Origin of the sequence: Caloranaerobacter sp. TR13 (assembly GCF_001316435.1) — a bacterium.
Taxonomy (GTDB): domain Bacteria; phylum Bacillota; class Clostridia; order Tissierellales; family Thermohalobacteraceae; genus Caloranaerobacter.
The window spans coordinates 403,700-461,370 of sequence record NZ_JXLL01000001.1 but is presented as its reverse complement, the minus strand read 5'-3'; the positions used below and the strand labels follow the sequence as shown (position 1 = coordinate 461,370).

Genomic DNA, 57,671 nt, shown 5'->3' with positions numbered 1-57,671 from the left:
GAATTAATTACAAAAGGGCCTGAAGTAATTAAAAGAAAGATAGAAGAATTAGAAGAGTTGGGCAATTCTAAAACAGCTAAGGAAAAGAACTTGTTAACTGTATTAGAAGTAGCTCTTGAAATGTATTTAAGAGGATTTAAGTTTTGTAAAGTAGATTTATATGAATCTGATAGTGATAAATTTATTATAACTAAACAAGGCATATTACCTCCATTAAAATCCTTGCAAGGTGTTGGTGAAAATGCAGCGAAAAGTATTGTGAAAGAAAGAACCAATGGAGAATTTTTATCAATTGAAGATTTAATAAATCGTGCTAAAGTAACTAAAACCGTAATTGAAGCTTTAAGAAATCATGGATGCTTAGATGGCATGCCAGAAAGTAACCAACTAAGTTTATTTAGCATTTGATTTTTTAAATAGAATATGTTATATTTAAAGTAAATAAGAGGTAACTAAAGAAAGAGTGGGTTATTCCCACTCTTTAATTTATTCAGATAATCGTTTTGTATAATATATATATATTTTAACAAAAAATAACTTTAAATATGGAGGTGAGTGTATGAATAGAAAAGAAATTGAAGAGTTAACAAGGGAAATAGCGTTGCAAATAGTTGAAGATTATAATTTTGAACTTGTTGATGTCGAATTTGTAAAAGAAGGTTCACAACGCTTTTTAAGAATATTTATAGATAAACCAGGTGGTATAACAATAGAAGATTGCCAAAAAGTAAGTGAACGGATAAGTGATAGATTAGATGAAATTGATCCTATTGAAGAAAATTATTATTTGGAAGTTTCTTCTCCTGGATTAGATAGACCTTTGAAAACTGAAAATGATTATAAAAAAAGCTTAGGAAAAGAAGTAGAAATTAGCTTATACAAACCTATTGAAGGAAGGAAAAAGTTTATTGGAAAACTTAAGAACTATGATAAATCTACTGTGACTATTGAATTAGATCAAGGTAGTTTAATAACAATAGATAGAAAAGATCTAGCTAAAATTAATTTGGCAGTTATTTTTTAACAGGGAGGTATTATATGTATGAAAGCCGAGTTTTTGGAGGCTCTAGAACAAATTGTTAAAGATAAAGGGATAACAAAAGATGTATTGTATGATGCTTTAGAAGCAGCCTTAAAAACTGCGTATAGAAAGAATTTTGGAACATCCCAAAATGTTGAAGTAGAAATAGATAAAGAAAATGGTGAAGTAAAAGCGTATGCAAAAAAGGTAATCGTAGAGAATGTTGAAAATCCATTATTAGAAATAAACTTAGAGGATGCCAAAGAGATAGATCCAAATTATCAGGTTGGAGATACAATACGAATAGAAGTAACGCCTAAGAACTTTGGAAGAATTGCTGCACAAACAGCTAAGCAAGTAGTTTTACAAAGAATTAGAGAAGCAGAAAGAGAGATAATATATGAAGAATTTGTCAACAGAGAGAGTGAAATTGTAACAGGTTTAGTTCAAAGAGTAAGCAAAAGTAATGTACTTATTAATCTAGGTAAAACAGAAGGTGTATTACCTCCAACAGAGCAAATCCCAGGTGAGATTTATAAACAAGGGGATAGAATTAAAACGTATATTTTAGAAGTTAAAAAAACTACAAAGGGACCACAGATAATATTATCAAGAACTCATCCTGGACTTGTAAAAAGATTATTTGAATTAGAAGTACCTGAAATTCATGATGGAATTGTTGACATTTATAATATTGCAAGAGAAGCTGGATCAAGAACAAAAATAGCTGTTTATTCTAATGATGAGAATGTTGATCCAGTAGGAGCTTGTGTTGGACATAAAGGAACTAGAGTTAAAGCTGTAGTAGATGAATTAAATGGTGAGAAAATTGACATTATAATTTGGAGTAAGAATATTAGTGAATTTATAGCAAATAGTTTAAGTCCAGCAAAAGTTATCAGTGTGGAAGTAAATGAAGAAGAGAAATCTGCTAAAGTAATTGTTCCAGATTATCAATTATCGTTAGCTATTGGTAAAGAGGGTCAAAATGCAAGGTTAGCTGCAAAATTAACAGGCTGGAAAATAGATATAAAAAGCGAAAGTCAAGAAAACCTAGAAGAATAAGGGGTGGTATGATGAAAAAAAGGAAAGTACCACTTAGAAAATGTGTTGGATGTAGTGAACAAAAACCTAAAAAAGAGCTGGTTAGGATTGTAAAAAATAAAGAAGGTATTGTTAGTGTAGATTTAAAAGGAAAGGCTAATGGAAGAGGAGCCTATATATGTAGAAATATAGATTGCTTAGAGAAGGCTATAAAAGGTAAAAAGTTAAATAAAGCTTTAGAGATTGATATTCCTCAAGAAGTTTACATAAAATTAAAAGAGGAGTTAACTAAAGATGAATAAGTTTTATTCATTGTTAGGTTTAGGTATGAAAGCAGGGTATTTAAAATCAGGAGAAATGGGCTGTGAAATCGCAATTAAAAAGAGAAAATGTAGACTACTAATAATAGCGAGCGATGCATCAGAAAATACAAAAAGTAAATTCATTAAACTTACTAGGAGATATGGGACTAAATATATTATTTATGGAGATAAAACTACTCTAGGTAGTAGCATAGGGAAAACATTAATATCCACAATAGCAGTATGTGATGAAAACTTCTCCAAAGCAATAGTTAAACTATTGTGATTTCCTGCCACCTTAAATATTACAGGGGGTGATTTATATGACTAAAATTAGAGTTTATCAACTTGCTAAAGAATTAGGAATGTCTAGTAAAGATCTGATGATGAAACTACATGAATTAGATATTAATATAGAAAGCCATATGAACACAGTGGAAGATGAAGTAGCTGATTTATTGATTGAGCTTATGAATGAAGAAAAAGGTTCAAAAGATGAAAATGAGAATAGTAATAAAAATAGTGATGTAAAGGATAAAAAGAAAGATATGCAAAAACAAAAAAATGAAGTAAATAAGAATATTAAAGATAACTTAGAAAAAAATGTTATTCATATTGAAGAAAAAATTACAGTAAAGGATTTAGCTGATAAAATGAAAGTTAATCCTACACAATTGATTGGGCAGTTAATTACTCTTGGAGTTATGGCGTCAATTAATCAAGAGATAGATTTTGATACAGCTAGTATTATTGCTGCAGAATACGGATATGAAGTTAAATTAATTCAAACTGAAGAAGATGACAAGAATAAGATAGAAGAAGATTTATTAGATTTTGAAGATGCTCCAGAAACTCTTCAACCTAGGCCGCCAATAGTTACTGTTATGGGACACGTTGATCATGGAAAAACATCATTATTAGATGCAATTAGAAAAACAAATATTACTGCAAGAGAAGCAGGTGGAATCACACAACATATAGGAGCTTCAACTGTAATGATTAATGATAAGAAAATAGTTTTTCTGGATACACCTGGTCACGAGGCTTTCACTTCAATGAGAGCTCGTGGAGCACAAGTTACAGATATTGCAGTTTTAGTAGTGGCTGCTGATGATGGAGTTATGCCACAAACTGTGGAAGCGATAAATCACGCTAAAGCAGCCAATGTACCAATAATAGTTGCTATTAATAAAATAGATAAATATGAAGCAAATCCTGAGCGTGTAAAACAAGAGTTGGCCGAATATGGTTTACTTCCAGAAGAGTGGGGCGGAGATACAATTTTTGTTCCTGTTTCAGCACTTAAAAAGCAAGGTATTGATGAATTACTAGAGATGATATTATTAGTATCAGAAATGCAAGAGTTAAAGGCTAATCCTAATAGAAAAGCTAAAGGAACAATAATAGAAGCCAAATTGGATAAAGGTAGAGGGCCTGTAGCTACCGTAATTGTTCAAAAAGGCACATTAAATGTTGGAGATGCAGTGGTTGCAGGAATTGCACATGGCAGAATAAGGGCTATGATTGATGATAAAGGTAGGAGAATAAAAAAAGCTACTCCATCAATGCCAGTTGAAATATTAGGTTTATCTGAAGTACCTGATGCAGGAGAACACTTATATGTAGTTGAAAACGACAAAAGAGCAAGAGAAATTGCAGAAAAGAGAAAAGAAAAATTAAGAACTGAACAACTAAAAGCAACTCAAAAAATTTCGTTGGATGCTTTATTCGAGCAAATAAAGAAAGGTGAAGTAAAAGATTTAAATATTATTATTAAAGCAGATGTCAAAGGATCTATTGAAGCTGTAAAACAGGCTTTGGAAAAATTAAGCACTGAAGAAGTTAAAGTAAAAACAATCCATAGTGGTGTAGGTGCAATAACTGAAAGTGATATTATGTTGGCTTCTGCTTCAAATGCAATCATTGTAGGATTTAATGTGAGACCAACGACTCCAGCTATGGACTTGGCAAAGAGAGAGAAAGTAGATGTAAGAACATATAGAATAATATATAATGCAATTGAAGATATAGAAGCAGCAATAAAAGGTATGCTTGAACCAGAATATAAAGAAGTTATACTTGGTAGAGCAGAAGTAAGGGCTACATTCAAAATACCTAATGTAGGGGTTGTTGCTGGAATTTATGTACAACAAGGTAAAATTACAAGAAATTCAAAAATAAGACTATTAAGAGATAATATTGTTATTCATGAAGGAACTATTTCATCATTAAAGAGATTTAAAGATGATGTTAGAGAAATATTGACAGGATATGAAGGCGGTTTGGGCATTGAAAAATATAATGATGTTAAAGAAGGAGATGTTATTGAAGCATACACCTTAGAAGAAGTTAAAAGATAAATAAAGGAAGGTGACTTCATGAGCACAAAAAGGCTTAAGAGAATATCAGAAGAGATTAAAAAGATAGTTAGCGATTTAATAAGAGAAGGATTAAAAGATCCTAGGATTTCTATGTTGACAAGTATAACTGAAGTAGAAGTTACTAAGGATTTAAGATACGCTAAAATATATGTAAGTATTTTAGGAAATGAGGATGAAAGAGAAGCAACTTTAACTGGATTAAAAAATGCAACTAGTTTTATAAGAAAAGAGATAGGAAATAAGCTGAAGATTAGGTACACACCTGAACCAGTTTTTTATTTAGATAAGTCAATTGAAAGAGGCATTTATATATCTCAATTATTAAATAAGATAAACCAAAAGGAGGAGAGTAAAACTAAAATAGATGAGAATGAAGATAGGTGATGAAATAATAAAATTAAAACAGAAAATAGATGAAGCAAAATATATTTGTTTAGTCTCGCATATACATCCAGATGGCGATAGTATAGGTTCTTTATTGGGACTAGGATTAGCTCTAGAAAGTATAAACAAAAAAGTAGCTATGCTTAAAATTGATGATATACCTTATAAATATAGATTTTTGCCAGGAATCAGTAAAATTAAAAGTTATGGAGAAAACGAAAAATTTGATTTATTAATTATATTAGATTGCAGTGATTTAGATAGATTAGGCTCATTTAAATATATTATAGATAAAGCTAAATATATAGTGAACATTGATCATCATATAAGTAACACAAATTATGGGGATATAAATATTATTAATCATGAGGCAAGTGCAACAGGAGAGTTAGTTTATAATATACTGAAATGTTTAAATTTATATATCGATAAAGAAATAGCTACTTGTTTGTATGTAGCTATTGCAACTGATACGGGAAGTTTTAGATATGACAATACACATTCAGAAACACATTATATTGCTTCTAAGCTTTTAGAAAAACAGATAGATTTAAAAAGAATAACATTTGAGGTTTTTCAGAATAAAAAATTAGCTAGTACAAAATTGTTTATTGAAGCTTTAAATACTTTAAATTTATATTATGATGATAAGCTAGCTGTTGTACAAGTAACTCAGCAAATGCTAAAGAGAAATAATGCAGAATTTAATGACATTGATGGTATAGTAGAATATATAAGAGATATAGAAACTGTTGAAGTAGCATGTATATTAAAAGAAATTGAAAAAAATGAGGTAAAGGTAGGGTTAAGATCAAAAAGATATGTTAATGTTGCTGATATAGCAAAGGTATTTCAAGGAGGAGGACATATTAGAGCTTCTGGGTGTACAATTTACAGTAACATAACCGAAGCAAAAGAGCTTTTAGTTAAAGAAATAGGATTTTATATAAGGTGATAATATGAATGGTTTGATTAATGTATTAAAACCTACAGGCATGACTTCTCATGACATAGTAAGCTTTATTAGAAAAACATTAAAGATAAAAAAGGTAGGGCATACTGGCACACTTGATCCAAACGCTGCAGGTGTCCTACCTATATGTTTAGGAAAAGCTACTAGAATATCAGAGTATTTAGTTGATAAAACTAAAGAATATAGAGCTGAAATAACTTTGGGTTATAAAACAGATACTCAAGATAAATATGGTAATATTGTTTGTAGATCAAGCAATGAAGTAACTGAAGCAGAGATTGTAAAAGCATTCAGTAGCTTTATTGGAGAAATTGAACAGGTACCTCCTATGTTTTCAGCTGTAAAACATAAAGGTAAAAAATTATATGAGTTAGCACGTAGTGGCATCGAAATAAAGAGGAAACCAAGAAAGGTTTTCATACATGATATAAATATAGTTAATATAAAAAACTGCAAAAAAATTTTATTTGATGTCAGGTGTTCAAAGGGTACATATATAAGAACGTTATGTAACGATATTGGAGAGTGTCTGAATACGTATGGCTGTATGACTTTTTTGTTGAGGACAAGAGTAGGTAATTTTCACATTTATGATTCTTTTACAATTGAGGAAATAGAAGAATTATCGCGTTATGGTGATATTAGTTCTATTGTTAAACCAATTGATTATGCACTGGAAAAGTTTGAATCAGTTAATTTTGAAGGTAAATATTATAAGAGTTTAGTAAATGGTGGTAGCATTACTATAAATAAGACAAAAGTTGATAACTGCAGATATAATCATTTTGATTTAATAAGAGTTTATTGTAACAGTGAGTTTATTGGGGTAGGAAAAGTTATAATCGATAAAGGCAAAAAATATGTTAAGATGGAGAAGGTTCTTATATAAAGGTGATTTTTATGAAAATTGTAAAAAAGCTTATAAATAAATCGGTAAATCCAACGGTTGTAGCTTTAGGAAATTTTGATGGGTTACATATAGGACATCAGGCTTTGATTAAGCAAATAGTTAATATTGCTAAAGAAGAAAGATTAGTTAGTACTGTGTTTACTTTCGATAATCACACTACTAGTACAATAAAAGGTGGGAATACACCTAAATTATTAATTAGCAAAAATAGAAAAATAGCTCTTTTTAGAGAATTAGGTGTTGAACTTTTGTATATGGTTCAATTTACAGAGACTTTAATGAAGTTTACTCCATTAGAATTTATTGAAAAGATATTAGTAGATATATTAAATGTAAGAAAAGTAGTTGTTGGCTTTAATTTTAGATTTGGTTATTTAGCAAAAGGTGATCTACAATATTTGAAAGAAATAGGAACAAAATATAATTTTGATGTTATTGCTGTTCCTCCAATAACAAGAGATAATATACTTGTTAGTAGTACTCAAATTAGAGAGCTTATTAGAAATGGAAAAGTGAATTTAGCCAGTAAGTTATTAGGAAGGCGTTATTCGATAGAAGGTAAAGTAATTAAAGGCCGCGGTATTGGTAGAAAATTAGGGATTCCAACAGCTAATATTTTTTTTGATTCAAACATTGTCATTCCTAAATTAGGTGTTTATAAGACTAATACAATAATCGATGGCAATAAGTTTCTGAGTATAACTAACATTGGATTTAATCCGACTTTAAATGGAGAGAAGTTAAGTATAGAAACACATATTTTAGATTATAGTCAAAATTTATATGGTAAAACGATTTTAATTGAATTTATAGATTTTATAAGAGAAGAGAAGAAGTTTGATGACATAAGTAAACTTGTACAACAAATAAAAATAGATATAAATGCTTTAGAAAACATTAATTAGATATTTACAAAATCAAAGTTTTGTGTTAAAATACCTATGTTAGAGTCCTTTTGCTAAGAATAGCGTATCTCCGGCGTTAATCTTGGCTAAAGGTGTAAAAAAAATAATTGGAGGTGTTTTTATGGCTTTAAGTAGAGAAGAAAAAACAAGAATAATTGAAGAGTACAAATTACACGATACTGATACTGGATCCCCAGAAGTTCAAGTTGCCATTTTAACTTATCAAATTAATAAGTTAAATGAGCATTTAAAAATTCATAAGAAGGATTACCATTCAAGAAGAGGGTTACTTAAAATGGTTGGTAAGAGAAGGGGATTATTAAATTATTTACAAAAGAATGATATTGAAAGATATCGAAACTTGATAGAAAGATTAGGTTTAAGAAAATAATTTATGAGCGGGGGGAGCCCGCTCTATTATTTTATCATTTGTTCTGGATTATTTTTGTAATTAAGGATATAATATAAAAATGTTAAGAAATTGAACAGAAAAGGAGGTAGAATATGGAAGAAAAAGTATTTGAATATACATTAGCAGGAAGGAAACTTTCCATTTCTATTGGGAAAGTTGCAGAGCAAGCTAATGGAGCATGTTTAGTTCGTTATGGTGATACAGTAGTTTTAGTTACTGCAGTTTCATCTAAAGAACCTAGAGAAGGTATAGACTTTTTCCCATTAAGTGTAGATTTTGAAGAAAGATTATATGCTGTGGGTAAGATACCTGGAGGTTTTATAAAAAGAGAAGGTAAACCAAGTGAAAAAGCCATACTGACTTCTAGGCTAATAGATAGGCCAATACGACCATTGTTCCCAAAAGGTTATAGAAATGATGTGCAAATTATAGCAACAGTATTATCTGTTGATCAAGATTGTACTCCTGATATAGTAGCTATGATAGGATCATCAGTTGCTTTATCAATTTCAGATATACCTTTTAATGGACCAACAGGCTCAGTTTCAGTGGGGTTAATAGATGGTGAGTTTATTATTAATCCTACAAGTGAGCAAAGAGAAAAGTCAATTATGAATTTAATAGTATCTGGAACTAAAGAAGCTGTAATGATGGTAGAAGCAGGTGCGAATGAAGTTACTGAAGATGTTATGCTTGATGCAATAATGTTAGCTCATGAAGAAATAAAAAAAATATGTGAATTTATTGATGGTATTGTAGCTGAAGTAGGAAAAGAAAAACAAGAAGTAATCCTATATAAAGTAGATGAGGTTATAGAAAAAGAGGTTAGAGAATATGCAACAGAGAAAATGATAGAAGCAATTCAAACTATTGATAAACAAGAGCGACTTGAAAATATGGATAAAGTTAGTCAAGAAACAATGAATTACTTTTTAGAAAAGTATCCTGAAAATCAGAAAGATATTGAAGATACAATTTATAATATAACAAAAGAACAGGTGAGAAAATTAATCCTAGAAAAAGGAATAAGACCAGATAATAGAAAAGTAGATGAAATTAGACCGATAAGTTGTGAAGTTGGATTATTGCCAAGAACTCATGGATCAGGATTATTTACAAGAGGTCAGACACAAGTAATGACAATAGCAACATTAGGCGCACCAGGAGATGTACAAATTTTAGATGGGTTAACAGAGGAAGAATCTAAAAGATATATGCATCATTATAATTTCCCACCATATAGTGTTGGTGAAACTAGATTTTTAAGAGGGCCTGGAAGAAGAGAAATTGGACATGGGGCTTTAGCTGAAAGAGCGTTAGAGCCAGTAATACCTAGTGAAGAAGAATTTCCATATACAATTAGGCTAGTTTCAGAAGTTCTAAGTTCTAATGGTTCAACTTCACAGGCTAGTGTTTGTGGTAGTACTTTAGCATTACTTGATGCAGGTGTTCCTATTAGAAAGCCAGTTGCAGGTATAGCTATGGGATTGATTAAATCTGAAGAAAATGTTGCTATATTGACTGATATACAAGGATTAGAAGATTTTCTTGGAGATATGGATTTTAAAGTAGCTGGTACAGAAGATGGCATTACAGCAATACAAATGGATATTAAAATACCTGGTATTGGAAGAGAGATATTAAAAGAAGCATTAGAAAGAGCTAGACAAGGTAGATTATATATACTTGAAAAAATGAATCAAGTTATTTCTAAACCTAGAGAAGAACTTTCACCTTATGCTCCAAGAATATTAACTATAAACGTTAATCCAGACAAAATTAGAGATATTATTGGGCCAGGCGGCAAGATGATAAATAAAATTATTGAAGAAACAGGTGTTAAAATAGACATTGAAGATGATGGAAGAGTAATGGTAGCTTCAACTGATATAGAAAAAGGCAGAAAAGCAATAAAAATGATAGAAGATATTGTAAGAGAAGTTAATGTTGGTGAAATATACTTAGGAAAAGTAGTTAAGCTAGCACCTTTTGGAGCTTTTGTTGAAATTTGGCCTGGTAAAGAAGGACTAGTTCATATTTCGAATATAGATAAACAAAGAGTAAACAAAGTTGAAGATGTTCTAACTGTAGGTGATGAAATTTTGGTTAAGGTAATTGATATTGATAAGCAAGGAAGAATAAATCTATCAAGAAAAGATGCATTACCAAAAGAAAGTGATGAAAAATAAGACATGAGCCACAATATGGTTTATGTCTTATTTTATTTTTTGATAAAATTACTTTTTTTTGAATAATATATTAATAAAATATAGGAAGAGGAGGAATTGTATGAAAATCTATTATATTAAATATGAAACAATTATAAGGTTTTTTATATTATTATTAATATTATTGATAATAGGTGTTTCTATTTTATTGTTTAAAACACTTTATGGTAATAGCAGAGAAACTTTTAATAATAATAATGATATTTTTTATAAAGGTAACATCAATGAAAAAGTTATTGCATTTGCTTGCAATGTAGATTGGGGTAATGAATATATTAAGCCAATGCTAAATATTTTTAATACATATAATGTAAAAATATCATTTTTTGTAACAGGGAGATGGGCAAAAAATAATAATGAATTACTTAGAGCAATATATTTAAATGGTCATGAAATAGGTAACCATGGATATTTACATAAAGATTATAGTAAATTGAATTACGAGTCTAATAGAAAACAAATACTTGAGGCTGAAAAAATTATCTACAAAGCTACTGGAGTAAAGCCTAAATATTTTGCTCCTCCATCAGGAGCATATAATAAGCATACAATAAGAGCAGCTAAAGATTTGAATTATAAAATAATAATGTGGAGCATAGACACGATTGATTGGCGAGATGACAGTACAAAAGAAAAGATAGTTAAAAGAGTTGTTAGTAAATCACATAATTCAGCCATAGTATTAATGCACCCTAAAAAAGAAACTATCAAGGCGCTACCAATAATTATAGAGTCATTAAAAAGAAAGGGGTATAAAATAGGTAGAGTAAGTGATGTTATAAAAAATTAGTGATATTATTGAAATAATTGATAAACTATTCTATAATAAACAAAGATAAGTAATAGTAAATTGTAGGAGGAAGAAATGCTTAATAAGATAGTATTAGAGAATGGTCTAAGGATAGTAATAGAAAATATACCTTATGTAAAGTCTGTTTCAATAGGGATTTGGATTGAGACTGGATCTAGATTTGAAGATCAGAATAATAATGGGATATCACATTTTATTGAACATATGTTGTTTAAGGGAACAGAAAATAGAACAGCTAAACAGATTGCAGAAAGCATAGATAGTGTAGGAGGACAATTAAATGCATTTACTAGCAAAGAATGTACTTGTTTTTATGCAAAAGTTTTAGATGAACATTTACCTTTAGCAGTTGATGTATTAGCTGATATGATTTTTAATTCAAAATTTAATGAAGAAGATATTATTAAAGAGAAGAATGTAGTACTTGAAGAAATTAATATGTATGAAGATTCACCTGAAGATTTAGTACATGATTTAATATGTCAGACTATGTTTGATGGACATCCTCTAGCATATCCAATTTTGGGCAATAGTAGTATTTTGAAGAGAATTGATAGAAAAGACATATTAAATTATTATAAACAATATTATACACCTAATAATACTGTTATATCTATAGCAGGCAATTTTAATACAAATGAAGTAATAAAATTAGTATCTAAATATTTTTCAAATTGGAATCCAGTAGATAAAAAAAAGAAAAGGCAGCATCCACCGATGTTTTATAGAAAAGTTATGGGAAAAAACAAAACCACTGAACAATTGCATCTTTGTCTTGGTATGAAGGGAGTGCCTCAAGGAACAAATGAAATGTATTATCTTATGGTATTGAACAATATTTTTGGTGGAAGTATGAGTTCAAGGCTATTTCAAAAAATTAGAGAAGAAAGGGGATTAACCTATTCTATATATTCATATCCATCATCTTATAAAGATACAGGTATGTTTACAATTTATGCAGGTTTAAATCCTAATTACGTGACTACTGTTTTACAATTGATAAAAGAAGAAATAAATAAAATAAAGAATGGTGGATTGAGTTCCGATGAAGTATATAAATCTAAAGAACAGTTAAAAGGGAATTATATTTTAGGTCTTGAAAGTACATCTAGTAGAATGTCTTCTATGGGTAAATCGGAACTTTTACATGGAAAAATGTATACGCCAAAAGAAATTTTAAAGATGATTGATAATGTGCATAAAGAAGATGTTGAAAGAATAGCAAAAGAAGTTTTAGATTTTAATAAACTTAATATTTCATTTGTAGGTGATGTAAATTGTCATCAAATTGAAAGTGATTTTAAAAAGATCTTTGACTAGATTACTAGTTGCTAGTAATCTTTATTTTTTAATAATTTTGAAGTGAATAATGGGTTAATTAAAGTTAAAATTATAAAAAAAGAGGTGTAAATATGATAGTAAAGATTGTTAATAAAAGCAGATTTCCAATTCCAAATTATAAAACTAAAGGAGCATCAGGAATTGATTTGTTTGCAAATATTGATAAGGATTTAGTACTTAAACCTATGGAAAGAGTATTAATACCAACAGGAATCTATTTATCAATACCTGAAGGATATGAGGGACAAATAAGAGCTAGAAGCGGTTTAGCTATAAAATATGGAATTGGGTTAGCTAATGGAATAGGGACTGTAGATAGCGATTATAGAGGAGAAATAAAAGTAATACTAATAAATTTTGGAGACAAAGAATTTGTGATAAAATCAGGGGATAGAATTGCGCAACTTGTTTTTGTAAAATATGAAAAAGCTGAATTTAATGAAGTAGAAGTATTAGATGATACTGAAAGAGGTAGTGGAGGTTTTGGACATACTGGTATTTAGTTAATATTTATGAATATTTACTTAAATAGTGCATAAGATTATAAAAATAAAAAGGATTAGGGGGATTTTTATGAGGTTAAGTAAATTAGGGGGAAAAGAGATTGTTAACTTAAATGATGGCGGTAGACTAGGCATGGTAGCTGATTCAGATTTAGTAATAGATGAAAAAACAGGCAAGATAGAATACTTAATTGTTCCAGATAATTCGTTACAATTAAATATTTTGAGAAATCGTACAGAAATTGAGATTCCATGGGAAGCAATTAGAAAAATTGGTAATGATATGATAATAATTGAATTTGATGAGGATTGATATCAACAATTTATTAGTAGATTCATATTATAAACTAAGTAAATTTTAAAGATTAATATAATATATTTAGTTTTTATTTGGGGTGAAATTATGAAGATCATAATTCAAAAATTTGGAGGCACTTCGGTTTCGACATTTGAAAATAGAGAGAAAGTAGTAAAAAAAATAATTGACAAATTTAATGAAGCGTACAACTTGGTTGTAGTAGTATCGGCAATGGGACGAAAAGGAGATCCGTATGCTACAGATTCACTTATAAGTCTTGTAGACAAACAAAATGTAAGCAAAAGAGATTTAGATTTATTAATGTCATGTGGTGAAGTGATATCGGCTATTGTTTTATCTGATCATATTAAAAGAAGAGGTTATGAGACTATTGTACTTACTGGACAACAAGCTGGGATAGTAACAGATTCAAACTTTGGTGAAGCAAATGTTATTTCAGTTAACCCTGAAAAAATTTTAAGACACCTTTCACAAAATAAAATTGTAATTGTAGCCGGATTTCAAGGAGCAGATGAAAATGGTGACATCACAACTCTAGGCAGAGGTGGTAGTGATACTACAGCCGTTATTTTAGGTGAAGCTTTAAAAAGTGAAGTTGTTGAAATATATACGGATGTCGATGGCATAATGACTGCTGATCCAAGAATTGTACCAGAAGCAAAATTAATTGAAAAAATATGTTATTCTGAAGTTTATCAACTTGCAGAGAATGGAGCAAAAGTAATTCATCCAAAAGCAGTTGAAATTGCTGAAAGAGCCAATTTAAAGGTTGTTGTAAAAAATACTTTAAACGAGTGCACAGGTACTTTAATTACTTATTCTGAAACTTATAATTATTCAATAGATAAAAATAAAAATAAAGATAATATTATAACTGCTATTACACATAAGGGTGAAAGAGTTCAAATTATTATTTATTCAGATGGTAATGAAGAAAAAATACAAAAGTTAATGAATGAAATTGCTAAAAATAATATAAGTCTTGATTTAATTAATTTATTACTAGATAGAAAAATATTTACTATAGATAAAAAGGATTTAGGTAAGTTAAAAAGAATACTAGATAGAAGTAACATTAGATATAATTTAATTGATAATTGTTGTAAATTAAGTATTATTGGTAATAAAATGAGTGGAGTACCTGGTGTAATGGCTAAAATTGTAAATGCATTATCTAATGAGGGAATAAACATATTGCAGACTTCTGATTCACATACGACTATTTGGTGTTTGATCAAAGAGAAAGACGCACATAAAGCAATTAAAGTTCTGCATAAGGAATTCAATTTAGGTAAGTAGACGTGATGTCTACTTTTTCTTTTTGTATATAAATAATTTTACAGTAAAAAATATTACTAGTAAGATTCTATAAATAAAATTGAAAGGAGATAAACCATGAATGGTAAAAATTTTTTAGAAAATTATTATAATGAATACAAGCTTAACAATAAAATAATTATGTCTACAACCGATACTGAAGAAAAAGAGAAAGAAGATAAAGACACAGGAATAACTAAAAACATTAAAGAGTTAGGTGTTCAAAGAAGTCCAGATTTACCAACTGATATACACATATTAAACATAATTGGTGAGATTGAAGGTCACGTAGTAGCACCTCCTCAAAAAAAAGCAACTAAATATGAACATATTATGCCTCAGTTAGTTAGTGTACAGCAGAATCCTGAAATAAAAGGACTTCTGATTATATTAAATACAGTAGGTGGTGATGTAGAGGCAGGACTGGCTATTGCAGAGATGATAAACAGTATAAGTAAACCTAAAGTATCTTTAGTTTTAGGGGGTAGTCATAGTATTGGAGTTCCTTTAGCTACATCAAGTGATTATTCATTTATAGTACCAACAGCAACAATGACTATACATCCAGTTAGGATGACAGGTCTTGTTATAGGAGTGCCACAAACGTTTAGGTATTTTCAAAAAATGCAACAAAGAATTATTGATTTTGTTTTAAGAACATCTAAAATTAATAGAGAAACTTTTTTAAGATTTATGTATGATACAGATGAGATTGCTAATGATGTAGGTACTATTTTAATTGGTGAAGAAGCAGTTAAATACGGTTTAATTGATGAAGTAGGAGGTTTAAATAAAGCGTTAAGCAAATTAAAATCTATGATTAGTGAATCTAGTAATAAGTAATAAGAATAGTATATATATATAAAATATGTTATAATTACTTGAGTAAAAGTGTTAAAGTGTTTATTCTAAACATTAACACTTTTTATATTTTTTTATACTTAAGAAGGGGGTCATAATATGTCTTTATTAAAAGCTATTTTTTTAGGAATATTCCAGGGTGTTACAGAATTTTTACCAATCAGTAGTTCAGGTCATTTAGTTTTATTACAAAAGCTTTTTGGTATTGATGAAGGAAATCTTTTTTTTACAGTGATGTTACATTTTGGGACATTAATATCGATTTTAATTGTATATTTTAAAGATATAGTTAGTATAATAGGTGAGTTTAACAAATTTATTGTTGAGTTATTAAAAGATAAGAAGATTGAAATAGATAATGAATATAGGAAATTAGGCATAATGATTATCATTGGCTCGATACCAACAGCATTGATGGGTATTTTATTAGAAAATATTTTTGAAAGTTTCTATAATACAACTATAATTATAGGTTTGGCTTTAATATTTACTGGAATATTACTTTGGATTGCTGAGAAAATAAAGTTAGGTAAAAAATCAATTCGTAAAATGACTGTTAAGGATGCTCTTGTAATAGGAACATTTCAAGGAATGGCTATAACTCCAGGTTTATCTAGGTCGGGTTCTACAATAGTAGGTGGTTTATTCATGGGATTAAATAAAAAAAATGCTACAAGATTTTCTTTTCTATTAGCATTACCAGCAACCTTTGGTGCATCTTTATTAGAGTTATCTAAAGCACTAAATACTAATTTTTCTGAAGTGAGTTTTTTAATAGTTATAGTTGGTATCTTTTCATCTTGTATAACAGGTATATTTTCGATAAAATTTTTAATCAGAGTATTAGAAAAGGGAAAATTATATTATTTTTCATATTATGTATGGTTTCTGGGCTTAATTGTTGTTTTACTTGAATTGATAAAATAGATATAGAAATAGAGGTTTATTATAAACTTTGTAGAATTATTCTATGAGGTGATTATGTTGATAAAAAAATCTAATAAAAAAAATAAGAAAACTAAAAATAAAAAAAATAGAAGCAACAAAAGTATTGATAGTATAAGTAAGGAAATTTTAGGAATTATAATAATAACAGTTTCTATATTAATATTTACAAGTTTATATAATTATTCAAATGGTTACTTCAATCAAATAATTAAAGACAAAATACTAGAATTAACAGGTATTGGTAGTGTTTTATCTCCTGTAATAATTTTAATTATAGGTATATTATTTCTCTTTAATAAATTTAATGATAGTCGCGTTAAAAAAATAATATATTTATTGATGTTATATTTATGTTTATTAACTTTATTTGAATTGAGAGCTTTTCCGTCAATAGAAAATATAAACTTAGTTGATAAGATAAAAATATCTATTGTTTCTGCTGGGAATATGTATGGTGGAGGACTATTAGGTGCTTTTTTTGCATTTATACTATTAAAATTATTTGGTTTATTGGGCTCATATATTGTATTGATATCTACAATATTAATCTTATTATCTCTTTTGATAAAAATTAGCTATATTAAAATACTAAAAAAGTGCTATTTATTACTTAAAAAATACTTTATAAAAATATTTAAAAATAATAAATATAGAGCTAATCTAAATGAAGAACAAAGAATAAATGTTATAGGGAATATTAAACAAGTGAATGCGAATGAAAAGAGGGATATATTAAATGATTATAGTGAAATAGATGAAATCGAAGAAAAAATAAAGATTTTAGATTTTACAAAAGAAATCGAAGAACAGCAGAACAATGAATCTGGATCTATGAAAAATGATGTTAATGATGATATTGATAGAGTAAAAGATAGGAGTACTAATGTTTTGGAAAATTTTAAATTACCAAGCATTGATTTGTTAGATAATGTTACGAAACACCAATTAAAAAATGATAAAGCACAAATAATTAATAATGTAAAAAAATTAGAGAAGACTTTATTAGATTTTGGTATTGAAGCGAAAGTTATACAAGTTAATAAGGGCCCAACGATTACTAGATTTGAATTGCAGCCTGCGCCTGGTGTTAAAGTGAGTAAAATTGTAAGTTTGGCTGATGATTTAGCGTTAAGTTTAGCATCTTCTGATATAAGGGTAGAAGCACCAATACCAGGTAAATCTGCAATAGGTATTGAAGTACCAAATAAAATAAAATCAGATGTTAAAATTAGAGAAGTATTGTTGTCAAAAGAATATATGAATATAGAGACAAAAATTCCTTTTGCATTAGGTCAAGATATTACTGGTAACCCTATAGTAGCAAACTTGGAAAAGATGCCGCATTTGCTTATAGCTGGTGCTACAGGATCTGGTAAAAGTGTTTGTATAAACACTTTGATAGTTAGTATACTTTATAAATCTAGACCTGATGAAGTGAAATTATTATTGATTGACCCTAAAGTGGTTGAATTGAGTGTATATAATGGAATACCGCACTTATTAATACCTGTTGTTACTGATCCTAAGAAAGCTTCATCTGCGTTAAATTGGGCTGTAAATGAAATGACAAGAAGATATAAACTGTTTTCTAAAATAGGGGTTAGAGATTTACATAGCTATAATAAAAAACTTGATAATGAACAAGTAGAAAAGAAATTACCGCAAATTGTAGTAATAATTGATGAGTTAGCTGATTTAATGATGGTTGCACCAAACGAAGTAGAAGAAAGTATATGCAGATTAGCGCAAATGGCAAGAGCTGCTGGTATCCATTTAATAATAGCGACTCAGAGACCATCTGTTGATGTTATAACAGGTACTATAAAAGCGAATATACCTTCAAGGATATCATTTGCTGTATCATCACAAGCTGATTCAAGAACGATATTAGATATGAATGGTGCTGAAAAACTTCTAGGTAAAGGAGATATGCTATATTATCCAGTAGGCGCTTCAAAACCAATAAGAGTTCAGGGAGCTTATATAAGTGATAAAGAAGTAGAAAAGATTGTTGCCTATTTAAAAAAATATAATATCGAAGAAAATTATGAGAATGAGTTGCTAGAAAGTGTTAATAATAAAATTGAGAAAAATAATGATACTGTAGATGAATTATTACAGAAAGCTATTGAATTAGTTATAGAACATGGACAGGCTTCTATATCATTATTACAAAGAAAATTCAGAATTGGATATTCCAGAGCGGCTAGGCTCATTGATGAAATGGAGGAAAGAGGTATAATTGGTGGATATGAAGGGAGTAAACCGAGGAAAGTATTAGTAACAAAAGAGGATTTAAATGAGTAGTTTATAATATTTAAATAAGAGGTGTTACTAATGATAAATGTAGTAAAGATAGAGGATGTTATTGATAAAGATGGTATAGTTTATATAGATGTAAGAAGTCCAAGAGAATATGAAATTGATACAATTCCTGAAGCTATTAATTTACCTATACTAACTGATGAAGAGCGTGAAGAAATAGGGTACATTTATAAACAAGTTGATGTTGAAAAGGCAAAAGCTTTAGGTCTTGAATATGCATCAAAGAAATTAGTTAAATTTTATTCTATAGCTAATAAGATAAAAGGAGAAGGGAAAAAAATTGCATTATTTTGTTACAGAGGAGGAATGCGAAGTAATTCTGTAGCAAAAGTTTTAGATGCAATGGGATTGGATGTCATTCTAATTGAAGGTGGTTATAAGAGCTATAGGCAATATGTTTTGAGAACATTACAGTCGTACAAAAATAAAATCAAGTTTATTGTTTTACATGGTTATACAGGAACTGGAAAAACAAAACTATTATCATTATTAGAAAAACAAGGAGAACCTGTTTTGAATTTGGAGTATTTAGCTAGAAATAGTGGTTCTGTTTTTGGTAATATATATTTTAGAGAGGAATCAAGTACTCAAAAAAAATTTGATTCAATGTTATTAAAAAAATTAAAAGAGGTAAATAAAAGTTATATGTTTGTTGAAAGTGAAAGTAAAAGAATTGGGAAAATTATTATTCAGGATTTTCTTTATAATGATATTACTAATGGTTATCATATTCTATTAAAAACTAGTATAGATAATAGAGTCAAAAATATAATTGATGAATATGTTAATATAAAAAATTATAACGAAGAATTAATAATAGATTCGATTAATAAACTAAAAAAAAGATTAGGAAGTAACAAGGTTGAAGAGTTGATAAAACAGGTTAAAATACAGAATTTTGATTATGTAGTAAAAGAATTGATGATTGAATATTATGATCCATTATATGAGTATTCAATTGATAAAATAAAACATTTTGATAAAATAATAGAATATAGAAATATATCAGAAGCAGTAAATGAACTTATAGATTTTGCTAAAAATACAGTATTGAAAGGAGAGCCTATATGAATACAAAAGTATCATTAGTAACTTTAGGATGTTCAAAAAATTTAGTTGATTCTGAGATAATGCTAGGTATTATAAAAGAAAATGGCTATTTATTAACACAAGATTTAGATAAAGCAGACATTATAGTAATTAATACATGTGGTTTTATTAAAGATGCTAAGGAAGAATCAATAGATACAATAATAGAACTAGGAGAGTACAAAAAGATAGGAAACTGTAAAAAGTTAATTGTAACAGGTTGTTTAGCTGAAAGATACAAAGAAGAGATTCTTGAAGAATTACCAGAAGTAGATGCAGTTATTGGTACAGGAAATTTGAAAGATATAGTAAATATAATAAAAGAAATTGAAAAAGGTGAGAGAACTTTAAAGGCTGGTGAGATAAATAATTTTGATTATGATATTTTACCTAGATTCATAGGTTCATCTAATCCTACTGCTTATGTAAAGATTGCTGAAGGGTGTAATAATTTTTGTACTTATTGTATTATACCTAAAATTAGAGGTAGATATAGGAGTAGACCTATAGAAAAAATTGTTGCAGAAGTTGAAAAATTAGTTGAAGTTGGGAAAAAAGAAATAATTTTAATAGCGCAAGATACTACAAAATATGGGATAGACTTATATAATGAAGTTAAATTACCGAAACTGTTAGATGAATTAAATAAAATAAAAGGATTAGAATGGATTAGATTACAGTACTTATATCCAGATGATTTTACCGATGAACTTATTGATAGTATAAAAGAGAATGAAAAAGTAGTTAAATATGTAGATATACCGATTCAACACGTAAATAATAGAATTTTGAAAAGAATGAATAGAAAGACAACAAAGAAGAGTATAGTAAATTTAATAAATAAACTTAGGAATAGAATACCTAATATTGTTATTAGAACTACATTAATTGTAGGATTTCCAGGTGAGACTGAGGAGGAGTTTAATGAATTATGTGAATTTGTAAAGGACATGAAGTTTGATAGATTGGGCGTTTTTGCATATTCAAAAGAAGAGGGTACACCAGCTGCTAGTTTTAAAGGGCAAGTTGATGAGTCAATAAAGGAAGAAAGAAAATCTATTATTATGGAAATACAAAAACAGATATCATTTGAAAAGAATAGAGAAAGAATAGGGGATATTTATAAAATTTTAATAGAAGAAGAGATTGAAAAAACAGAAAATAGTTTGGTATATCTAGGAAGAAGTTATATGGATAGTCCAGAAATTGATGGACTTGTTTATGTACACAGTAAACATTATTTAACTTTAGGTAGTTTTGTGAATGTAAGAATATTTGATTGTTTAGAATATGATTTAATAGGAGAGATTGATTATGAATTTAGCAAATAAGTTAACTATAATAAGAATATTTTTAGTACCGGTTTTTATGTTTTTTCTATTAGTCAAAATACCTTATGGTGAATATATAGCAGCGTTTATATTTATACTAGCTGCTCTTACAGATAGTTTAGATGGATACATAGCGAGAAAGAGAAATCAAATAACTAAGTTTGGTAAATTCATGGATCCTTTAGCTGATAAATTATTAGTATCGGCTGCATTAATATCGTTAATTGAAAAAGGAAAATTATCAGCTTGGGTCGTAATACTTATTATAGCAAGAGAGTTTGCAATTACAGGTTTAAGAGTATTAGCTGCTTCAGAAGGTATTACTATTGCAGCGAGTTGGTGGGGCAAAATTAAAACAATATCACAAATAGTAGCTATAATAACTTTGTTATTGGACAATTATCCTTTTAGATTAATACATATACCGTTTGACAAGATATCTGTTACTTTGGCTGTTATTTTTACATTAATTTCAGGATTTGATTATCTTTATAAAAATAAAAACGTTTATTTGGCTGGTAATAAATAGTTTAAAAAGATATCAGATTTTTATTAATCTGATATCTTTTTAAAATTTGAGTAAAAACAAAAAATAAGATTGACTGTGTATCAAAATTGTTATATAATTACAATAGAACATAAGTTCGAATAATGAAAGGTAGGTGAACCAGAGTTATCTGGGAGAATATGTTAGAAAAGAAAAAAGCTTTAGAAATGGCTATAAGTCAGATTGAAAAACAATTTGGTAAAGGTTCGATTATGAAATTAGGTGAAGATTCTAAACTTAATGTTGAAGCGATTTCTACTGGGGCATTAAGTTTAGATATTGCTCTAGGTATAGGTGGCTTACCAAGAGGTAGAATTGTAGAGATCTATGGGCCAGAATCTTCTGGTAAAACAACAGTAGCTCTTCATGTAATAGCAGAGGCTCAAAAACAAGGTGGTTCTGCTGCATTTATTGATGCTGAACATGCATTAGATCCAAGTTATGCTAAAAGACTTGGAGTTGATATCGATAATCTCATTGTGTCACAACCTGACACTGGTGAACAAGCTTTAGAGATTGCAGAAGCGTTAGTAAGAAGTGGAGCAATAGATGTAATTGTAATAGACTCAGTTGCAGCTTTAGTCCCTAAAGCAGAAATAGAAGGAGAAATGGGAGATAGTCACGTAGGTTTACAAGCTAGACTTATGTCGCAAGCTTTAAGGAAACTAGCTGGTGCAATAAAAAAATCTAACACAATAGCTATATTTATTAATCAATTGAGAGAAAAAGTTGGTATAATGTTTGGTAATCCTGAAACTACACCGGGTGGACGAGCTTTGAAGTTTTATGCTTCAGTTAGATTAGATGTAAGAAAAGTTGAAACTTTAAAACAAAGTGATGAGATGATAGGAAATAGAACGAAAGTAAAGGTAGTGAAGAATAAAGTTGCACCACCTTTTAAGATTGCAGAATTTGATATAATGTATGGTACAGGTATTTCTAAAGAAGGTAATTTATTAGATGTTGGTGTATCTGATGGAATTATTAATAAATCAGGGTCTTGGTATAGTTATGGAGAATATAGGCTTGGACAAGGAAGAGAAAATGCAAAAGCATTCTTAAGAGAAAATATAAAAATAGCTCAAGAAATCGAAGAAAAAATAAGAATTAAGTATGGATTAAGTATAAAAGAAAAACAAATAAATAATAAAGATGAAGAAAAAAATGTAAAAAACAAGAAATAAACAGTCTCTTTAGTGAGGCTGTTTATTTCTTGTTGCAATCTTGATTGGTATATTTAAAATAGATTTTTAAAGTAATAATTAAGAATAATTTTGTTCTATAATGTTACTGAAGTAATGAATTGGAAATAACTTGACATAAGCTATAAAAAGTAATAAAATAAAAACGGAAAATGGTAATGGTTTGTTGTTACTTTTAATTAAAAGAAAAGACAGGTAACAACTCATAAGCCGAGTTTACTCGGTTTATATTTTATATTTATATTTTGATATATATGGAATTAAATTGATTTTAGATTTTAACTATTGACTAAAAAGTCGGAGTTAAAACTATTAATCAAGAAGTTTTATTATTTTTGCTTATGTTTTGTAAGGTTATGTTTTATGAGATAACGTAACTTGAAAAGAAAATAGTAGAGGAGGTGCTTTATTATTGTAGAAATATTGATAGCAATAACAGGTGTTGGAGTTGGAACCGTAACTGGTTATTTAATTAGAAAAGGGATTGCAGAAGGTAAAATTAAAAGTGCTGAGGAAGCTGCAAAGAGAATAATTGAAGAAGCTAAAAAGCAAGCTGAAACCAATAAAAAAGAACTTTTGTTAGAAGCGAAAGAAGAAATCCACAGAATGCGAAATGAAATTGAAAGAGAGAACAGAGAAAGAAGAAGCGAATTGCAAAAACTTGAAAGGCGATTGGTCTATAAAGAAGAGATGTTAGACAAAAAAAGCGAAATATTGCAGCATAAAGAGGAATCTTTAGCAAAGAAAATAAAAGAGCTAGAAGAAAAGGAAACATCTATTGATGAGTTATACCAGAAGCAAATTGAGGAATTGGAGAGACTATCAGGTTTAACTTCTGAAGAAGCAAGGGAGATTTTGTTAGGGGATATTAAAAAAGAAATAACACATGAAGCTGCAGTCATGATCAAAGAAATAGAAAGTAAAGCAAAGGAAGAAGCTGATAAAAAAGCTAGAGAAATTATTTCTTATGCAATACAAAAATGTGCAGCAGATCATGTAGCTGAAACAACAGTTACTGTTGTTTCGCTGCCAAATGATGAGATGAAAGGTAGAATTATAGGTAGAGAAGGTAGAAATATTAGAACTTTAGAGACTTTAACCGGTATTGACCTTATAATAGATGATACACCAGAAGCTGTAATACTTTCAGGTTTTGATCCAATTAGAAGAGAAATTGCTAGAATAGCGTTAGAAAAGTTGATAGTTGATGGTAGAATACACCCAGCTAGAATAGAGGAAATGGTTGAAAAAGCAAGAAGAGAAGTAGAAGCTCATATACGTGAAGAAGGTGAACAAGCAGCTTTTGATTGTGGAGTACACGGCTTACATTCAGAGTTAATAAGGCTACTAGGTAGGCTAAAATTTAGAACAAGCTATGGTCAGAATGTATTGAAACATTCTATAGAAGTATCACATCTGGCAGGACTAATGGCAGCTGAATTAGGTGCAGATGTAAAGATAGCAAAACGAGCAGGTTTATTACATGATATAGGAAAAGCAGTTGATCATGAAATGGAAGGACCTCATGTTACTATAGGTGCGGACTTAGCAAGAAAATATAGAGAGTCTAAAGAAATAGTACATGCAATAGCAGCTCATCATGGGGATATTGAACCACAAACTATAGAAGCTGTATTGGTGCAAGCTGCAGATGCTATTTCGGCAGCTAGACCAGGAGCAAGAAGAGAAACTTTAGAAGCCTATATTAAGAGATTAGAAAAGTTAGAAGAAATTGCAAATTCTTTTGAAGGTGTTGAAAAATCATACGCAATACAGGCTGGTAGAGAAATACGCGTTATGGTAAAACCAGAAGAAATATTTGATAATGATATAGCACTTATTGCAAGAGAAATTGTTAAAAGAATTGAAAGTGAACTAGAATATCCGGGACAAATTAAAGTTAATGTAATTAGAGAAACAAGAGCTATTGAGTATGCAAAATAGAGAGAAGAATTATCTTCTCTTTATTTTATAGTATATCATTTCAAATAAATCAAAAAATTTAAAATTTTTCTTTGGAAAAAGAGGATTTTTCTGTTATTTGTAGAATAAATGTAATGTAGTGTAATAATAAAATTATAAATTATAAATACAAAAGGGGGCTTTATAAATGGATGTATTAAAAGTGTCAGCAAAGTCAAATCCAAATTCTGTTGCAGGAGCATTAGCAGGCGTATTGCGTGAAAAAGGTTCTGCAGAAATTCAAGCTATAGGTGCTGGGGCACTTAATCAAGCAGTTAAGGCAGTAGCAATAGCTAGAGGATTTGTTGCTCCTAGTGGTGTAGATTTAGTGTGTATACCAGCTTTTACTGACATTGAGATTGATGGGGAAGAGAGAACAGCAATTAAATTAATTGTACAACCTAGATAAGTTTGGAAAAACCTGCATTAATGCAGGTTTTTTATTTGATATTATATTTTTAAGGGGCGATTAAAATGAAAGGTCAAAGAAATAGACAATTTCCTTCAAAGATAAGTACTACATCTTTTGTAAAGTTATATATACTACACTTATTAAGAGAGAAAAGTTATTATGGAAATGAAATAATTGAAGAAATAAAGTGTAGGTTAAACTTTAAATGGGAGCCAAGTCCAGGTATGGTATATCCTTTATTAAGAGAGTTAGAGGAAAATGGTTATATTACAGGTTGGTGGATAGAACCAGATAAAAGGTCTATAAGAAAATACAGGATTACAAACGAGGGATTTGAACATTATAAAAAAATAAAACTGTTATATGAGAGTATATTTATGGATTCTTTGGAGATTATTAAATGTATATTAAAAGACATATATAAGAAATAGTATTAATTTTTATTAATATTTTGAAAGAATGAAGGATAATAAAATAGAAATGTAGAAAGAACTTAATTGTTTGACATAAATTATTTATGGAGGGGTAAAAGGTATGAACTTTAAACTATCAGAAAAGGCTTTAAATATATCAACATCTATAACGTTAGAAATAACAGCTAAAGCAAAAGAAATGAAAGAAAAAGGTATAGAAGTTATAAGTTTTGGTGCTGGTGAACCTGATTTTGATACACCTAAAAACATACAAGAATCTGCGATTGAAGCAATTAGGGAAGGTAATACTCGTTATACTGCTGCATCTGGTATTTTAGAGCTAAGAAAAGCTATTTGTAAAAAATTAAAAAAAGATAATAATATAGAATACAGTCCTCAAAATATAGTTGTGTCAAATGGAGCTAAACATTCAATTTTTAACGTTTTAGCTGCTATCCTTAATCAAGGAGAAGAAGTAATAATGCCTGTACCTTATTGGGTAAGCTATCCTGAAATGGTCAAATTGGCAGGAGGCAAACCTATATTAGTAGAAACTAAAGAAGAAAATGGTTTTAAATATAATATAAATGACTTAAGAAAATCAATAACGAATAGGACAAAAGCTATAATTATAAACTCTCCTAGTAATCCAACGGGAGCTGTTTATAGTAAAGAGGAACTAGAACAGATAGCAGAAATAGCAATAGAAAATAATATTTTTGTAATATCTGACGAAATTTATGAAAAACTAATTTATGATGGCGAAAAGCACATAAGTATAGCTTCGTTAAATAAAGATATTAAAGATTTAACTATTATAATTAATGGCATGTCAAAAGCGTATGCTATGACTGGATGGAGAATAGGGTTTGCAGCTGCACATGAAGTAATTATTAAAGTTATAACGAGGATTCAGAGTCACACAACCTCAAATCCTTGTACTATATCTCAATATGCTAGTTTGGAAGGTCTAGAGGGAGATCAAAAAACTATTGAATATATGAGGAAAGAATTTGAAGAAAGAAGAAATTATATGGTTAAAAGGATAAATACTATTAATGGATTAACTTGTAAAAAACCTTTAGGGGCATTTTATGTTATGGCTAATATTACTCAAATTAAAGGTAAGCAGATTAAAGGTCAAAAAATTAATAATTCATTAGATTTTGCTAATTTATTATTGAGTGAGGCAAAGGTTGCTGTTGTGCCTGGTATTGCTTTTGGTGCAGATGATTATATAAGATTGTCATATGCAACTTCTATGCAAAATATTATGAAAGGTTTAGATAGAATTGAAACCTTGTTAAAATAGAAGATATGTGGAATTGCCACGTATCTTTTTTATAATCCAAAAAATGATATGAAAGGAGTTCGATTAATGAAAGACAAATATGAAAATCCACTAATAACAAGATATGCGAGTAAGGAAATGGCACAGATTTTTTCTCCTACAATGAAATATAAGCTTTGGAGGGATTTGTGGATAGCTTTAGCTGAAGCGCAAAAAGAATTGGGTTTAGGTATAAGTGAAGAGCAAATAGATGAAATGAAGAAAAATAAAGAAATAATTGATTTTGAATTGGCAAGAAAAAAAGAAAAAGAGTTCAGGCACGATGTTATGGCACATGTGCACACTTATGGTGCTCAATGTCCTAAAGCTAAGCCAATAATACATTTAGGAGCTACTAGTGCCTTTGTAGGAGATAATACTGATTTAATACTTATGTATAAAGCTATGAATTTGATTAGAATAAAACTTGTAAATTTAATCGATAAATTAAAAAAATTTGCTTTAAAGTATAAAGATGTACCGACATTAGGCTTTACACATTTTCAACCTGCACAATTGACGACTATTGGCAAAAGAGCTGCTCTATGGTTACATGATTTATATTTAGATTATGAAAACTTAGAATATAAAATGGATAATATAAAGTTGCGGGGAGCTAAGGGTACAACTGGTACGCAGGCTAGTTACTTAAAACTGTTTGATAGTGATCATGAGAAAGTTAAAAAGCTAGATAAATTAATTGCACATAAATTAGGATTTAGTGATACTTACCCAGTGACAGGACAAACATATTCGAGAAAAATTGATTTTGATGTATTAGCAGTACTAAGTGGCATAGCTCAAACACTTCATAAAATAACAAATGATATAAGGTTACTTCAGCATTTAAAGGAAATAGAAGAGCCGTTTGAAAAAAAACAAATAGGTTCTTCGGCAATGGCATACAAAAGAAATCCAATGAGAAGCGAAAGAATAGCTTCGTTAGCTAGATATATAATATCAAATCTTAGCAGTGCTGCGATGACGGCTTCAACACAATGGTTTGAAAGAACCTTGGATGATTCAGCTAATAGACGTTTGATTATACCTCAATCATTTTTGGCTTGTGATGCTATATTAGAAATTGCTATTAATGTATTTGATGGTTTGGTAGTATATGAAGAAGTTATAAAAACTCATATAGAGAGTGAACTACCTTTCATGGCGACAGAAAATATAATAATGATGGCAGTAAGAAAAGGTGGAGATAGACAGGAATTACATGAGGTGATTAGGCAGCTTTCTATGGAAGCAAGTAAAGTAGTTAAAGAGCAAGGTGGAAAAAATGACTTAATAGATAGGATTATTAATTGTGAAAAAATAAATTTGTCTAAAGAAGAAATATTTGATATTTTAGATCCTAAGAAATTTATTGGAAGAGCTCCAGAACAAGTTGTAGAATTTATTAAAGAATATATTGACCCGATTTTAGATAGATATAAAGATTTTTTAGGTATGAATGTTGAATTAAATGTATAGAATTTTTAAGACCCCTTAAATGGGGTTTTAATTTTGTTTGTTTTAATAGTTTGATTTTATGTTTTAAATTATTATATATTTAGGTGTTTTAGTTAGAAGGAATTTTATAAATTTTGTAGAATTAATTATACAAAATATACATTTTGTATAATAAGGAGTTGGAAAATATGAATGATATGCCAATAATTTTGGAAGATTTTTTAAATTACATTGAAACAATTAAAGGTAAATCACAAAATACTGCTAAAGAATACTTTTATGATTTAAGAACTTTTTTTAGATTTTTAAAAATAAGATATAGAATTGTTGATAAAAATACACCTTTAAGTATAATTAATATTGATGATGTTGATATAACTCTACTCCGAAAAGTGAATCTTCAAGATTTACATGCTTACATTTCGTACGTTGACAAAAATAGAAATAATAGTAATTATGCAAAAGCGCGTAAAGTTGCTAGTTTAAAGTCTTTTTTCAAATACTTACATAATAAAGCTAAGTTAATCGATGAAAATCCAGCTATAGAATTAGAATCGCCTAAGACTGACTCTAGGCACCCTATTTACTTAACCTTAAATGAAGCACAAGATTTATTAAAAGCAATAGATGGTAAATTTAAAGAACGAGATTATGCCATTATAACCCTTTTTCTGAATTGTGGACTTAGATTATCTGAATTAGTTAGTATTGATATAGACAAAATCAAAGGAGATACATTAACTGTTATTGGCAAAGGAAATAAAGAAAGAACTATATATTTAAATGAGGCATGTTTAGAAGCAATTAATAATTATTTAAGAGTTAGACCAAAAGAAGGTCTTAAAGATGAAAAAGCCTTATTTATAAGTAAAAGAAAAAATAGGATTAGCAATAAAACTGTTCAGTATATTGTTAAAAAATATATTAAGTTAGCGGGATTAGATCCCGATAAGTATTCTACACATAAACTTAGGCATACAGCTGCTACTTTAATGTATAAGTATGGTAATGTAGATATTAGAGCTTTACAACAGATTTTAGGTCACTCTACTGTTTCTACTACTCAAATCTATACACATATAGACGATGATAGATTAAGAAAAGCTGTTAAAAGTAATCCATTATCTAATATTAAAGAATATTAAAGAAAGGTAACCTAATCTAGGTTACCTTTCTTGGAGTAAATAGGTACTTTGATTATATCGCCTGGTTTAATTTTAGCTGTTTCTAAATCATTTAATTCCATTATTTTATAAACTAATTTTCTAATATCTTCTTTTTTACTATTGTTTTTTTTGGCTATATTCCACAAAGTATCTCCTGCTTTAACTTCAATATTTATGTATTGTGTATATGTAACACTATAAGCTTTTCCTATTTTGAACAAAGCACTAATAAGAACTAAAATTAAGGTAATAGATATAACAAGAAATATGATAAATCTAGTTTTGTTTACTATTTTAACTTTCATTTTTATACCACCTTTCGCCGAATGTATGTTCTACTTATATTATAAAAGAACATTTGTTCTAGGTCAAGCTTTTTTCGAACGAATGTTTGATTTTTTTTGTATGATATGTTATAATAAAGCAAAATTCAATTGTTAGGGGGCTAAAAATGTACGAAGATTTATCTTTTAAGCAACTTAAAATACTGGAGTTTATAAAGAAAGAAATACAAGTTAAGGGATATCCGCCCTCTGTAAGAGAAATTTGTAAGGCTGTCGGACTTAAATCTACTTCTACTGTCCATGGACATTTATCAAAATTAGAAGAAAAAGGATATATTAGACGGGATCCTACTAAGCCAAGAGCGATAGAAATCTTAGATAAAGATAATATTTACAACTATTATTCAAAAAAGGAAATTATTGAGATACCTGTTGTTGGCAAAGTTACTGCTGGTGAGCCTATACTTGCAGTACAGAATATTGAAGATATGTTTCCGCTACCATTAGATTTTATTCAAAGTGATAAAGTTTTCATATTATCTGTTAAGGGAGAAAGTATGATAGAAGCAGGTATTTTAGATGGAGATTATGTAATAGTACGCCAACAAAATTATGCAAATAATGGTGATATTATAGTTGCTCTTATTGATGATGAAGCAACTATAAAAAGATTTTTTAAAGAAGCTGATCATATAAGGTTACAACCCGAAAATCAATATCTTGAGCCGATTATTGTAAATGATGTCAAAATACTAGGGAAAGTTATTGGTGTGTTTCGTAAAATAAAATAAGCTGGATATCCAGCTTATTTTATTTTACATAATAAATTATTTAAATCGAAAATTAACTAAATCTAAGGTTCTATTCTTTATAATAAATTATCACTATATAAACTATTTAGAGCTATTATTATGCCCAGTTTACAATGTTCATATGTTAAACCACCTTGCAAATATGCCATAAAAGGTTCTCTAATAGGCGCATCGGCACTTAATTCAATAGATGAACCTTGTACGAAAGCACCAGCTGCCATAATAACTTTATCATCATATCCTGGCATATTCCAAGGTTGTGGTAAAACATAAGAATCAACTGGAGATGCACTCTGAATAGCTTGGCAGAATTTAACAACCTTATCTTTGCTATTTAGTTCTATACCTTGTATTATGTCACTTCTGAAGTCGTCTACATCAGGTACAACTTTATAGCCTAATTCTTTAAATACTGATGCAGCCAATAATGATCCTTTTAAGGCTTCAGCAACTATATGAGGAGCTAAGAACAAACCTTGTAAAGTAATTCTTGTTGTACCAAATGTTAACCCACAATCTTTACCTATGCCAGGAGCTGTGCTCCTATTTGCTATCATTTCTATAAGTTCTTTTTTACCAACTATATATCCTCCAGTTAGCGCTAATCCGCCTCCTGGATTTTTTATTAAACTTCCAGCGATTATATCAGCACCAATATCAGTAGGTTCTAATTTTTCGATAAATTCACCATAACAATTATCTACCATACATATAACATTCGGATATATTTTTTTTATACTTTCTATTGCGACTTTTATTTGCTCTATTGTTATAGCCTTACGAGTACTATATCCTGTAGATCTTTGAATAAGTAAAAGTTTAGTTTTAGAAGTTATAGAATTAATAACATCTCTAATCTTGATATTACCGTTATTATCTAAATTTATTTCTTTATAAGTAATTCCAAATTCAGATAAAGCACCTTTACTGTTTCCTTTAATGCCTATAACCTTTTGAAGTGTATCATATGGTTTACCTGTTATCGATAATATTTCATCTCCAGGTCGTAAAATGCCAGATAAAGTTAGATATAAAGCATGTGTACCTGATACAATAGTTGGTCTTACTAATGCATCTTCTGTGTTAAAAACATAAGAATAAATTTCTTCTACTTTTTCTCTACCGATATCATCATACCCATAACCGGTTGTCCAATTAAAATGTGTAGAATTTAACTTTGCTTTTTGCATTGCAATAATAATTTTATACTGATTATATTCTTTAATTTCATCAATTTGATTAAATTTTCTTTTTAATCTAATTTCATTTGATAAAACCAAGTCAATGATTTTTTTTTCAACACCAAAATGTTTACATAAAATATTTATCGTATCCTTATCCATGTAATCACCCCAATACTTTTATTATCTTTTGTATTTTAACATAATGTTGTTTTATAATCCATAAGTAATTATATACCTTATGCAATTGTAATATAAATATTATATCTAATATAAGTCATCTTCAACTATATCCTCTTCTAATATAGTTAACAAATCATATCTAGTTACTTTATGTTTATTTTTTAATCTTACAGCTTGCCTTCTAATAGCTCTTTCTATAATATTTCTAACATATCTAGCATTACCGTTATTATATACTTTCTTTTTTAAAATATGTTCTATTTTTAAAATTGCTTTATTTGAAAATTGATATTGTCTATCAGATGCAATTTTTTTAGCTATTAGAATAAGTTCTTTTATAGAATAATCTTTAAAATCAACATAAATAGGAAACCTAGATTTAAGACCAGGATTGGTTTTCAAAAAATAATCCATTTCATTTTTATATCCAGCTAATATTAATACAAAATTATCTTTATGATCTTCCATAGCTTTAACAAGAGTATCTATTGCTTCTTTACCAAAATCTTTTTCTCCACCTCTAGCTAAAGAATAAGCTTCATCAATAAAAAGTATACCACCTAAAGACCTTTTAATTTGTTCTTTTACTTTAACTGCTGTATGCCCAATATATTCTCCTACTAAATCAGCTCTATCTACTTCGATTAAGTGTCCCTTTTCTAAAATACCTATTTCTTTAAATATTTTCCCTAGCAATCTAGCTACAGTAGTTTTTCCTGTACCTGGATTACCTTTAAATACCATATGTAAGACTATTGGTTCTGTTAATAAATTTTCTGCTTTCCTTTTTTCTTGGATTTCAATAAAAGCTATTATTTCTTTGACTAGTTTTTTTACATTATCTAAACCTATTAAATTATTAAGTTCAGTTAATATATCATTTAGGCTAGTATTAGATTTACAAGAACTTTTTTTTATATTCTTTTTTTTATTTGAAAAAATGTCAAAAGTTGTGTATAAATTTGTTTTTCCATATTGATAAAATTTAAAGATTTCATGATTTTTACTATTCATAAATTCACCTCGAAAATAGCTGCTATTACTATTTTATGAATTAAGTTAATAAAATGTTAAAAGCTTTTAAGAATTAATTCTCAAAAGCTTTTAACATTTTGAACTATTCTACTATATTCTCATCATTTGTTAAGATATTTTGATTATTTTGAGGTGTATTTTTTGTTAAAAAGTTCATTGTTGAATTAGGTGAAATTGTTGATATAGCATGTTTGTAGATTAAATGTTGTTTTCCTTCATTTTCTAAAACGATAGTATAATTATCAAAACCCTTGACTATACCTTTAAATTTATAACCATTAATTAAGTAAATAGTTATACTTATATTTTCTTTTCTAACTTTATTGATAAAAGCATCCTGTAAATTAATGTTATTTCTCATTTAAACCCCTCCATTATGATATTTAAGATAATATTTAAAAATTTAATATACTTTTAACATAGTTAACTATATAATTTATAACCTCATTTTTATCATTAAATTCTTCTAGATTTATCCAATGGATTCTATCATCTCTTCTGAACCATGTTAATTGTCTTTTAGCAAACCTTCGAGTATCTCTTTTTAATATATTTATTGCTTCCTCTAGAGTACATTTCCCCTTTAAATAAGCAATAATTTCTTTATATCCTAAACCTTGCATAGAAGTTAACTCACTAGAATAACCCATTTCTAATAAGTTCTTAACTTCATTTACTAATCCTAACTCTATCATTTTGTCCACTCTATGATTTATTCTTGTATATAAATTTGCTCTATCTATAGTTAGGCCAACCATTGCAATATTGTATTTAGAATTTGGCTTTCTAAAATTTTTATAATAATGGGACATGGGTTTACCTGTTTCATAATATATTTCAAGTGCTCGAATAATTCTTTTTGTGTCATTTATATGTATTCTTTCTGCTGAAATTGGGTCAACCTTTTTTAATTCATCGTGAATATATTTATTACCGAAAGTTTTTGCCTTATTTATCATTTCATTGCGAAATTTTGGGTTAGAAATAGCATTGGTGAAATCTAGTTCATATACTAAAGAGTTAATATAAAGACCAGTTCCCCCTACTACAATAGGTAATTTACCTTTGTTTAATATTTCATTTATATATTTTTCTGCTAATTTTTTAAAGTCTGACACTGAAAACTTTTGGTCTGGATATATTTCATCTATAAGATAGTGTTTGATTCCTCTTTTTTCCTTTTTAGTAATTTTTGCAGTTCCTATATCCATGTATTTATATATTTGCATCGAATCTGCTGAAATAATTTCTCCGTTTAGTTTATGTGCTAATTCAATAGATATTTCAGTTTTACCTACTGCTGTAGGACCAATTAATATAAAAAGTGGAGCCTTTTGTAAATTCATAACATTTCACCTTCTACGTTCTTTTAAATTTCTTTTCTAATTCAAATTGTGTTAATTTAATAATTGTTGGTCTTCCATGAGGACAAGTGTAAGGATTTTCTGTTTTAAAAAGTTCTTTTATTAAGTTAGATATTTCTAATTCATCAATTTTATCACCAGCTTTAATAGAGCTTGTGCAAGCTAACTTCATTATCTTTTCTAATCTTAAATTATAATTACTCTCAAATTTGTTATCAGAACTTTCAAGATTATCTAGGATATCTAAAAACAATTTTTTAGCATTAGGTTTATTAAAAATAACCGGTACACTTCTAAGTATAACAGAATAATTTCCAAAAGGTTCTATAGTAAAACCTAACTTATTAAATATTTCTAGATTTAGTTCTACCTTCTTATATTCATTAAAGGTAAGATTAATTATTTCAGGCACAAGCATTTGTTGGGAAATAATAATTTGATTTTCTAATTGTTTTTTCAGTTTTTCAAACATTATTCTTTCATGTGCTGCATGTTGATCAATTATATATAATACAGCATTTAATTTATCTTCTGCTAAAATATATGTAGAAAATAACCTTCCAATAATTTGTATATTATCTATAGAAATTTCCTGGTTATTTTCTAAAGAATTTTCTTTTATTAATGAGTAATTTACAATTTGTTTAGTTTTGTAGGTTGCATTATTATCTGATAAATTAAAATCTTTTTCTATTTTAACTTTATCTAGTTTTTCGTGTTTGATTTTATTATTTTTTTCTACCAAAAAGCTATTTGATGATTTACCATAATTAGTTTCTGTATTTATTTTATCAATAAAGTTTATTTGATTTTCACAATTATTATTTTTATTATTATTAATGTTTATATTTGGAATAATGTCGCTCTTTTTTAAAATATCTTTAATTACATTATATATAATATCACTTATTTCTTTTTCGCTTCTAAATCTAATTTCAGTTTTAGTTGGATGTATATTAACATCAATTTCATGTGGAGATATAAATAAATAAAGTATTGCAACTGGGAATCTGTTTAGAGGTAGCAGAGTTCCATAAGCTGATTCTATAGTTTTTGAAAGTAAATTACTTTTTACATATCTATTGTTCACAAAAAAGTATTGATGAGATCTATTACCTCTAGTAAATGAAGGTTCTGAAACAAAACCTTTTATAAGGAAATTATGGTTTTTATAGTTTATTTTAATTAGAGAATTTAAAAAATTTCTGCCAAACAAATTGTAAATTACATCTTCTTCATCAGCATTACCTCGTGTTTTAAATATAATCTTGTTGTCTTTAATATATTTAAAAGATATATTTGGATTACTTAATGCAAGCTTATATATTATATCGTTTACTTTTAAAGTTTCTTTAGATTCACTTTTTAAGAATTTTGCTCTTACAGGAGTGTTATAAAATAAATTAGTTACAATTATAGTTGTTCCTTTAGGACAACCAACTTCTTCTTTATTAATTATTTTACCACCCTGTAATATTATTTGGTTACCTATAAGATTATTATCAGTTTTTGTTATAACTTTAACTTGAGATACTGCTGAAATGCTAGCTAATGCTTCACCCCTAAAACCTAATGATACAACTTTCTCCAAGTCTTCTATTTTATTAATTTTACTAGTAGTATGTCGCATAAAAGCTATTTCTAAATCATCACTTTCAATACCTGTTCCATTGTCTGTAACTCTAATATAATTTTTTCCATATCCTTTTACTTCTATAGTAATAGAAGTTGCACCTGCATCAATTGAATTTTCTACAAGTTCTTTTATAACTGATGCAGGTCTTTCGATAATTTCACCAGCAGCTATTTTGTTGATAGTATTATCATCTAATATTTTTATTTTACTCATCTAAATCTCTCCTATAATTCGCTTGCCTCTTTTATAATTTCATATAGAATATTTATTGCATCAAGGGGAGTTACTTTCATTATATCTATAGATTTTATTTTATCAATAAAATTATTGTATTTTAAATTAAAAAAATCTAGTTGGTATTCATTTATTTCATTAACATTACATACTTCTATATTTTCATCAATTGTTAATGCTGTATTGTTAATATCAGTTTCTTCTAGTCTACGTAAAATTTCCTTAGCTCTTTTGATTACATCAAGAGGTACACCTGCCAGTTTAGCTACTTGTATACCGTAGCTTTTATCTGCACTTCCTTTACCTATTTTTCTAAGAAAGATAATGTCATCTCCTTTTTCTTTAACTAATATACGAAAATTATTTACTCCTTCTATCTTACCTTCTAATTCACTAAGTTCATGGTAGTGAGTTGCAAAAAGAGTTTTAGCTTCTATTTTATCACTAATATATTCAATTACTGCCCATGCAATACTTAAGCCATCAAAAGTACTAGTACCTCTACCTATTTCATCTAAAATTATTAGACTATTTGCAGTTCCATTATTAAGTATATTTGCTACTTCACTCATTTCAACCATAAAAGTACTTTGCCCTTGAGATAGGTTATCAGATGCACCTACTCTAGTAAATATTCTATCAACTATTCCTATATTTGCATCATCAGCTGGCACAAATGAACCTATATGTGCCATCAAGGTAATAAGCGCTACTTGTCTCATATATGTAGATTTACCGGCCATATTAGGTCCTGTTATTATAGCAATTCTATTCTTATCATTATCAAGAAAAGTATCATTTGGTATAAATAAACCTTCCCCTAGCATTTTTTCTACTACTGGGTGCCTTCCATTTTTAATTTGGATTATTCCATCTAAATTTAGTTTTGGTTTTGTATAATTATTTTTATATGCAGTTATTGCAAATGCACAGAGAACATCTAAAATAGCAATTATTTTGGCGCTTTCTTGTATTCTTTTTATTTGATCTTTAATTGTTTCTCTAATATTAATAAAAATATCATATTCTAACTTTACTATTTTGTCTTGCGCTCCAAGTATTTTAGATTCCATTTCTTTCAATTCAGGAGTGATATATCTTTCTGAGTTAGCAAGCGTTTGTTTTCTAATATATTCGTTAGGAACATACTTTAAATTTGATTTTGTTATTTCTATATAATACCCGAAAACCTTATTATATCCTATTTTTAATGACTTGATTTTAGTCCTTTCTCTTTCATTTTGTTCTAATTTGTATATCCATTCCTTGCCTTTAGTTGCTGCTTCTCTAAGTTCAAATAATTCTTTACTATATTCATTTTTGATAATATTACCTTCCTTAATAGATATAGGAGGCTCATCAATAATTGCATTTTCTATAAGTTCATATATATCTTTTAATGTATCTAATTTTTTGCCTAAGGATAAAAGTAATTTAGAAGATGTTTTCTGTAAAATATTTTTAATAGCTGGAAAAACTAATACAGACTTTTTTAGGGAAATTAAATCTCTAGCATTACAAGTTCCATAAACAATTTTACCTATTATTCTTTCTATATCGTATACGCTTTTTAGAAGTTCTTTTATTTCGTCTACAACTAGAAAATTATTAAACAGATAATCTACGGCATCCAATCTTTCTTTAATATCTTTAATGTTTATTAAAGGTTCTTCTATCCATCTTTTCAACATTCTACCACCCATTGCGGTTGATGTACAGTCTAGTAGACCAAATAAAGAACCTTTTTTATTTTTGCCTCTTATCGTTTCAGTAAGTTCTAGATTTACACGAGTATTAATATCTAGCATCATAAAATTATCAATTGTGTAAAATGTAACATGATTCAAATGCTTTAATGTTATTTTTTGTGTTTCATTTAAATAATTAATAAGAGAACCTAATGATATTACAGAATATACCTTTCCATTTAGTCCATATCCATCCAAAGATAAAACTGACATTTGATTTAAAATTACTTCTTTAGCTACATTATATTCATAAGTCCAATTATCATAAAAGTTAGTAATTGAATTAAATTTATTTTCAATTTTTTTTATAATATCCTTTTTGTTGTATAAATAATCATTTAATATTATTTCAGTAGGACGAATTTTAGCTAATTCATCGAACAATGTGTTAATTAATATTTTTTCATTTCCTGTAATTTCAGTTGTATATAATTCACCAGTAGTAACATCGACATATGAAAGACCTATCCCTGTTATATCCATATATATACTACAAAGATAATTATTATTTTTGTCTTCTAGAATTTTTGTATCTGTTATAGTACCAGGTGTAATTATCCTAACTACATCTCTTTTAACAATACCTTTTGATTTTGATGGATCTTCTATTTGTTCACATATAGCTACTTTGTAACCTTTTTTAACTAGCTTAGCTATATAAGCATCAGCAGAATGAAATGGTACTCCACACATAGGAGCTCTTTCTTTATTACCACAGTCTCTACCTGTTAATGTGATTTCTAGTTCTTTAGATGCTAGGATTGCATCATCAAAGAACATTTCGTAAAAGTCACCAAGTCTAAAAAACAGAATTGCATCTTTATATTTTTCTTTTATATTTAAGTATTGTTTCATCATCGGTGTTAAATTTTTCAAATTATTTCCCTCCAATTTATATATACAGGTATATTATAACATATAAATGGCTTGGAATTTAAATAGGCTAAGGTAAGCCCTAGCCTATAATAACAAAAATATTTATCAGTCTATTAATTCACCTTCTAAAGTCCAAGTTTTAGGATTTGTAATTCTAACTTTAACTAATTTACCTATTAGGTTTTTGTCTCCCGAGAAATGAACAACTTTATTTGTTCTAGTCCTTCCTGTTACTTTTGTTTTATCAGTTTTACTTATTTCTTCAACTAGAACTTCAACTACCTTATTTTTAAGCTTTTGATTAATTTCTAAACTAATAGGATAAATAGTGTCTAATAGTCTTTTAAATCTTTTATGTTTAATGTCTTCGGGAACTTGATTTTCCATTTTTGCAGCTGGAGTACCTTTTCTTATTGAATAAAGGAATGTAAAAGCTGAATCAAACTTTACTTTTCTAACTACATCTAAAGTTTCTTCGAAGTCTTCTTCTGTTTCTCCAGGAAAACCTACGATTATATCTGTTGTTATGGCAATATTAGGTATTTCATTTTTGATTTTTTCGATTAAATTTAGATAATGTTCTTTTGAATATTTTCTATTCATAGCTTTTAAAATTTTATTACTTCCTGCTTGAAATGGTAAATGTATATGTTCGCATACCTTATCACATTCTTTAATGGCTAATATTAACTCATCAGAAAGATCTTTAGGATGCGATGTGGTGAATCTGATCCTTTCTATACCTTTTACTTCATTAACCATTCTTAATAATTGCGCAAAACTTACTTTTTTATCTAAATTTTTACCATAAGAGTTTACATTTTGACCTAATAAAGTTACTTCTTTACAACCCTGAGCTGAAAGTTCATTAATTTCTCTTAAAATATCTTCTGGAAGTCTACTTTTTTCACGACCTCTAGTATAAGGAACAATACAATAAGTACAGAAATTATTGCAACCATGCATTACATTAACAAAAGCTTTAAATCCATATTTTCTTTTAGCTGGTAATCCTTCAATTATGTTTCCTGAGTCTTCCCAAACGTCTATTATCATTCTAGAATTTTGTCTTGCATTAGCAATTAATTCTGGCAATTTGTGTATGTTGTGAGTGCCAAATACTATATCTACATGACTATATTTTTCTTTAATTAAATCTCTTATTTCTTTTTTTTGTGTCATGCAGCCACAAACTGCAATTAACATTTCAGGTTTTTTGTTTTTTAATGTTTTTAAATGTCCAAGATTACCATAAACTTTAAGCTCTGCATTTTTTCTAACAAGACATGTATTAAAAATGATTAGATCTGCATCTTTAGGTGTATTAGTTTCAATATAACCAATACTTTCTAAAATTCCGGACATTTTTTCAGAATCATGTTCATTCATCTGGCAACCCCAAGTCTCTATATAGTATTTTCTTTTCTGTAGATTGTTTGCTTTATTCAAAATAAGTCTCCTCCTCTTAATTACTGCTAATTATATAATCCCTATAATTAAAAAATATTATAACAAATAATTTTGGAAAATAGAAGAGTTATTAATTTTTAAGAATCACTTAATTAATATTGTTCTACATTAGAATTAAAAATAATTTATATTAAGTTGTGTAATGCAATTTTGTATTCAATTTCGATAGTCTTTTATTTAAAGACCTTTTTATGTTATTATAATATTGTTAGTATATTTTTTTGAATTTGATGAAAAGGTTTTCAGACTAATTTATTTAAGGAGGTATTATTATGGAACTTTCTAAAAGAATTTTATCAATGCAAGAATCACCAATTAGAAAATTAGTTCCTATAGCTGAGAAAGCTAAGAAAAATGGTAAAAAAGTTTATCATTTAAACATCGGACAACCTGATATTGAAACTCCTGATTCATTTTTTAAAGCTATTAGAAGCTTTGACCAAAAAGTATTAGCTTATACTAATTCACGAGGAATACCTGAGCTAATTAAAAGCTTTATTAATTATTATAAAAAGTATGATATTTATTTTGAAGAAGATGAGATACTTATCACAAATGGTGGTAGTGAAGCATTATTATTTGCTTTATTGGCAATTTGTGATTATGGAGATGAAATACTAGTTCCAGAGCCATTTTACACAAATTATAATGGTTTTGGTAATTCAGCAGGAATTAAAGTAAATCCAATAACAACAAGAGCAGAGGACGGTTTTCACTTACCAAAGAAAGAAGTAATAGTAAGTTTAATTACTGACAAAACTAAAGCTATTTTACTATCCAACCCTGGTAATCCAACTGGTGTTATTTATACACCAGAGGAAATAAACATGATTAGAGATATAGCAAAGGAAAACGATTTATTTATTATAGCAGATGAAGTTTATAGGGAATTTGTATATGATGACTTTGAGTATATAAGTTTTGCACACTTAGATGATATTAAAGACAGAGTAATTATAATAGATAGTGTATCAAAAAGGTATAGTGCTTGTGGAGCAAGAATAGGTTCAATTGCAAGTAAGAATAAGGAATTAATTAGACAAGTTTTAAAACTATGTCAAAGTAGACTTTGTGTTGCAACAATAGAACAAATAGGTGCATCTAAGCTAGTTAATGTACCAGATAACTATTTTGAAGGGGTTGTTGAAGAATACAGAAAAAGAAGAGACGTTGTATATGAAGCATTATCTACAATGGAAGGTGTATTATGTAGAAAACCACATGGAGCTTTTTATGTAATTGCCAAACTACCAGTAGAAAATGCCGAAGATTTTGTTAAATGGTTATTAAGTGATTTCGATGTAAATAATGAAACTGTTATGGTAGCACCTGCTGAAGGGTTCTATGCAACAGAAGGTTTAGGCAAAGATGAGATAAGAATATCATATGTTTTAAATGAAAATGATTTGAAAAAGGCAATGAATATATTAAAAGAAGGTCTTATTGAGTACAAAAAAATTAACACCAAATAGGTGTTTCTTAGAGGAAGCTAGCTAGCCTTCCTCTTTTTTTTTAATATTCTTGTCTTAAAGTTCTCTCATAAATCTCACATTTATCCATATTGCAATAACCGTCAATGTTGTGTATGCATGTAATAGCACCACATTTTTTTAGTCTACTAGTTTGCAATGATTTAAGATTCTTTATAGTACCTCTATTCATTTATCAAACCCCCTCTTTTAATATCCTAGTCTTATTATAACACTATAATTATTTTATGTCAAGTTAATTTTCAGAAAAATGCATATACAAACGCGCGATACTGCATTGAATGTTTAAAAATATCTAAATATTTTTAAAATATGCAATTATACTAATTGTATAATTCAAAAAACTATTTTTAGTCTAAGAAATCATCTATATTATAATCTATACCATCTATTTTATTTATAACTTGTAAGATTTTCTTTTTTAATAGACTTTCATTCTTAGTAAAAATAATATTTTGATTAGAAGAATTAAGACTTAATATAATACTTATTCTATTATTTTCTTCAAAGATTTTAATTATCCCTTTTTCATAAAGTTTAATATTTGCAAAAACTAAAGTAGGATAATTTAACAGATTTATTTCATCAATTATTTCAGTATTTAAATTTTGATATTCATATTTAACAAATCCTGCTATTATATATATGAGTTTTAAAAGAGTTTCTTCTTCATAATAGTAGTTATTAAAATTATTGAAATAAATTGATTCATAAATATATTTCTTTATCTTTTGTTTCGGCAATATCCAAACAATATTAGTCTTCTTATCTATAATTGGTGTTTTATATTGGAAAAATATATCTATAAAATTTGTTGTTAAAGTAATATCTTCAAAAGGTATTTTTAGTTCATATAAGTTTACTCTTTTCAGTAACAATTTATAAATAATATAGTTATAGGCTAAAAGTAAGAGTAGATATTTATCATTATCATAAGATTCATATCTAACTTTATAATAAGTATTTGAATTTATAGGTAAAGGAATAATTTTATTCATAAAGTAAGAAACTTCAGCAAAACTTAATACTTTTCTTCTAATAGGATCTCTATTGTTTAAATATAATTTTTTGAATTCAATTAACTCTTCGGGCAATTTTATTATATTTAATTTATTACTATTCATATATAAACCTCCTTATAATTATTTTTAAAAATATATAATGAATTTATTTTAAATATATTTACATACTATTGAATATTATGGGTGCTATATATTACCAGGGAAATGTAAAAATTTCTAAAAATTGCTACAAAATTCAATAAATAATTACTAAATAAGATTAAATTTAACATTATTATTAAATATATTAAGGAAATAATATTATACAAAGAAATTTGAACGAAATTTAAGGCTAAAAAAAGTTAATTAATAAGATTCTAATTGAAGTTTAATAAAATATCTTTATTATGTTGTTAAAGGGGTGGTAGAAATTACTAACTTAACTATATATATTAGAAAACTCCATATTTCACTTAGAGCAACAAAAGTTTATAAAGCAATTTTATTAGTAATATTTTTTATAGTAATTAGTTCGGTTTTATTTTATTTAATAGAAAATAATAAGAACCCAAATATCAATTCTTTATGGGATGCATTATGGTGGGGATTTGTAACAAGTACAACAGTTGGTTACGGGGACATTTATCCAACAACCCAATTTGGTCGTATAATAGCTATTTCATTAATGATTATAGGGATTGGTTCTTTTGGTTTTTCTACCGCTTCAATAGCTTCTGTGTTTGTAGAAAGAAACTTAAAAAAGGGGATGGGTTTATTGGATGTAAACTTCAGTAATCATATAGTTATTTTTGGTTGGAATTATCAAGCAAAATCTATTATTGAAGAGTTATTAAGAGAGGATGAAAAATTAAAAATTGTTTTAGTGGCTAATATTTCCCATAATCCATATGATAATAATAATGTTTTCTATATAAAAGGGGATCCTACAACAGATAACGTTTTAGAAAGAGCTAATATTAAACATGCTAAATCAGCAATTGTACTAGCAGATAGAAGTTTAGAAAATAGTGAAATGATAGATGCAAGATCTGTACTAATAAGTTTAGCTATAAGTAAAATTAATCCCAATATTCACTTAGTGTCAGAAGTTATTGATCAAAAAAACTTGATACATTTTAAGCGTGCCAATGTTAATGAAACTATAATTAGTACACAATTTGAGAGTAAAATCATGATGAGATGTGCATTATATAAAGGTGTTAGTAAAGCTATAAAAGAGTTACTTACTAATTCTTATGGAAATGAAATTTATGAGGTAATTGTTGATAAAGAATATATAGGAAAAACCTATGAGAGAATTGCTATTGAATTTTTAAACAAAGGGGCAACTCTCATAGGTATATATAGAGATAATAAAGTTTTTTTGAACCCTAGTAAAACTACAATATTAAAGGAAAAAGATAATTTAATATATATTGCAGAAGATAAAATTATTTAACTTTTGCTTATATAGTTTTAATATAATTATAAATGAGTTAGAGGATTGAAATGATATTTATTAATATCTGATTTATTAAAGAGGTCATTTATTATTTCGGAAAGTCGACTAATACCGGCTTCTATTATAGATTCATTGACTGATGCAATACTAATTCTAAAAGAATTACTTTTGACTTTATTAGCATAAAATATTGAACCAGGGGTTATAAGAATACCTTTTTTAAAACATAGTTCATGTAGTTCATCGCTTAAATAACCATGTGGTAATGAAAGCCAGAAATTAAGACCACCTTCAGGAATAGAATAACTAACCTGTTTAGGTATATAATTTGATAAACTTTTAACCATCAGATCAAATCTCTTTTTGTATATTTTATTAATTTCATTAATGTGCTTTTTAAATAAACCCATTTTAATATATAGGTCTAAAACTCTTTGCATAAGACCAGATGTAGATATGTCAGATATATGTTTTGCTACAAGTATTTCATTCTGTATCGAAATAGGTATTATCATAAACCCTAATCTTAATCCAGGCATGAAAGTTTTAGAAAAACTTTTAATATAAATAACTCTATTGTTTTTATCTAGTGATTTTAATGTTTCTGGATATTTATTGTTAAACGAAATGTCATTTAGGTAGTCGTCTTCAACTACTAAAGTTTCATATTTATTAGCTAATTCTAGTAACTTTATTTTTTTTAATTTTGAATAAGTATAACCTGTTGGATTTTGAAAATTAGGCATAACATAAATAAACTTAGGTCTAAAGTTTCTAAGTTTGTCTTCTAAATAATTCAAATCTATACCATCTTTTTTAATGGGAATTTCTATAATTTTTGCTGCTCTTGATTTAAAAGCTGCAATAGCTCCTGTGTAAGTTGGACTTTCTGTAAAAACTATATCGCCATAATCTATTAGTGCTTTAGAAAGAATATCTATTCCCTGTTGAGCTCCAGATATGATCTGTATGTTACTAGTATCACAATTAATTGTGTAATTAGACAAATAGTTTTTTATAGTTTCTCTTAAGGGATAGTATCCTTGACTTTCTTGATATTTAAAAGCATTTCCTTTATCTCTATCTAAAACCAAGTTAATGACGTATTTAAAATCTTCAACAGGAAAAAGATCATTTGTTGGAGTTGTATTTGAAAAATCAATAATATTTTCAGAATTATATATATAATGATTTATTTTTTCTTTATTTAGAGTATACAAATATTGCTTGTAGTCAACTTCTATGTCCATATCATAATTTATTATGTTAACAAAAGTACCACTTCCTACTTTTTTATATACTAGGTTTTCTTTTTGAAGTAAATTGTAAGCATTAACAATGGTTACATTATTTACGTTTAATTCATCAGCAAATTTTCTTATAGGAGGTAATTTTGTATGAGGTTTCAAAGTACCATCTAAAATTAATTTTTTTATTTTGCTGTATAATTGTATATATAGATGCTGGTCTGAGTTTTTATCTAATTGAAACTTAATTTTTTCAATGTTCATATTTATCCTCCATAGAAGTAATATTGTTTCCATACATTATAATTCTACCAAATTGCTGTATTTTATTCAAAATAAGTAATTTCTATTTTATTTTAAATATCCTTTTAAAAATACTTTTATTAGCTTCTTTTTCGCGTTTGAGTTTTTCTTTTAATTCTGCAACCTCATATGACTTTTCTTTTAATTTCATTTTTAATTTAGCATTTTCACAAATTAACACATCATGTTCTTTATTTTTAATTTCATGTTTTAATTGTTCAATTTCTGTTTTTAATTCTTTTAAAGCTTCTATATTATTAATATAATTTTGATTTAGAGTTTCCTGAATTTTTTCTATTAAACTATTTTGAAATTCAGTAATAAAGTTTTTTCCGTTACTTATATCATTTAATTGAAAAGCCACTGAAGTGATTGCAGTTTCGTTATGGTTATTTACGATAATCTCTTCAGGTGAATTTAAGATAAGCTTAATTTGCTTATTTGTAAAACCTTTGTTTTGTAATTCTTTTATATAATTAATTTTTTCTATTTCTTTGTATGTATAATATCTATGATTAGATTTATTTCTTGGTATATTTAGTTTGAACTCTTTTTCATAGAATCTAAGTACATGTTGAGGATATCCAGTTATTTCTGAAACTTCGGAAATAGAATATTTACTCTTAGTATCTATCATTTCCCACTCCTCCTCTAATAAATTATAATTGATTTATTCTTCAATTTTGAAATAAATCCTTCTTAAATAATATAAAAATAAATAACAAAGTTTAAAATAGAAAGCACAACTAGACATTATATCTAGTTGTGCTTATAGTCTACAATTTACTATAGAAAAAAGATTTTATTGGTTTTAAATTATATTTATCTGGTAAAATTATATGTTCAGTGTTACCGACAAAGAATATACCATCATCAGTAAGTGCTTCATGAAATTTTTTATAAAGCTTTGTTTTTGCCTCTTCAGTAAAATAGATCATAACATTTCTGCACAAAATCAAATGAGATCCTTTAGGAAAACTATCACTTAATAGGTTAAGCTTTTTAAAATCAACACATTGTTTGATTTTATCATCTATTTTATATGTATTCCCAATTTTTATGAAAAATTTGTTTTTAAATTCATCTGGTACGTTTTTTAAGCTTTTTTCATCATAAATCCCAATTTTCGCTCTTTGAATTGCACTTTCATCAATATCTGTAGCTAATATATTTATTTCTTTTAAAGGGAAAAATTTTGTTAATAGCATTACTAAAGAATAAGGTTCTTCTCCTGTAGAACATGCACTGCTCCAAACTTTTATCTTACCATTATTTTTAATTAGTCTTGGTATAATATCTTTTTCTAGAACATGCCATTGAGTGGGATTTCTAAAAAACTCTGAAACATTTATAGTAAGAAAGTTAAGAAGTTCATTTAGAAGTTTATTATTTTTCTTAATACCTACTAAATAATCATCAAAATCAGAAAAATTATTTCTCTTTAACAAAGAACTAAGTCTTCTCTTCATTTGTTTCTCTTTATAACAATTTAAATCGATACCAGTTATTTTATAAAAATCTTTTTTAAAAATTTCGTACTTATCCATTTCAGACCCCTTTGCTAAAAAAATTAATCAATGTAATTCTATCACATTAAAAAAAATGTGGCAATATGCCACATTATGAATGTAAAGGGGGTCTTGATATTAATGAGGTTCATTAGATATTATTATCATTTATAAAATATTTATGCATGTAAGATCTAATAGTTTTAATAGATAATTAATTTTATGATTTATTAAACATATTATTTAAATAATTTATAATATTTTCAATAATCCAATCAGGTGTGGAAGCACCAGCGGTAATCCCAATTCTTTTAATATTTCTAAGCTTATCAACAGGTAATTCATCTAAAGTTTCTATATGATACACATTGTGACAATATTTTTTACTTATTTCTGCTAATTTACGGGTATTAGAACTATGGTGGCCACCAATTACAATCATAGCATTTACTTTTTTAGCAATTTCCTTTGTTGATTCTTGTCTTAGGTTTGTTGCATTACATATAGTATTAAAAATCTTTACTGATTTACCTTTCTCTTGTACTAATCGAGATAGCTTTTGAAATTTTTCTAAAGTCATTGTTGTTTGAGATACTATACATAATTTATCAGTGAGAGGAACTTTGTTTATATCATTTTCAGAATTTACAATTATTGCTTGATTGTTGCACCAACCATTAATTCCTATAACTTCTGGATGTTTTGAGTCGCCAATTATAACAATAGTGTAACCATTGTTAAAGAATTCATTTGCTTTTTGTTGCACATTTCTTACAAAAGGGCATGTACAATCAATCAATTCTAATCCAACATTTTTTGCATATGAATAAACATCTAAAGGGACTCCATGTGACCTGATTATTACTTTCCCTTTGTTAACATCTTTAATATTATTAATTATTATCAAACCTTTGCTTTTAAGTAAATTAATAACTTGTTCATTATGTATAATTGGACCTAATGAAAAAACATTAGATTTATTTTCATTTAATGTATGTAATGTGGTTTTAACTGCTTTTTCAACTCCAAAACAAAAACCAGAGTTTTTGGCAATCAGTAAATCCATTATATCTCTCCTATCAGATTATTTTAATGCATAAATCCTTTTTAAAATGTTTTGACTAATTTTCTTGTAATCATCAATATTTAGTTTTTGGTCATAAAATTCTTCAAAAGAAATCGGTTCACCTATAATGACTTTAACTTTAGAAAATAATTTGTAATTAGCATCTATGTAAATTGGCAATACATTACATTTGCTTTTGATTGCAATCATAGCAACTCCAGGTTTTGCATTTTCTATATTTTCACTTTTAACTCTAGTACCTTCTAAGAATATACCTAAAACATTGCCTTCATTTAACACTTTCAAAGACTTTTTTATTGCAGAAATATCTCCCTTCCTTCTGTCAACTGGAAAGGCTCCTAATTTAGTAATTATCTTATTTAAAATTTTATTTTTAAATAATTCTTTTTTTGCCATAAAATATATTTTTCTAGGAGATATTATACCTACCAAAATAGGATCTAACAAACTTATATGATTGGAACAAATAATTAATTTATTATCTGTGAAATTATGCTTTCCAGTAACTTCAATTCTAAAGAAAGCATTCATAAATAAAGATAATGTCTTCTTTGCAAAGTTATAAAAAGACATATTTTACATTCCTTTCTTTATAATATTTAATATTTCATTAACACATTCTTTAATAGTTCTTTTTGTAGTATCAATTAAAATAGCATCTTCACTTTTAATTAAAGGTGAAAATTCTCTATTTTTATCAATTTCATCTCTTTGTTTTATTTCTTCTTTGACTTGTTCAAAAGAAATATTAACATTCTTAGCAATAAGCTCTTTATATCTTCTATAACTTCTTTCGTCAACAGAGGCAGTTACATAAAATTTGAAATCAGCATCAGGTAAGACATAACTTCCAATATCTCTTCCGTCCATAACTACGCTTTTATTACTAGCTATTTTTCTTTGGATTTCAACTAGTTTTACTCTAATTTCTTTTATTTTAGCAATTTTAGAAACATTCCTACTAACTTCATTATTTCTTATTTCATTATCTACTATTTTTCCATCTAAATAAATATGATTATTATAATAATCAATATCAGTGTTATCTAATAAGGAAATTAATGAAGCTCTATCATTAAAATCTATTTTATTTTTCAAGGCTTTTAAAGTCAAAGCTCTATACATTGCTCCTGTATCTATATAATTTATATTTAATTCTTTTGCAATAATTTTAGCTATAGTACTTTTACCTGCACCTGCTGGACCATCTATTGCAATTACAATTTTATTCATTTTATACCTCCTTATAATTATAAAAAAGGAATTAATTCAAATCAGGTCTAAGTATACTTGCTTTTTCTAAATAAATATGCTTAATAGAAGATTGTTCTAAATTACTTTTAAAAAATAAAAGTACTCTTATACATTTATTCAAACTATTTTCAACATCCATTTCCTGAAAACACATTAATCCACAATTATTAAGCCCTAATTCTCTAGCAGCTATAGCTGGATATGCCTTGTTTAAATCTTTAGTAGCTGAAAATAAAATACTAATTACATCCGATTTATTAATATTATTTTGCCTTATTATTTCTTTTAAAAGTTTTTTTGTGCAATTAACAATGTCTTCTTTTGTATTATTATTAACTGTAATAGCTCCTCGAATTGCTACTATAGACATAATATCCCCGCTTCCTTTTTATTATATATTATAACAGAATTCTGCTCAATAAATTTTATATAATTAACAATTTAGACCTGCTAAATAACCTGTAGATAATGCTATTTGTATATTGAACCCACCAGTTAAAGCATCTACATCAATTATTTCACCTGCAAAAAAGAGACCTTTTACTAATTTAGATTCCATAGTTGATGGATTTATTTCTTTTGTAGATATTCCACCAGATGTTACAATTGCTTGTTCAATACTTTTTAATCCATTATAGTTTAAATCAAGCTTTTTAAAACTATTTATTATCTTATATCTTTCATCTTTAGTCACATTGTTTGTTTTTTTATCAAATGGAATATTTAAATTATCCAATAAGTAAACTATGATTTTTTTAGGTAATATTTCACAAAGAGTATTACAGATATTTTTTTGTTGATTTTTTAAAAATAAGGATTTAATTAATTTTTCTAAACTTTGGTAGTTATAATCTGGCAAAAAATCTATTTCCAATTTTATCTTGTTGATTGAGTATCTATTAATATAACTACTTAATGAGAGAGCTGCAGGACCAGAGATACCAAAATGTGTAAAAACTACTTCGCCAGTTTGTTCATGTAGTTTTTTATTGTTTAAATAGGCTGTTAGTTTTGTATTGTTCAAAGATATACCTTGTAATTTTTTTAGTTTTTCATCTTTTAGCTTTATTGGTGCTAAAGCAGGTTTAGGTTCAATAATTGTATGACCAAATTTTTTTGCAAAAATATATCCATCACCTGTTGAACCGGTTTTTGGATAAGACTTACCACCAGTTGCTAGAATAACTTTATTAAAAGTCATAGATTTTTTATTGTTTATATGAAGCGTAAAAGTACCATTTTTATTTAATGTTATAACATTAACCTTAGTATTTTTAAGTACAGATACTTTATTAAATAATAAATACTTGTTAAAGGCATTTATTATATCAATTGCTTTATTTGATTTTGGAAAACATCTATTATCTTTTTCTACTTTAATTTTAACTCCGAAGTATTCAAGTAAATTTATAGTATCAGTATTCGTAAAAGTATAGAATGCACTATACATAAAATTTTTATTGTTAACAATATTTTTGATAAAGTTTTCAATATCACAGTTATTTGTAATATTGCATCTACCATTCCCTGTAATAAGAAGTTTCTTGCCTATATTAGAGTTCTTTTCAAACAAAATAACTTTTTTACCTTGTTTAGAAGCAGTTCCTGCAGCTAAAATGCCAGCAGGGCCACCTCCAATTACTGCTACTGTATCCATTTTAGTCCTCCTTTAAATGACAAGTATCATTTAATAGTCTAATTATTGGAACTGTATTATGATACTCTATTATAGTAATACTTGTATTGTCTATTTTTATATTATTAAATTTAGCCAAATCAATATCTAAAATACCTAAAATTAACGCTTTAATTGCAGTACTATGGGATACAATTAAAATATTTTGATAGTTAGAATGTAGTACTTTATTAATAACTTTTTTCATTCTTTCTTGCACTTCTATTAATTTTTCAGCTCCTGGTAAGCTAAACTTATGGGGTTTGGTTCTCCAAATTATATATTCCTTATTAAAATCTTTTTTGATTTGAGTTAATGTTAAACCTTGCCAATTTCCAAAACAAATTTCTCTTAAGTTTTTATCAATAATAATATTAGTTTTTATAATATCAGATATTATTTTAGCTGTTTGATAAGATCTTTTTAAATCACTAGTATAAATTACATCTATTTTTTCTTTAGAAAGTTTTATTGCAAGTTTTTTAGCTTGATTTATACCAATTTCATTTAATTTAATATCTTTTTGCCCTTGTACTTTACCTATTATATTCCAATTTGTTTGACCATGTCTAGTTATTATAATTTTTTTCATAGAATCAACCTTTCAAATACTATATTATGAAGTAATGATATTTTTATTTATCATTTATGATAAGATTAATTTTGATATACTAATACAACTAAAAGCTGGCTTCTGCCAGCTAATATTTTTTAAAATAAATCTTTTCTATCTTTACTATCATATACATTATATTCATCCCAAAGTCTTTCTAATTTTTGAAAATATTGAGTTATTTCATTTTTTTCTCTCATTCCAATTGCAATTATAAGTGCATTTATTAAACTAAGTGGAGCTACTAAAGAATCTACAAAAGAAATCATATTGCTTTTTGCTATTAATGTATAATCAGCTATTCCTGATATCGGTGAAAGAAAACTATCTGTTATTCCTATAATTTTACATTCTTGTTCTTTTACATAATTCAATGCTTCTAGTGTCCTCCTAGAGTACCTAGGATAACTAATACCTATTACAACATCATCCTTATTTACCCTTAATAATTGTTCAAATATATCACTTATACCATAAGTTACAACTTTTACATTATCTAAAATTAAACTGAGATAAAAACCTAAATAATTCGCCAGAGTTGTTGAACTTCTTAAACCTATTATATAAACTCTTTTAGCATTATAAATACAATCTACAACTTTTTCAAATTCTTCATTGCTTATTTCTTCTATAGTGCTTCTTATATTATCCATGTCTGCTTTTAATATTTTTTTTAATAAAGTACTATTGTCCGAATAATTATTTGACATACTTAATCTCTGTACTGTTGTAAGTTTGTTTTTAATTAATTCTTGTAAAGCTCTTTGTAAGCTCGGATAACCAGAAAAACCTAAAGCATTAGCAAATCTTACAACAGTTGATTCGCTGACCCCTACCATTTCTCCTAATTTTGATGCAGTCATAAAAGCTGCTTTATCGTAATGATTTAATATATATTCAGCTATTAATTTTTGACCTTTACTTAATCTAGGAAAATTAATTTGTATCAAAGTAATTAAATCTTTATTTTTTTCCTCCATACCATCATTCCCTATTTTAAATTATTAACTAAACTTAAGCCTTCTTCAAAAGCTCTTTTATTTAGCTCTTCTGTGCCTCTAGGAACTCTTGCTAATATCGCTTTTTTTAATGAATCTACTGAAACTGCATTAGTAATACCATTTATAACTCCCAAAGCAACTATATTAGAAACCATTTTATTACCTAGTATTTCTGAAGCAGTTCGTAAAATAGGATACTTATAAATGTTTATATTATTTTTGTATTTAATTTCAACATTTTCATCTACTATAAGTATACCATTATCTTTTAAATTATCTATATATTTATCACAAGCAGCTTGTGTTAATGCTAATAGTACATCACTTTTTCTTACTTTAGGGTAATTTATATCGTTATCACTAATTATTACTTCAGATTTACTTGCTCCTCCTCTAGCTTCAGGTCCGTATGACTGAGTTTGTACTGCATTTTTGTTATCTCTTAAAGCTGCTTCAGCTAATATAATACCTGCTAAAATTAAACCCTGTCCTCCTGCTCCACTTAATCTAAACTCAACTTTCTTAGACATACTATCTCTCCTTTTGGAAACTATTTATAATTTTTTTGTACTCATCAGTATATTCAGGTTCAACAGATTTATATAGTTCGCCAATAAGAAATTTTCCTTTTAACTGTTCATCATTTAGAGCTCTTGCAGCTTTTACGTTAACTGCATTGTCTTTCAAGAATTTCATCATATTAACAGCATTTCCCTTTTTATTTTTTCTACCATAATAAGTAGGACATACACTTACTGTTTCTATAAAAGAAAAACCTTTATTTTGCATACCAGCTTTAACTAATTTATTTATTAATTTTGCATGATATGCAGTAGACCTACCAACATAAGTAGCTCCAGCAGCCTTCGCTAATTCACATAAGTCAAAATTTTTATCGATATTTCCATATGGAGCTGTTGTACCTTTCTCTCCTTGTGGTGTAGTTGGTGAATATTGTCCTCCTGTCATTCCGTATATATTATTATTAAAAACAATTGTAGTAATATCTATATTTCTTCTTGCTGCATGGATTAAATGATTACCACCAATTGCAGTACAATCTCCATCACCTGTTATAACAATTACCTTTAAGTTTGGATTAGCCATTTTTATACCTGTTGCAAAAGCTAAGGCTCTACCGTGAGTTGTATGAAGCGTGTTGAAGTCTAAGTAGCCAGGAGCTCTTGAAGAACATCCTATACCTGAAACTACACAAACTTCATCTTTACTATAACCAAGTTCATCTATTGCTTCTACAACTGATCTTAGAATTATCCCATGTCCACAACCTGGACACCAAATATGAGGTAATCTATTATATCTAAAATATTTTTTTATAAGTTCGCTAGACACAGTTTAAACCTCCTTAATTTTATCCAAAATTTCATCAGGAGTAATTAATTCCCCATTAACTCTACCATAACTTTTAATACTACAATTTTTACTAGCAATTCTTTCTATCTCATAAACATATTGCCCTAAATTCATCTCTACAACTATTATAGTTTTAACTCTCTTAGAAAGTTTTTCAATTATTTTATCAGCAGCAGGCCAAATTGTAATAGGTCTAAACAACCCAACTTTAATTCCCTCATCTCTTGCCATATCAATTGCACTCTTAGCTGATCTAGCAGTACTTCCATATGCAACTATTGCAATTTCAGCATCTTCCAAATTATATTCTTCATATAAAATTATATCTTCCTTATTAACTTCTATTTTATCAATTAATCTTCTAATTAATTTTTCTGCTACAACAGGACTATTGCTTGGAAAACCTGTTTCATCATGTACCAAACCTGTAACATGAAAACGATATCCTTCTCCATAAGAAGCCATTGCTGGTACTAAATCACTATCATCTGTCTCATAAGGTTTATAATCTTCTATATTAACTTTTGGTTTTTTTCTATTTATTATCTCTATTTCATCCTTACTTGGTATTTCTATCTTTTCTCTCATATGCGCAATCACTTCATCTAATAACAACACTACAGGTACTCTGTATCTTTCAGATAAATTAAATGCTTTTACAGTTAAATCAAAAGTTTCACGTACAGAAGATGGTGTTAAAGCAATAATCGGATGATCTCCATGTGTCCCCCATCTTGCTTGCATTACATCTCCTTGAGCAGGTGATGTAGGTAGCCCTGTACTAGGTCCTCCCCTTTGCACATTTACAATTACACATGGAACTTCTGCAATGGAAGCATATCCTATATTTTCTTGTTTTAAAGAGAAACCAGGCCCACTAGTTGCTGTCATTGATTTTAAGCCAGTTAGTGATGCACCTATTATAGCAGCCATACTAGCTATTTCATCTTCCATTTGTATAAATTTACCACCAACTCTAGGTAATTTTTGTGCTGAAAACTCAGCTATTTCTGTAGAAGGAGTTATAGGATAACCTGCAAAAAATCTCATACCTGCAGCTATTGCTCCCTCAACACATGCTTCATTTCCTTGCATTAACTTAACTTTTTTTTCCATTATCTTTACCCCCTAAAAATATTGCATAATCGGGACACCTTAATTCACACAAGCCGCATTTTGTACAAACATCTAAATTAATTATTTCAACCTTTCCTTTGTTTATTGTTAAAACTTCTTTTGGACAAAATTCTACGCAAATTCCACATCCTTTACACCACTCTTTTTTTATAATAAGCTCTTTATTTGTTATAGATGTGGGCATTTTAAAACCCCCTTTTTACTTTTTCTCATCTTTATAATAGCAAAATAAATACTGTATTGCAATTTATTTTTCATTTTCTTAATTATTTTTATAGATTTTGCAAGTTTTATTTCATTTTATGCAAAATTAATAAAATATTAGATTTTAAATTTCCAACTCTTTAATTCATCTATATAATAATAAGCAGTTAAATCGAAATGTAATGGAGTTATGGAAATGTAACCTTCTTCTATAGCTACTATATCACTTGTATCTTTGTTTTCGATTTCTATTAATTCTCCAGATAACCAATAATAATTTTTACCTTTTGGATCTGTTCTTTTTATATAATTATTGTTATATTTTCTTATTCCTAACTCAGTAATTTTAATACCTTTAATTTTTTCTAAAAGTAATGAAGGTATATTTATATTTAAAATAATATTTTGTGGTAAATCTTTTTTAATTAAATTTTTTATAATTTTGCAAGAAATTTCTGCTATACTTTCATAATTTATTTTTGCATTAAAAAAACAAGCAGAAATTGCAACAGAAGGTATGCTATGTATAGCACCTTCAATTGCAGCTGAAACTGTACCTGAGTAAATTACATCTGTACCTAAATTAGGACCATTGTTTATTCCTGATACTATCAAATCTGGTTTTTTATTCATAATTGATTCAACTGCTATTTTAACACAATCACTAGGTGTTCCATTTATAGCCCATGTTTCTATATTAGGTATTATATTTTCAACTTTTTCTACTCTTAGAGGTGTATGTATTGTTATTGCATGACCAATAGCACTTCTTTCTCTATCTGGTGCTACTACAATGACTTCAGCGATTTCAGAAAGCTTAATTGATATTTCTTTTATACCATTTGCAAAAATTCCATCATCATTTGTAACTAATATTTTCAATTGTTTACCTCCTTTCTAATATTATTTTCACATATGTAAATAATAATATTATTAGTCATTGTTAATTGAGGAGTGATAATTTTGATACAAATTGATGATGCAGGTAGTGGAAGTCTTGTTGGAGGGACTTGTATTGGAGCTATGAGAGTTGAAACTAGTGAATTTTATTATGATATCATACCTATTAAATACTATTCAAAAGAAAATTTTAAAAATAAATATTATTTAGAACATGTGGTAACCATAGTTAAAGATTTATTCAAAAAATTAAATGTCGATAAAAATGAAAAAATTCTTGTATGCAGAGGTTATATGTTTGATAACCTTAGAAAATGGTTGAGTAACAAAAATTATAATTATGAAAGTGTAAGTATAGGTGAACCTTTACAAACTAAAATTGAAACTACTTTTGAAGAATATATGATCCAACTTGGGCTTCCTATGGCATTTATTAGATATACAAAGTACCCATTCCATTTTCATAAAATACTTAAATGGGTATATGCAGATTATGAAAATAGATATCACCTATGCAAAACAGGTTGGAAAAGTTGGGAAAAATATGGAAACCTCCAAACTGAGGTCTCCATACAATTCTTAAATAAATCCAATTTTGTTTGCTTAAAATGTGGTAAGAGTATTCCGAGTAATTCTGTTGTAAAAGTAATTAAATATACAAGTAACAAACCAACAACTATTTACCTTCATAAGGATT

59 protein-coding genes (2 of these 59 running past the window's edge) are annotated in these 57,671 nt (G+C 27.7%); 34 read left to right on the top strand and 25 right to left on the bottom strand.

The genetic code is table 11. The features are described from left to right. The 30 genes from TR13x_RS02235 to TR13x_RS02090 form a co-directional block, all read left to right on the top strand. Positions 1-408: the final stretch of a PolC-type DNA polymerase III gene (locus TR13x_RS02235; RefSeq protein WP_082394750.1), read on the top strand. It extends 3,876 nt beyond the left edge of the window; the window shows 408 of its 4,284 coding nt (coding positions 3,877-4,284); its start codon lies off the left edge, out of view; its stop codon occupies positions 406-408. 151 nt (positions 409-559) lie between these two features. Next, on the top strand, positions 560-1,024 hold the full coding sequence (rimP, locus tag TR13x_RS02230) for a ribosome maturation factor RimP (protein WP_054870246.1): 465 nt from the start codon (positions 560-562) through the stop codon (positions 1,022-1,024). Between the two features lie 18 nt (positions 1,025-1,042). Beyond that, positions 1,043-2,086 (top strand): transcription termination factor NusA, encoded by a 1,044-nt coding sequence (gene nusA, locus TR13x_RS02225; RefSeq protein WP_054870245.1) that lies wholly within the window; start codon positions 1,043-1,045, stop codon positions 2,084-2,086. A gap of 8 nt (positions 2,087-2,094) precedes the next feature. After that, positions 2,095-2,367: an RNase P modulator RnpM gene (gene rnpM, locus TR13x_RS02220; RefSeq protein WP_152912093.1), complete on the top strand. Its 273-nt coding sequence runs from the start codon at positions 2,095-2,097 to the stop codon at positions 2,365-2,367. Beyond that, entirely contained in the window at positions 2,360-2,653 is a 294-nt protein-coding gene (locus TR13x_RS02215; protein WP_054870243.1) for a ribosomal L7Ae/L30e/S12e/Gadd45 family protein, read from the top strand. The genes rnpM and TR13x_RS02215 overlap by 8 nt, the downstream gene beginning before the upstream one ends. A gap of 37 nt (positions 2,654-2,690) precedes the next feature. Further along, complete coding sequence (infB, locus tag TR13x_RS02210; protein ID WP_054870242.1) at positions 2,691-4,727, top strand: translation initiation factor IF-2; 2,037 nt, start codon at positions 2,691-2,693, stop codon at positions 4,725-4,727. Between the two features lie 18 nt (positions 4,728-4,745). Next, positions 4,746-5,132 (top strand): 30S ribosome-binding factor RbfA, encoded by a 387-nt coding sequence (rbfA, locus tag TR13x_RS02205; protein WP_054870241.1) that lies wholly within the window; start codon positions 4,746-4,748, stop codon positions 5,130-5,132. Further along, a complete protein-coding gene (locus TR13x_RS02200) occupies positions 5,113-6,087 on the top strand; it encodes a bifunctional oligoribonuclease/PAP phosphatase NrnA (RefSeq protein WP_054870240.1) in 975 nt (324 codons plus the stop codon). Before rbfA ends, TR13x_RS02200 begins: the two co-directional genes overlap by 20 nt. 4 nt (positions 6,088-6,091) lie before the next feature. Continuing rightward, the gene (gene truB, locus TR13x_RS02195; RefSeq protein WP_054870239.1) at positions 6,092-6,994 is read left to right on the top strand and encodes a tRNA pseudouridine(55) synthase TruB; all 903 of its coding nucleotides are present in this window, start codon (positions 6,092-6,094) and stop codon (positions 6,992-6,994) included. Between the two features lie 11 nt (positions 6,995-7,005). Next, positions 7,006-7,920 (top strand): bifunctional riboflavin kinase/FAD synthetase, encoded by a 915-nt coding sequence (locus tag TR13x_RS02190; protein WP_054870238.1) that lies wholly within the window; start codon positions 7,006-7,008, stop codon positions 7,918-7,920. A 121-nt stretch (positions 7,921-8,041) separates the two neighbouring features. Further along, the gene (gene rpsO, locus TR13x_RS02185; protein WP_054870237.1) at positions 8,042-8,311 is read left to right on the top strand and encodes a 30S ribosomal protein S15; all 270 of its coding nucleotides are present in this window, start codon (positions 8,042-8,044) and stop codon (positions 8,309-8,311) included. A gap of 113 nt (positions 8,312-8,424) precedes the next feature. Then, positions 8,425-10,521 carry a polyribonucleotide nucleotidyltransferase gene (locus TR13x_RS02180; RefSeq protein ID WP_054870236.1) on the top strand — a complete coding sequence of 699 codons (2,097 nt, stop codon included), beginning with the start codon at positions 8,425-8,427 and terminating at the stop codon, positions 10,519-10,521. Positions 10,522-10,621: 100 nt separating this feature from the next. Beyond that, positions 10,622-11,350 carry a polysaccharide deacetylase family protein gene (locus TR13x_RS02175; protein ID WP_054870235.1) on the top strand — a complete coding sequence of 243 codons (729 nt, stop codon included), beginning with the start codon at positions 10,622-10,624 and terminating at the stop codon, positions 11,348-11,350. A 75-nt stretch (positions 11,351-11,425) separates the two neighbouring features. Next, entirely contained in the window at positions 11,426-12,691 is a 1,266-nt protein-coding gene (locus tag TR13x_RS02170) for a pitrilysin family protein (RefSeq protein ID WP_054870234.1), read from the top strand. A 92-nt stretch (positions 12,692-12,783) separates the two neighbouring features. Further along, complete coding sequence (dut, locus tag TR13x_RS02165) at positions 12,784-13,215, top strand: dUTP diphosphatase (protein WP_054870233.1); 432 nt, start codon at positions 12,784-12,786, stop codon at positions 13,213-13,215. 70 nt (positions 13,216-13,285) lie between these two features. After that, entirely contained in the window at positions 13,286-13,528 is a 243-nt protein-coding gene (locus TR13x_RS02160; protein ID WP_054870232.1) for a YlmC/YmxH family sporulation protein, read from the top strand. Positions 13,529-13,618: 90 nt separating this feature from the next. Further along, on the top strand, positions 13,619-14,833 hold the full coding sequence (dapG, locus tag TR13x_RS02155; RefSeq protein ID WP_054870231.1) for an aspartate kinase: 1,215 nt from the start codon (positions 13,619-13,621) through the stop codon (positions 14,831-14,833). Between the two features lie 96 nt (positions 14,834-14,929). Then, entirely contained in the window at positions 14,930-15,694 is a 765-nt protein-coding gene (locus TR13x_RS02150) for a ClpP family protease (RefSeq protein WP_304438585.1), read from the top strand. Positions 15,695-15,811: 117 nt separating this feature from the next. Further along, positions 15,812-16,639, top strand: coding sequence for an undecaprenyl-diphosphatase UppP (uppP, locus tag TR13x_RS02145; RefSeq protein WP_054870230.1), 828 nt, complete (start codon positions 15,812-15,814; stop codon positions 16,637-16,639). Between the two features lie 54 nt (positions 16,640-16,693). Further along, entirely contained in the window at positions 16,694-18,967 is a 2,274-nt protein-coding gene (locus TR13x_RS02140; RefSeq protein WP_082394749.1) for a DNA translocase FtsK, read from the top strand. Between the two features lie 30 nt (positions 18,968-18,997). Further along, complete coding sequence (mnmH, locus tag TR13x_RS02135; RefSeq protein ID WP_054870229.1) at positions 18,998-20,056, top strand: tRNA 2-selenouridine(34) synthase MnmH; 1,059 nt, start codon at positions 18,998-19,000, stop codon at positions 20,054-20,056. Then, a complete protein-coding gene (gene rimO, locus TR13x_RS02130; protein ID WP_054870228.1) occupies positions 20,053-21,405 on the top strand; it encodes a 30S ribosomal protein S12 methylthiotransferase RimO in 1,353 nt (450 codons plus the stop codon). Before mnmH ends, rimO begins: the two co-directional genes overlap by 4 nt. After that, complete coding sequence (gene pgsA / locus TR13x_RS02125; protein WP_054870227.1) at positions 21,389-21,934, top strand: CDP-diacylglycerol--glycerol-3-phosphate 3-phosphatidyltransferase; 546 nt, start codon at positions 21,389-21,391, stop codon at positions 21,932-21,934. The genes rimO and pgsA overlap by 17 nt, the downstream gene beginning before the upstream one ends. Before the next feature lie 158 nt (positions 21,935-22,092). Beyond that, positions 22,093-23,136, top strand: coding sequence for a recombinase RecA (recA, locus tag TR13x_RS02120; RefSeq protein ID WP_054870226.1), 1,044 nt, complete (start codon positions 22,093-22,095; stop codon positions 23,134-23,136). A gap of 441 nt (positions 23,137-23,577) precedes the next feature. Continuing rightward, positions 23,578-25,098: a ribonuclease Y gene (rny, locus tag TR13x_RS02115; protein WP_255351297.1), complete on the top strand. Its 1,521-nt coding sequence runs from the start codon at positions 23,578-23,580 to the stop codon at positions 25,096-25,098. A gap of 166 nt (positions 25,099-25,264) precedes the next feature. Then, complete coding sequence (locus TR13x_RS02110; protein ID WP_035163586.1) at positions 25,265-25,525, top strand: stage V sporulation protein S; 261 nt, start codon at positions 25,265-25,267, stop codon at positions 25,523-25,525. Between the two features lie 65 nt (positions 25,526-25,590). Next, on the top strand, positions 25,591-25,959 hold the full coding sequence (locus tag TR13x_RS02105; protein ID WP_054870224.1) for a PadR family transcriptional regulator: 369 nt from the start codon (positions 25,591-25,593) through the stop codon (positions 25,957-25,959). Between the two features lie 103 nt (positions 25,960-26,062). After that, positions 26,063-27,253, top strand: a complete 1,191-nt coding sequence (locus TR13x_RS02100; protein WP_054870223.1) for a pyridoxal phosphate-dependent aminotransferase — start codon at positions 26,063-26,065, stop codon at positions 27,251-27,253. A 66-nt stretch (positions 27,254-27,319) separates the two neighbouring features. Then, entirely contained in the window at positions 27,320-28,750 is a 1,431-nt protein-coding gene (gene purB, locus TR13x_RS02095) for an adenylosuccinate lyase (protein ID WP_054870222.1), read from the top strand. A gap of 167 nt (positions 28,751-28,917) precedes the next feature. Beyond that, positions 28,918-29,874, top strand: coding sequence for a tyrosine recombinase XerC (locus TR13x_RS02090; protein WP_054870221.1), 957 nt, complete (start codon positions 28,918-28,920; stop codon positions 29,872-29,874). An 11-nt stretch (positions 29,875-29,885) separates the two neighbouring features. On the opposite strand, the gene TR13x_RS02085 is transcribed toward TR13x_RS02090, so the two are convergent. Then, positions 29,886-30,200 (bottom strand): LysM peptidoglycan-binding domain-containing protein, encoded by a 315-nt coding sequence (locus TR13x_RS02085; RefSeq protein WP_054870220.1) that lies wholly within the window; start codon positions 30,198-30,200, stop codon positions 29,886-29,888. Positions 30,201-30,346: 146 nt separating this feature from the next. Between TR13x_RS02085 and lexA the strand changes: the two genes are divergently transcribed. Beyond that, complete coding sequence (gene lexA / locus TR13x_RS02080; protein WP_054870219.1) at positions 30,347-30,970, top strand: transcriptional repressor LexA; 624 nt, start codon at positions 30,347-30,349, stop codon at positions 30,968-30,970. A 77-nt stretch (positions 30,971-31,047) separates the two neighbouring features. Here lexA and TR13x_RS02075 read toward each other — a convergent pair whose 3' ends face one another. The 7 genes from TR13x_RS02075 to miaB form a co-directional block, all read right to left on the bottom strand. Next, entirely contained in the window at positions 31,048-32,334 is a 1,287-nt protein-coding gene (locus TR13x_RS02075) for a methionine gamma-lyase family protein (protein ID WP_054870218.1), read from the bottom strand. Positions 32,335-32,439: 105 nt separating this feature from the next. After that, positions 32,440-33,369 carry an AAA family ATPase gene (locus TR13x_RS02070; protein ID WP_054870217.1) on the bottom strand — a complete coding sequence of 310 codons (930 nt, stop codon included), beginning with the start codon at positions 33,367-33,369 and terminating at the stop codon, positions 32,440-32,442. Positions 33,370-33,472: 103 nt separating this feature from the next. Further along, positions 33,473-33,751 (bottom strand): RNA chaperone Hfq, encoded by a 279-nt coding sequence (gene hfq, locus TR13x_RS02065; protein ID WP_054870216.1) that lies wholly within the window; start codon positions 33,749-33,751, stop codon positions 33,473-33,475. Between the two features lie 34 nt (positions 33,752-33,785). Further along, positions 33,786-34,736, bottom strand: a complete 951-nt coding sequence (gene miaA / locus TR13x_RS02060) for a tRNA (adenosine(37)-N6)-dimethylallyltransferase MiaA (RefSeq protein ID WP_054870215.1) — start codon at positions 34,734-34,736, stop codon at positions 33,786-33,788. Positions 34,737-34,749: 13 nt separating this feature from the next. Next, positions 34,750-36,603, bottom strand: coding sequence for a DNA mismatch repair endonuclease MutL (gene mutL / locus TR13x_RS02055; protein WP_054870214.1), 1,854 nt, complete (start codon positions 36,601-36,603; stop codon positions 34,750-34,752). Between the two features lie 11 nt (positions 36,604-36,614). Further along, positions 36,615-39,248, bottom strand: a complete 2,634-nt coding sequence (mutS, locus tag TR13x_RS02050; RefSeq protein WP_054870213.1) for a DNA mismatch repair protein MutS — start codon at positions 39,246-39,248, stop codon at positions 36,615-36,617. Positions 39,249-39,353: 105 nt separating this feature from the next. Next, entirely contained in the window at positions 39,354-40,697 is a 1,344-nt protein-coding gene (gene miaB, locus TR13x_RS02045; RefSeq protein WP_082394748.1) for a tRNA (N6-isopentenyl adenosine(37)-C2)-methylthiotransferase MiaB, read from the bottom strand. Between the two features lie 293 nt (positions 40,698-40,990). Here miaB and TR13x_RS02040 point away from each other — a divergent pair, with 293 nt between their 5' ends. Then, on the top strand, positions 40,991-42,190 hold the full coding sequence (locus TR13x_RS02040; protein ID WP_054870211.1) for a pyridoxal phosphate-dependent aminotransferase: 1,200 nt from the start codon (positions 40,991-40,993) through the stop codon (positions 42,188-42,190). A 40-nt stretch (positions 42,191-42,230) separates the two neighbouring features. Here TR13x_RS02040 and TR13x_RS11100 read toward each other — a convergent pair whose 3' ends face one another. Next, positions 42,231-42,380: a hypothetical protein gene (locus TR13x_RS11100; protein WP_161802921.1), complete on the bottom strand. Its 150-nt coding sequence runs from the start codon at positions 42,378-42,380 to the stop codon at positions 42,231-42,233. 178 nt (positions 42,381-42,558) lie between these two features. Then, positions 42,559-43,332, bottom strand: a complete 774-nt coding sequence (locus TR13x_RS02035) for a hypothetical protein (protein ID WP_054870210.1) — start codon at positions 43,330-43,332, stop codon at positions 42,559-42,561. Positions 43,333-43,630: 298 nt separating this feature from the next. Between TR13x_RS02035 and TR13x_RS02030 the strand changes: the two genes are divergently transcribed. Continuing rightward, entirely contained in the window at positions 43,631-44,668 is a 1,038-nt protein-coding gene (locus TR13x_RS02030; RefSeq protein ID WP_054870209.1) for a TrkA family potassium uptake protein, read from the top strand. A 26-nt stretch (positions 44,669-44,694) separates the two neighbouring features. On the opposite strand, the gene TR13x_RS02025 is transcribed toward TR13x_RS02030, so the two are convergent. The 15 genes from TR13x_RS02025 to surE form a co-directional block, all read right to left on the bottom strand. Beyond that, positions 44,695-46,182: a PLP-dependent aminotransferase family protein gene (locus tag TR13x_RS02025; RefSeq protein ID WP_054870208.1), complete on the bottom strand. Its 1,488-nt coding sequence runs from the start codon at positions 46,180-46,182 to the stop codon at positions 44,695-44,697. 82 nt (positions 46,183-46,264) lie between these two features. After that, positions 46,265-46,858, bottom strand: coding sequence for a MerR family transcriptional regulator (locus TR13x_RS02020; protein ID WP_054870207.1), 594 nt, complete (start codon positions 46,856-46,858; stop codon positions 46,265-46,267). A gap of 139 nt (positions 46,859-46,997) precedes the next feature. Continuing rightward, positions 46,998-47,768, bottom strand: coding sequence for a protein-glutamate O-methyltransferase CheR (locus tag TR13x_RS02015; protein WP_054870206.1), 771 nt, complete (start codon positions 47,766-47,768; stop codon positions 46,998-47,000). Between the two features lie 181 nt (positions 47,769-47,949). Then, positions 47,950-48,795: a 4-hydroxy-3-methylbut-2-enyl diphosphate reductase gene (ispH, locus tag TR13x_RS02010; protein ID WP_054870205.1), complete on the bottom strand. Its 846-nt coding sequence runs from the start codon at positions 48,793-48,795 to the stop codon at positions 47,950-47,952. Positions 48,796-48,813: 18 nt separating this feature from the next. Then, on the bottom strand, positions 48,814-49,389 hold the full coding sequence (locus TR13x_RS02005) for a 1-acyl-sn-glycerol-3-phosphate acyltransferase (protein WP_054870204.1): 576 nt from the start codon (positions 49,387-49,389) through the stop codon (positions 48,814-48,816). Positions 49,390-49,392: 3 nt separating this feature from the next. Continuing rightward, positions 49,393-50,049 carry a (d)CMP kinase gene (gene cmk / locus TR13x_RS02000; protein WP_054870203.1) on the bottom strand — a complete coding sequence of 219 codons (657 nt, stop codon included), beginning with the start codon at positions 50,047-50,049 and terminating at the stop codon, positions 49,393-49,395. A gap of 31 nt (positions 50,050-50,080) precedes the next feature. Next, entirely contained in the window at positions 50,081-50,440 is a 360-nt protein-coding gene (gene aroH / locus TR13x_RS01995; protein WP_054870202.1) for a chorismate mutase, read from the bottom strand. A 63-nt stretch (positions 50,441-50,503) separates the two neighbouring features. After that, positions 50,504-51,727, bottom strand: coding sequence for an NAD(P)/FAD-dependent oxidoreductase (locus tag TR13x_RS01990; protein WP_054870201.1), 1,224 nt, complete (start codon positions 51,725-51,727; stop codon positions 50,504-50,506). Position 51,728: 1 nt separating this feature from the next. Continuing rightward, positions 51,729-52,337, bottom strand: coding sequence for a histidine phosphatase family protein (locus TR13x_RS01985; protein ID WP_054870200.1), 609 nt, complete (start codon positions 52,335-52,337; stop codon positions 51,729-51,731). A 119-nt stretch (positions 52,338-52,456) separates the two neighbouring features. After that, a complete protein-coding gene (locus TR13x_RS01980) occupies positions 52,457-53,338 on the bottom strand; it encodes a MurR/RpiR family transcriptional regulator (protein ID WP_054870199.1) in 882 nt (293 codons plus the stop codon). A gap of 11 nt (positions 53,339-53,349) precedes the next feature. After that, complete coding sequence (locus TR13x_RS01975; protein WP_054870198.1) at positions 53,350-53,889, bottom strand: 2-oxoacid:acceptor oxidoreductase family protein; 540 nt, start codon at positions 53,887-53,889, stop codon at positions 53,350-53,352. A 1-nt stretch (position 53,890) separates the two neighbouring features. Further along, positions 53,891-54,712 (bottom strand): 2-oxoacid:ferredoxin oxidoreductase subunit beta, encoded by an 822-nt coding sequence (locus TR13x_RS01970; protein ID WP_054870197.1) that lies wholly within the window; start codon positions 54,710-54,712, stop codon positions 53,891-53,893. Positions 54,713-54,715: 3 nt separating this feature from the next. Beyond that, positions 54,716-55,849, bottom strand: coding sequence for a 2-oxoacid:acceptor oxidoreductase subunit alpha (locus tag TR13x_RS01965; protein WP_200905802.1), 1,134 nt, complete (start codon positions 55,847-55,849; stop codon positions 54,716-54,718). Next, positions 55,833-56,054, bottom strand: coding sequence for a 4Fe-4S binding protein (locus TR13x_RS01960; RefSeq protein WP_054870195.1), 222 nt, complete (start codon positions 56,052-56,054; stop codon positions 55,833-55,835). Before TR13x_RS01960 ends, TR13x_RS01965 begins: the two co-directional genes overlap by 17 nt. Before the next feature lie 137 nt (positions 56,055-56,191). Further along, the gene (surE, locus tag TR13x_RS01955; protein ID WP_054870194.1) at positions 56,192-56,956 is read right to left on the bottom strand and encodes a 5'/3'-nucleotidase SurE; all 765 of its coding nucleotides are present in this window, start codon (positions 56,954-56,956) and stop codon (positions 56,192-56,194) included. A gap of 72 nt (positions 56,957-57,028) precedes the next feature. Between surE and TR13x_RS01950 the strand changes: the two genes are divergently transcribed. Then, a protein-coding gene (locus TR13x_RS01950) for a hypothetical protein (protein ID WP_369813259.1) crosses the window boundary here: on the top strand, positions 57,029-57,671 show its 5' portion. 5 nt of this gene lie beyond the right edge of the window; only the first 643 of its 648 coding nucleotides appear in the window; the start codon lies at positions 57,029-57,031; the stop codon falls past the right edge of the window.

Bases quoted from the DNA above. Each gene is read 5' to 3' on its own strand.
- TR13x_RS02090 (WP_054870221.1), top strand. From the start codon at position 28,918: ATGAATGATATGCCAATAATTTTGGAAGATTTTTTAAATTACATTGAA.
- cmk (WP_054870203.1), bottom strand. From the start codon at position 50,049: ATGAATAAAATTGTAATTGCAATAGATGGTCCAGCAGGTGCAGGTAAA.
- TR13x_RS02035 (WP_054870210.1), bottom strand. From the start codon at position 43,332: ATGAATAGTAATAAATTAAATATAATAAAATTGCCCGAAGAGTTAATT.
- TR13x_RS01965 (WP_200905802.1), bottom strand. From the start codon at position 55,849: ATGGAAAAAAAAGTTAAGTTAATGCAAGGAAATGAAGCATGTGTTGAG.
- TR13x_RS02170 (WP_054870234.1), top strand. From the start codon at position 11,426: ATGCTTAATAAGATAGTATTAGAGAATGGTCTAAGGATAGTAATAGAA.
- TR13x_RS02200 (WP_054870240.1), top strand. From the start codon at position 5,113: ATGAGAATGAAGATAGGTGATGAAATAATAAAATTAAAACAGAAAATA.
- TR13x_RS02100 (WP_054870223.1), top strand. From the start codon at position 26,063: ATGAACTTTAAACTATCAGAAAAGGCTTTAAATATATCAACATCTATA.
- dut (WP_054870233.1), top strand. From the start codon at position 12,784: ATGATAGTAAAGATTGTTAATAAAAGCAGATTTCCAATTCCAAATTAT.
- truB (WP_054870239.1), top strand. From the start codon at position 6,092: ATGAATGGTTTGATTAATGTATTAAAACCTACAGGCATGACTTCTCAT.
- TR13x_RS01985 (WP_054870200.1), bottom strand. From the start codon at position 52,337: ATGAAAAAAATTATAATAACTAGACATGGTCAAACAAATTGGAATATA.
- lexA (WP_054870219.1), top strand. From the start codon at position 30,347: ATGTACGAAGATTTATCTTTTAAGCAACTTAAAATACTGGAGTTTATA.
- TR13x_RS02140 (WP_082394749.1), top strand. From the start codon at position 16,694: ATGTTGATAAAAAAATCTAATAAAAAAAATAAGAAAACTAAAAATAAA.
- nusA (WP_054870245.1), top strand. From the start codon at position 1,043: ATGAAAGCCGAGTTTTTGGAGGCTCTAGAACAAATTGTTAAAGATAAA.
- TR13x_RS02015 (WP_054870206.1), bottom strand. From the start codon at position 47,768: ATGGATAAGTACGAAATTTTTAAAAAAGATTTTTATAAAATAACTGGT.
- ispH (WP_054870205.1), bottom strand. From the start codon at position 48,795: ATGGATTTACTGATTGCCAAAAACTCTGGTTTTTGTTTTGGAGTTGAA.
- TR13x_RS01975 (WP_054870198.1), bottom strand. From the start codon at position 53,889: ATGTCTAAGAAAGTTGAGTTTAGATTAAGTGGAGCAGGAGGACAGGGT.
- TR13x_RS02150 (WP_304438585.1), top strand. From the start codon at position 14,930: ATGAATGGTAAAAATTTTTTAGAAAATTATTATAATGAATACAAGCTT.
- TR13x_RS11100 (WP_161802921.1), bottom strand. From the start codon at position 42,380: ATGAATAGAGGTACTATAAAGAATCTTAAATCATTGCAAACTAGTAGA.
- recA (WP_054870226.1), top strand. From the start codon at position 22,093: ATGTTAGAAAAGAAAAAAGCTTTAGAAATGGCTATAAGTCAGATTGAA.
- rbfA (WP_054870241.1), top strand. From the start codon at position 4,746: ATGAGCACAAAAAGGCTTAAGAGAATATCAGAAGAGATTAAAAAGATA.
- mutL (WP_054870214.1), bottom strand. From the start codon at position 36,603: ATGAGTAAAATAAAAATATTAGATGATAATACTATCAACAAAATAGCT.
- TR13x_RS02020 (WP_054870207.1), bottom strand. From the start codon at position 46,858: ATGATAGATACTAAGAGTAAATATTCTATTTCCGAAGTTTCAGAAATA.
- TR13x_RS01980 (WP_054870199.1), bottom strand. From the start codon at position 53,338: ATGGAGGAAAAAAATAAAGATTTAATTACTTTGATACAAATTAATTTT.
- TR13x_RS01960 (WP_054870195.1), bottom strand. From the start codon at position 56,054: ATGCCCACATCTATAACAAATAAAGAGCTTATTATAAAAAAAGAGTGG.
- TR13x_RS02180 (WP_054870236.1), top strand. From the start codon at position 8,425: ATGGAAGAAAAAGTATTTGAATATACATTAGCAGGAAGGAAACTTTCC.
- infB (WP_054870242.1), top strand. From the start codon at position 2,691: ATGACTAAAATTAGAGTTTATCAACTTGCTAAAGAATTAGGAATGTCT.
- TR13x_RS02105 (WP_054870224.1), top strand. From the start codon at position 25,591: ATGAAAGGTCAAAGAAATAGACAATTTCCTTCAAAGATAAGTACTACA.
- TR13x_RS02160 (WP_054870232.1), top strand. From the start codon at position 13,286: ATGAGGTTAAGTAAATTAGGGGGAAAAGAGATTGTTAACTTAAATGAT.
- TR13x_RS02215 (WP_054870243.1), top strand. From the start codon at position 2,360: ATGAATAAGTTTTATTCATTGTTAGGTTTAGGTATGAAAGCAGGGTAT.
- aroH (WP_054870202.1), bottom strand. From the start codon at position 50,440: ATGTCTATAGTAGCAATTCGAGGAGCTATTACAGTTAATAATAATACA.
- uppP (WP_054870230.1), top strand. From the start codon at position 15,812: ATGTCTTTATTAAAAGCTATTTTTTTAGGAATATTCCAGGGTGTTACA.
- mnmH (WP_054870229.1), top strand. From the start codon at position 18,998: ATGATAAATGTAGTAAAGATAGAGGATGTTATTGATAAAGATGGTATA.
- TR13x_RS02190 (WP_054870238.1), top strand. From the start codon at position 7,006: ATGAAAATTGTAAAAAAGCTTATAAATAAATCGGTAAATCCAACGGTT.
- hfq (WP_054870216.1), bottom strand. From the start codon at position 33,751: ATGAGAAATAACATTAATTTACAGGATGCTTTTATCAATAAAGTTAGA.
- purB (WP_054870222.1), top strand. From the start codon at position 27,320: ATGAAAGACAAATATGAAAATCCACTAATAACAAGATATGCGAGTAAG.
- TR13x_RS02175 (WP_054870235.1), top strand. From the start codon at position 10,622: ATGAAAATCTATTATATTAAATATGAAACAATTATAAGGTTTTTTATA.
- rimO (WP_054870228.1), top strand. From the start codon at position 20,053: ATGAATACAAAAGTATCATTAGTAACTTTAGGATGTTCAAAAAATTTA.
- miaA (WP_054870215.1), bottom strand. From the start codon at position 34,736: ATGAATTTACAAAAGGCTCCACTTTTTATATTAATTGGTCCTACAGCA.
- rpsO (WP_054870237.1), top strand. From the start codon at position 8,042: ATGGCTTTAAGTAGAGAAGAAAAAACAAGAATAATTGAAGAGTACAAA.
- pgsA (WP_054870227.1), top strand. From the start codon at position 21,389: ATGAATTTAGCAAATAAGTTAACTATAATAAGAATATTTTTAGTACCG.
- TR13x_RS02025 (WP_054870208.1), bottom strand. From the start codon at position 46,182: ATGAACATTGAAAAAATTAAGTTTCAATTAGATAAAAACTCAGACCAG.
- dapG (WP_054870231.1), top strand. From the start codon at position 13,619: ATGAAGATCATAATTCAAAAATTTGGAGGCACTTCGGTTTCGACATTT.
- TR13x_RS02070 (WP_054870217.1), bottom strand. From the start codon at position 33,369: ATGAATAGTAAAAATCATGAAATCTTTAAATTTTATCAATATGGAAAA.
- TR13x_RS02075 (WP_054870218.1), bottom strand. From the start codon at position 32,334: ATGGATAAGGATACGATAAATATTTTATGTAAACATTTTGGTGTTGAA.
- TR13x_RS02040 (WP_054870211.1), top strand. From the start codon at position 40,991: ATGGAACTTTCTAAAAGAATTTTATCAATGCAAGAATCACCAATTAGA.
- TR13x_RS02005 (WP_054870204.1), bottom strand. From the start codon at position 49,389: ATGTCTTTTTATAACTTTGCAAAGAAGACATTATCTTTATTTATGAAT.
- TR13x_RS01990 (WP_054870201.1), bottom strand. From the start codon at position 51,727: ATGGATACAGTAGCAGTAATTGGAGGTGGCCCTGCTGGCATTTTAGCT.
- TR13x_RS02085 (WP_054870220.1), bottom strand. From the start codon at position 30,200: ATGAAAGTTAAAATAGTAAACAAAACTAGATTTATCATATTTCTTGTT.
- rimP (WP_054870246.1), top strand. From the start codon at position 560: ATGAATAGAAAAGAAATTGAAGAGTTAACAAGGGAAATAGCGTTGCAA.
- TR13x_RS02110 (WP_035163586.1), top strand. From the start codon at position 25,265: ATGGATGTATTAAAAGTGTCAGCAAAGTCAAATCCAAATTCTGTTGCA.
- rnpM (WP_152912093.1), top strand. From the start codon at position 2,095: ATGATGAAAAAAAGGAAAGTACCACTTAGAAAATGTGTTGGATGTAGT.